The 57,671-nt window shown below is 34.2% G+C and carries 53 protein-coding genes, 1 pseudogene and 1 riboswitch (1 of these 55 running past the window's edge); of the genes and pseudogenes, 8 read left to right on the top strand and 46 right to left on the bottom strand.

Annotated features, from left to right (window positions below; genetic code table 11):
- From ON07_RS00255 to ON07_RS00185, 15 genes are all read right to left on the bottom strand, one after another.
- A protein-coding gene (locus ON07_RS00255; RefSeq protein ID WP_010227242.1) for an EamA family transporter crosses the window boundary here: on the bottom strand, window positions 1-116 show its beginning. The gene continues 832 nt to the left of window position 1, outside the view; only the first 116 of its 948 coding nucleotides appear in the window; the start codon lies at window positions 114-116; the stop codon falls past the left edge of the window.
- A 127-nt stretch (window positions 117-243) separates the two neighbouring features.
- The gene (locus ON07_RS00250; RefSeq protein ID WP_010227240.1) at window positions 244-861 is read right to left on the bottom strand and encodes an arsenate-mycothiol transferase ArsC; all 618 of its coding nucleotides are present in this window, start codon (window positions 859-861) and stop codon (window positions 244-246) included.
- A 109-nt stretch (window positions 862-970) separates the two neighbouring features.
- A complete protein-coding gene (locus ON07_RS00245; RefSeq protein ID WP_010227238.1) occupies window positions 971-1,444 on the bottom strand; it encodes a DUF6428 family protein in 474 nt (157 codons plus the stop codon).
- Window positions 1,445-1,465: 21 nt separating this feature from the next.
- Window positions 1,466-1,798 (bottom strand): ArsR/SmtB family transcription factor, encoded by a 333-nt coding sequence (locus ON07_RS00240; RefSeq protein WP_010227237.1) that lies wholly within the window; start codon window positions 1,796-1,798, stop codon window positions 1,466-1,468.
- A gap of 537 nt (window positions 1,799-2,335) precedes the next feature.
- Window positions 2,336-2,935, bottom strand: a complete 600-nt coding sequence (locus ON07_RS00235; RefSeq protein ID WP_010227235.1) for a fasciclin domain-containing protein — start codon at window positions 2,933-2,935, stop codon at window positions 2,336-2,338.
- Window positions 2,936-3,165: 230 nt separating this feature from the next.
- Window positions 3,166-3,621 (bottom strand): J domain-containing protein, encoded by a 456-nt coding sequence (locus tag ON07_RS00230; protein WP_010227234.1) that lies wholly within the window; start codon window positions 3,619-3,621, stop codon window positions 3,166-3,168.
- A gap of 121 nt (window positions 3,622-3,742) precedes the next feature.
- Window positions 3,743-5,083 (bottom strand): DEAD/DEAH box helicase, encoded by a 1,341-nt coding sequence (locus tag ON07_RS00225; RefSeq protein WP_010227232.1) that lies wholly within the window; start codon window positions 5,081-5,083, stop codon window positions 3,743-3,745.
- Window positions 5,084-5,201: 118 nt separating this feature from the next.
- Entirely contained in the window at window positions 5,202-6,194 is a 993-nt protein-coding gene (gene lpxD, locus ON07_RS00220) for a UDP-3-O-(3-hydroxymyristoyl)glucosamine N-acyltransferase (RefSeq protein WP_010227230.1), read from the bottom strand.
- 125 nt (window positions 6,195-6,319) lie between these two features.
- Window positions 6,320-8,170, bottom strand: a complete 1,851-nt coding sequence (locus ON07_RS00215; RefSeq protein ID WP_010227229.1) for an alkaline phosphatase D family protein — start codon at window positions 8,168-8,170, stop codon at window positions 6,320-6,322.
- A 143-nt stretch (window positions 8,171-8,313) separates the two neighbouring features.
- On the bottom strand, window positions 8,314-8,841 hold the full coding sequence (locus ON07_RS00210) for a hypothetical protein (protein ID WP_010227228.1): 528 nt from the start codon (window positions 8,839-8,841) through the stop codon (window positions 8,314-8,316).
- Window positions 8,842-8,941: 100 nt separating this feature from the next.
- Entirely contained in the window at window positions 8,942-9,889 is a 948-nt protein-coding gene (locus ON07_RS00205; protein ID WP_010227227.1) for a bifunctional helix-turn-helix transcriptional regulator/GNAT family N-acetyltransferase, read from the bottom strand.
- A gap of 96 nt (window positions 9,890-9,985) precedes the next feature.
- Window positions 9,986-11,392, bottom strand: a complete 1,407-nt coding sequence (locus ON07_RS00200) for a pyridoxal phosphate-dependent decarboxylase family protein (RefSeq protein WP_010227226.1) — start codon at window positions 11,390-11,392, stop codon at window positions 9,986-9,988.
- 97 nt (window positions 11,393-11,489) lie between these two features.
- On the bottom strand, window positions 11,490-12,440 hold the full coding sequence (locus tag ON07_RS00195; RefSeq protein ID WP_010227223.1) for a bifunctional helix-turn-helix transcriptional regulator/GNAT family N-acetyltransferase: 951 nt from the start codon (window positions 12,438-12,440) through the stop codon (window positions 11,490-11,492).
- A 111-nt stretch (window positions 12,441-12,551) separates the two neighbouring features.
- Complete coding sequence (locus ON07_RS00190) at window positions 12,552-15,368, bottom strand: M16 family metallopeptidase (protein WP_010227222.1); 2,817 nt, start codon at window positions 15,366-15,368, stop codon at window positions 12,552-12,554.
- Window positions 15,369-15,451: 83 nt separating this feature from the next.
- A complete protein-coding gene (locus ON07_RS00185) occupies window positions 15,452-16,339 on the bottom strand; it encodes an alpha/beta fold hydrolase (protein WP_010227221.1) in 888 nt (295 codons plus the stop codon).
- Between the two features lie 145 nt (window positions 16,340-16,484).
- Between ON07_RS00185 and ON07_RS13945 the strand changes: the two genes are divergently transcribed.
- Window positions 16,485-17,501 (top strand): DUF3095 family protein, encoded by a 1,017-nt coding sequence (locus tag ON07_RS13945; protein ID WP_237708805.1) that lies wholly within the window; start codon window positions 16,485-16,487, stop codon window positions 17,499-17,501.
- On the top strand, window positions 17,473-17,649 hold the full coding sequence (locus ON07_RS16775; RefSeq protein ID WP_237708804.1) for a DUF3095 family protein: 177 nt from the start codon (window positions 17,473-17,475) through the stop codon (window positions 17,647-17,649). The genes ON07_RS13945 and ON07_RS16775 overlap by 29 nt, the downstream gene beginning before the upstream one ends.
- A gap of 82 nt (window positions 17,650-17,731) precedes the next feature.
- Here ON07_RS16775 and ON07_RS00175 read toward each other — a convergent pair whose 3' ends face one another.
- The 10 genes from ON07_RS00175 to ON07_RS00130 all read right to left on the bottom strand — a co-directional run bounded on the left by ON07_RS00175 (window position 17,732) and on the right by ON07_RS00130 (window position 26,645).
- Complete coding sequence (locus tag ON07_RS00175) at window positions 17,732-19,162, bottom strand: spondin domain-containing protein (RefSeq protein WP_010227220.1); 1,431 nt, start codon at window positions 19,160-19,162, stop codon at window positions 17,732-17,734.
- Between the two features lie 163 nt (window positions 19,163-19,325).
- Window positions 19,326-20,159 carry a sterol desaturase family protein gene (locus tag ON07_RS00170; RefSeq protein ID WP_010227219.1) on the bottom strand — a complete coding sequence of 278 codons (834 nt, stop codon included), beginning with the start codon at window positions 20,157-20,159 and terminating at the stop codon, window positions 19,326-19,328.
- Window positions 20,160-20,288: 129 nt separating this feature from the next.
- Window positions 20,289-20,852 carry an OsmC family protein gene (locus tag ON07_RS00165; RefSeq protein ID WP_010227218.1) on the bottom strand — a complete coding sequence of 188 codons (564 nt, stop codon included), beginning with the start codon at window positions 20,850-20,852 and terminating at the stop codon, window positions 20,289-20,291.
- 188 nt (window positions 20,853-21,040) lie between these two features.
- A complete protein-coding gene (locus ON07_RS00160; RefSeq protein ID WP_010227217.1) occupies window positions 21,041-21,445 on the bottom strand; it encodes a VOC family protein in 405 nt (134 codons plus the stop codon).
- A gap of 75 nt (window positions 21,446-21,520) precedes the next feature.
- The gene (locus ON07_RS00155; RefSeq protein ID WP_010227213.1) at window positions 21,521-21,997 is read right to left on the bottom strand and encodes an SRPBCC family protein; all 477 of its coding nucleotides are present in this window, start codon (window positions 21,995-21,997) and stop codon (window positions 21,521-21,523) included.
- A gap of 126 nt (window positions 21,998-22,123) precedes the next feature.
- Window positions 22,124-22,555: a VOC family protein gene (locus tag ON07_RS00150; protein WP_010227199.1), complete on the bottom strand. Its 432-nt coding sequence runs from the start codon at window positions 22,553-22,555 to the stop codon at window positions 22,124-22,126.
- Between the two features lie 27 nt (window positions 22,556-22,582).
- Window positions 22,583-22,996 carry a VOC family protein gene (locus tag ON07_RS00145; protein WP_010227198.1) on the bottom strand — a complete coding sequence of 138 codons (414 nt, stop codon included), beginning with the start codon at window positions 22,994-22,996 and terminating at the stop codon, window positions 22,583-22,585.
- A 253-nt stretch (window positions 22,997-23,249) separates the two neighbouring features.
- Window positions 23,250-24,131 (bottom strand): pirin family protein, encoded by an 882-nt coding sequence (locus tag ON07_RS00140; protein WP_010227197.1) that lies wholly within the window; start codon window positions 24,129-24,131, stop codon window positions 23,250-23,252.
- 21 nt (window positions 24,132-24,152) lie between these two features.
- Window positions 24,153-25,169: a pirin family protein gene (locus ON07_RS00135; RefSeq protein ID WP_010227196.1), complete on the bottom strand. Its 1,017-nt coding sequence runs from the start codon at window positions 25,167-25,169 to the stop codon at window positions 24,153-24,155.
- Window positions 25,170-25,280: 111 nt separating this feature from the next.
- Window positions 25,281-26,645 carry a Na+/H+ antiporter NhaC family protein gene (locus tag ON07_RS00130; protein WP_010227195.1) on the bottom strand — a complete coding sequence of 455 codons (1,365 nt, stop codon included), beginning with the start codon at window positions 26,643-26,645 and terminating at the stop codon, window positions 25,281-25,283.
- Between the two features lie 57 nt (window positions 26,646-26,702).
- Window positions 26,703-26,800: riboswitch (SAM-I-IV-variant riboswitch) on the bottom strand.
- A 206-nt stretch (window positions 26,801-27,006) separates the two neighbouring features.
- On the opposite strand from ON07_RS00130, the gene ON07_RS00125 reads away from it, so the two are divergent.
- Entirely contained in the window at window positions 27,007-28,797 is a 1,791-nt protein-coding gene (locus ON07_RS00125; RefSeq protein ID WP_010227194.1) for a DUF885 domain-containing protein, read from the top strand.
- Window positions 28,798-28,907: 110 nt separating this feature from the next.
- On the opposite strand, the gene ON07_RS00120 is transcribed toward ON07_RS00125, so the two are convergent.
- Together ON07_RS00120 and ON07_RS00115 are read right to left on the bottom strand one after the other, a co-directional pair.
- Window positions 28,908-29,141 carry a VF530 family protein gene (locus ON07_RS00120; RefSeq protein ID WP_010227193.1) on the bottom strand — a complete coding sequence of 78 codons (234 nt, stop codon included), beginning with the start codon at window positions 29,139-29,141 and terminating at the stop codon, window positions 28,908-28,910.
- A 188-nt stretch (window positions 29,142-29,329) separates the two neighbouring features.
- Window positions 29,330-30,877: an SDR family NAD(P)-dependent oxidoreductase gene (locus ON07_RS00115; RefSeq protein WP_010227191.1), complete on the bottom strand. Its 1,548-nt coding sequence runs from the start codon at window positions 30,875-30,877 to the stop codon at window positions 29,330-29,332.
- Between the two features lie 262 nt (window positions 30,878-31,139).
- Between ON07_RS00115 and ON07_RS00110 the strand changes: the two genes are divergently transcribed.
- On the top strand, window positions 31,140-31,931 hold the full coding sequence (locus tag ON07_RS00110; RefSeq protein ID WP_010227189.1) for an SDR family NAD(P)-dependent oxidoreductase: 792 nt from the start codon (window positions 31,140-31,142) through the stop codon (window positions 31,929-31,931).
- Between the two features lie 219 nt (window positions 31,932-32,150).
- On the opposite strand, the gene ON07_RS00105 is transcribed toward ON07_RS00110, so the two are convergent.
- Window positions 32,151-33,464, bottom strand: coding sequence for a DEAD/DEAH box helicase (locus tag ON07_RS00105; protein WP_010227187.1), 1,314 nt, complete (start codon window positions 33,462-33,464; stop codon window positions 32,151-32,153).
- A gap of 113 nt (window positions 33,465-33,577) precedes the next feature.
- Here ON07_RS00105 and rlmF point away from each other — a divergent pair, with 113 nt between their 5' ends.
- Window positions 33,578-34,432: a 23S rRNA (adenine(1618)-N(6))-methyltransferase RlmF gene (gene rlmF, locus ON07_RS00100; RefSeq protein ID WP_010227185.1), complete on the top strand. Its 855-nt coding sequence runs from the start codon at window positions 33,578-33,580 to the stop codon at window positions 34,430-34,432.
- A gap of 100 nt (window positions 34,433-34,532) precedes the next feature.
- Here the strand turns inward: rlmF and ON07_RS00095 are convergent, their stop codons facing one another.
- The 13 genes and pseudogenes from ON07_RS00095 to ON07_RS00040 form a co-directional block, all read right to left on the bottom strand.
- Window positions 34,533-35,651: an alkene reductase gene (locus tag ON07_RS00095; protein ID WP_010227183.1), complete on the bottom strand. Its 1,119-nt coding sequence runs from the start codon at window positions 35,649-35,651 to the stop codon at window positions 34,533-34,535.
- Window positions 35,652-35,654: 3 nt separating this feature from the next.
- Window positions 35,655-36,336, bottom strand: a pseudogene (locus ON07_RS13940) (type 1 glutamine amidotransferase domain-containing protein).
- A gap of 410 nt (window positions 36,337-36,746) precedes the next feature.
- Window positions 36,747-37,022, bottom strand: coding sequence for a Crp/Fnr family transcriptional regulator (locus ON07_RS17510; protein ID WP_316928044.1), 276 nt, complete (start codon window positions 37,020-37,022; stop codon window positions 36,747-36,749).
- A 15-nt stretch (window positions 37,023-37,037) separates the two neighbouring features.
- Window positions 37,038-37,739 carry a hypothetical protein gene (locus ON07_RS00080; protein WP_010227181.1) on the bottom strand — a complete coding sequence of 234 codons (702 nt, stop codon included), beginning with the start codon at window positions 37,737-37,739 and terminating at the stop codon, window positions 37,038-37,040.
- 96 nt (window positions 37,740-37,835) lie between these two features.
- Entirely contained in the window at window positions 37,836-39,104 is a 1,269-nt protein-coding gene (locus tag ON07_RS00075) for a cation:proton antiporter domain-containing protein (RefSeq protein ID WP_010227179.1), read from the bottom strand.
- Between the two features lie 3 nt (window positions 39,105-39,107).
- Entirely contained in the window at window positions 39,108-39,821 is a 714-nt protein-coding gene (locus ON07_RS00070; protein ID WP_010227177.1) for a hypothetical protein, read from the bottom strand.
- Window positions 39,822-42,206 carry a P-loop NTPase family protein gene (locus ON07_RS00065; RefSeq protein ID WP_010227174.1) on the bottom strand — a complete coding sequence of 795 codons (2,385 nt, stop codon included), beginning with the start codon at window positions 42,204-42,206 and terminating at the stop codon, window positions 39,822-39,824. It lies immediately after the preceding gene.
- Between the two features lie 187 nt (window positions 42,207-42,393).
- Window positions 42,394-42,843, bottom strand: coding sequence for a cold-shock protein (locus tag ON07_RS00060; protein ID WP_010227172.1), 450 nt, complete (start codon window positions 42,841-42,843; stop codon window positions 42,394-42,396).
- Window positions 42,844-43,120: 277 nt separating this feature from the next.
- Complete coding sequence (locus ON07_RS00055) at window positions 43,121-43,597, bottom strand: cupin domain-containing protein (protein WP_029331246.1); 477 nt, start codon at window positions 43,595-43,597, stop codon at window positions 43,121-43,123.
- An 11-nt stretch (window positions 43,598-43,608) separates the two neighbouring features.
- The gene (locus tag ON07_RS00050; protein ID WP_010227170.1) at window positions 43,609-44,991 is read right to left on the bottom strand and encodes an FAD-binding oxidoreductase; all 1,383 of its coding nucleotides are present in this window, start codon (window positions 44,989-44,991) and stop codon (window positions 43,609-43,611) included.
- Between the two features lie 220 nt (window positions 44,992-45,211).
- A complete protein-coding gene (locus ON07_RS17340; RefSeq protein WP_262486206.1) occupies window positions 45,212-45,322 on the bottom strand; it encodes a DUF1622 domain-containing protein in 111 nt (36 codons plus the stop codon).
- A gap of 19 nt (window positions 45,323-45,341) precedes the next feature.
- Entirely contained in the window at window positions 45,342-45,581 is a 240-nt protein-coding gene (locus ON07_RS17335) for a DUF1622 domain-containing protein (RefSeq protein ID WP_010227169.1), read from the bottom strand.
- 40 nt (window positions 45,582-45,621) lie between these two features.
- Complete coding sequence (locus tag ON07_RS00040; protein ID WP_010227167.1) at window positions 45,622-46,077, bottom strand: universal stress protein; 456 nt, start codon at window positions 46,075-46,077, stop codon at window positions 45,622-45,624.
- Between the two features lie 323 nt (window positions 46,078-46,400).
- On the opposite strand from ON07_RS00040, the gene ON07_RS00035 reads away from it, so the two are divergent.
- Entirely contained in the window at window positions 46,401-46,883 is a 483-nt protein-coding gene (locus tag ON07_RS00035) for a ferritin-like domain-containing protein (RefSeq protein ID WP_010227166.1), read from the top strand.
- Between the two features lie 83 nt (window positions 46,884-46,966).
- On the opposite strand, the gene ON07_RS00030 is transcribed toward ON07_RS00035, so the two are convergent.
- Window positions 46,967-47,605: a hypothetical protein gene (locus tag ON07_RS00030; protein WP_029331244.1), complete on the bottom strand. Its 639-nt coding sequence runs from the start codon at window positions 47,603-47,605 to the stop codon at window positions 46,967-46,969.
- A gap of 134 nt (window positions 47,606-47,739) precedes the next feature.
- Between ON07_RS00030 and upp the strand changes: the two genes are divergently transcribed.
- Entirely contained in the window at window positions 47,740-48,396 is a 657-nt protein-coding gene (gene upp / locus ON07_RS00025; RefSeq protein WP_010227164.1) for a uracil phosphoribosyltransferase, read from the top strand.
- Here upp and ON07_RS17505 read toward each other — a convergent pair.
- From ON07_RS17505 to ON07_RS00015, 3 genes are read right to left on the bottom strand one after another with little or no spacing between them, the layout of a single operon-like run.
- Window positions 48,393-49,157, bottom strand: coding sequence for a BamA/TamA family outer membrane protein (locus ON07_RS17505; protein ID WP_316928042.1), 765 nt, complete (start codon window positions 49,155-49,157; stop codon window positions 48,393-48,395). The genes upp and ON07_RS17505 overlap by 4 nt on opposite strands.
- 29 nt (window positions 49,158-49,186) lie before the next feature.
- Window positions 49,187-50,674: a translocation and assembly module lipoprotein TamL gene (gene tamL, locus ON07_RS13925; protein WP_316928041.1), complete on the bottom strand. Its 1,488-nt coding sequence runs from the start codon at window positions 50,672-50,674 to the stop codon at window positions 49,187-49,189.
- Window positions 50,675-50,681: 7 nt separating this feature from the next.
- Window positions 50,682-55,535 carry a translocation/assembly module TamB gene (locus ON07_RS00015; RefSeq protein ID WP_010227163.1) on the bottom strand — a complete coding sequence of 1,618 codons (4,854 nt, stop codon included), beginning with the start codon at window positions 55,533-55,535 and terminating at the stop codon, window positions 50,682-50,684.
- Window positions 55,536-56,218: 683 nt separating this feature from the next.
- Here ON07_RS00015 and ON07_RS00010 point away from each other — a divergent pair.
- Complete coding sequence (locus tag ON07_RS00010; protein WP_010227162.1) at window positions 56,219-57,046, top strand: OmpA family protein; 828 nt, start codon at window positions 56,219-56,221, stop codon at window positions 57,044-57,046.
- A 182-nt stretch (window positions 57,047-57,228) separates the two neighbouring features.
- Here ON07_RS00010 and ON07_RS13920 read toward each other — a convergent pair whose 3' ends face one another.
- Window positions 57,229-57,549, bottom strand: a complete 321-nt coding sequence (locus ON07_RS13920) for a DoxX family protein (protein ID WP_010227161.1) — start codon at window positions 57,547-57,549, stop codon at window positions 57,229-57,231.
- Window positions 57,550-57,671 lie beyond the last annotated feature (122 nt).

Here is a 57,671-nt window from a genome sequence, read left to right as displayed (position 1 = left end):
ATAAATGGTGCTAACTCGGATACCGCAATTTTATTTAAAAGATACGTAGATCCCCAAATTACATAAATGGAAAAAAAGCAGAGTATTATTAGTACGGTATTGGGTGTCTTTCCCATTTCTTTTCTGATATAAATAATGAGCAAAAGTAAGATAAACTAACATTAAAACTGCCTTCGAAAATTGGAGAATAATCAAAATTAATAATAATGGAATGTTTAGATTAAAACCTATAATTTCTCTTATCTAATTATTTTTGATTTCTGAAAAAACATATTTCAATTCTGTTGCTATTTGTAAACTTCTTTCCTCATACACTTCTTTTTGCCGATTAGTTCCATCTGAAACTTTCGGGTCTTCAAAAGTAATTGGGATACGTTTCTCTGCTCCGGTGATCATCGGACAGTTACCATCGGCATGAGAACACGTCATAATTGCTGCAAACTCTGACAAGGGATTAAAGTTCGAATCATAGGTTTTTGAAAAACCGATAATTGGATGTTGATTATCGGCGTATTTAATATTGTAAATAGGATTAGCTCCTTCAGCAATAACGTCTATATTAAAACCTGAATTTTTTAAAATTTCAGCAACCATAGGATAGAGTGCGGTTGCCTCTGTCCCTCCGGAATAGCAAACTACTTTACGGAGATTATAATATTCAGCGATTGCCTGTGCCCAAACTTGCGAAAAATGACTTCTTCTGGAATTATGAGTACAAATAAAATTTAATCGTATTTCACTTTTAGTATCAATTTTAGCTTGTATATAGACTATTAATGGGGCTAATACTTGTTTACGATCTTGGGAGATAGAAGTAAGATCTAAGGACTTTATTACCGCTGCTATTTTTGAAAATGTCATTTTGTAATTTATAACTTTGAGGATTTATAATTGGATCTCTCCCTTCTTACCACTATTATTAATGTCACGACTACGCTCAATATGGGCTAATAAAGTCGATATATTTTAACTAGCAACAACCAGATCCTGGAGCACAAGAATTAACTTCTTCCTTCTGGAGTTGGGATAGATTTCTCTTAACCTTTTCTTGAGGGACTCCGCAATTCTCCTTAGCAAGACAATCCGTAAGTTTAGTAGTCAAAAGGAAATTATCCCCATTAAAATCCAAGCCGTATTTTCCAATTGTTGATCCTTGGTATTCTACTTCGATCTCCAGATCTTCCATTCCCAATACTTTTTCTGAAAGCTCAATGATACTCACTAATTTTTCAGGATGTAATCTATGGTCGTAATCATTCGCTTCCCAAAGCTGAAAATTAGCTACCTCTTCCCTTCTAACCGTTCCGCCACAATCTATAAAGTGCTTGGATACTTTTCCTACTTCGGTAACGTGAAAATGCCGTGGCACTAAACTGCCATCAGGCAATTCAAATGCGATTTTCTCTAATTGACTTAGTTTCTCTTTTATTTGTGATAGTTTCATAAAAGTCTATTTTAAATTAATCTATTTACATTTTGTGTTTTTATCAGAATCTTGTTCTAAGAATTGTTTAAATAATCCGAGCGCTTCATCCCATTTTTCCTTATTGATGCAGTAACACACACTGGTGCCCTCTACATTCCCTTTTATTAAACCTAAATTTTTAAGCTCTTTTAAATGTTGGGAAATAGTAGGTTGGGCTAAACCTATTTCTTGAACAAGGTCTCCACAAATACACGTTTGCTTTTTAAAGATATGCTGAAGAATCGCAACCCTGGCAGGATGCCCAAATGCTTTGGCAATTAATGCGATCTCATTTTGCTGATCGGTAAATATTTCAGATTTAGTAATTCCCATAACACTTAATTATTACATAGCAATATTACGATTAATATGTTTAAATGAAAAATGTTTTTAATAGAAATTTATATTAGCTGTCTGTACTAGAGCTCAGTTGGCTATCATTCTGAAGGTAGCGTTTCGAACTGAAGAATCTTCAACCAAAGAGAATCATCTCATTTAAATCAGATCCCTCTTCCGTCGGGATGACAATGGGTAGTGTTGCTTGTCATTCTGAAGGCAGCATAGCGGATTGAAGAATCTTCAATCAACCAGATTCATCTCATTTAAACAGATCCCTCCTCCGTCGGGATGACAATGGGTAATATTCCTTATCATTCTGAAGGTAGTGTTACGAACTGAAGAATTTCTTTAAAAATGAGATTCCTCGACTTTCACGATAGCTATAGAGACAAAATGACGATAGAGTTAAAAATTATTAATAGTCTTAATAAAATCAACTCTCATGTTTTTGTCATCTTGAGCTTTTCAAAAAAACTTATGCATAAAAAAAAGCGACCCGTAAAGAGTCGCTTTTTTTTTCTAAAGGTTGAATTATGCTTTAGGTAGCATCACCGTATTTACAACATGGATCACACCGTTAGATTGATTTACATCTGCTATAGTTACCATAGAAGTCCCTCCATTAGCATCGGTAATTACTACATTACTTCCTTTCATCATTGCCGTTAGCATTCCACCATTAACAGTAGTAAACATTGCTTTTCCATTTCCTTTTTTAATTGCATTTACAATATCCATAGAAGAAAAATTTCCTGCTACTACATGATACGTAAGTACATTTTGTAGTTGCATTTTGTTTTCCGGCTCTAAAAGAGTTGCTACAGTACCTGCAGGTAATTTATCGAAGGCAGCATTTGTTGGAGCAAAAACAGTAAATGGACCATCACCTTGCAAAGTGGTTACAAGATCTGCAGCTTTTACCGCGGCTACCAAAGTTGTATGATCTTTAGAATTCACAGCATTTTCAACGATATTCTTTGTTGGATACATTGCTGCTCCACCTACCATCACGGTCATGTCTTTAGACATATTCATATCATCCTTCATGGCTTTGTCCTTAGAAGAAGAACATGCTCCCAATGAAAGAATTGAAACGAATAAAAATGCTTTAAAAATGTTTTTAGTTTTCATAATTGTTGATTTGTTATTGTTATATGTGTCTAGATAAACGCATATTAAACACGGGCGGTTTTAAATTGAGGCTTATTTGGCCTTTCTTTAACTTTTGATTAATGAAGAATCATAAGAAGTATCAACTTTTGTAAAGCATCAAGTCTTTTGAATTAGATAGAAAAGATTAGAATCAAAAAACCCAAAGATTTGCGGTCTTTGGGCTCTAATAAATTATGTGTTTTATAGTTCTAAGCTGGTTGAAGCTCTTGATCTTTCTTAGACTTTCTATAAAGAAAAGAAGTAAAAATGTTTCTTTTTGCAAATCTAAATTGCCTGTCAGAATTTATAAGCTTCACAAATAAAGCTTTATTTACTCCAAAGTATTCGTAAGTAGTACCATCTGTAAAAGATACTTCTAAAACATTTCCTTTATGTTGGAAATCTGCGATTCCAGCTTCAGAAGTCGTTTTGTTATATTCCTCAAGATTAGCAGCTTTAGTTTCTGGAGCGATACTCACTAAAAAGTGATACCCATCGATTATCTGCTTGCTTTTAATTTCAGCTTCGGCGTGTTTTTCATCACTTTCCTGAAATTTATCCGGATGCCATTCTTTTACCAGATTTCTATAAGAAGTCTTAAGTTGTTTAAGATCGTAGCCCTTTTCAACATTAAATAATTTCTTGTATTCGTTAACACGCTTCATAAATGCCTCATTTTAAATAAGGCGCGAAATTACTCTTTTTATTTCAATTATAGGAATCTAAATTTGAATGAAACTAAAACTATATTTCATTGTGAAAAATACTCACCCGTTAAATTCAAAATTAGCGTTTCTTTTTCTTAGGTACATCAGCTTCTAAAACCGGAGAAATTTTGTGTTGTAGCACATAAGAAGCAAGCATTTTTTCTATTAATTCTTCTTTGGTTAAATGATGAAAAATAGTCTTTACACCCTCTTTTAATGTTGAAGAGATATTATGATTCGGCTTCGTTTTAAAGATCTGTTTTGCCCACAATAAAGTGTTATTATCTTCTACACTCTGAGCATTCGGTTTGGAATATTCTTTAAAGACGATCCCTAATTCATCTTGAAATTCAGCTATATCCGGAATTTCCTCATTTTGAATCACGGTTAAAGCATAGCCCTTTGCTCCTGCCCTAGCCGTTCTACCGCTTCTATGCACATACACTTCATATACATCCGGCAAATGATAATTTACCACATAGGAGATCTCTTTAACATCGATTCCACGAGCAGCAAGATCTGTAGCAACAAGAATATTTATATGCCCTTCCCTAAATTGCTTCATGATGCGGTCCCGAATTGGTTGTGACAAACTCCCGTGTAATGCACCCGAAGAAAATTTATTGATCGCTAAATTCTTGGCTAATTTATTAACGGCAGCTTTGGTTTTACAAAATATAATTCCGCGTTCTCCATCTTTAGAAGATAAGAAATGCATTAAGACCTCCAATTTCTCGATAGGCTCCACTACCACAAATTCATGATTTATTTCTTGATTCCCCACAGTCTCCATGTTGGCACTTATCTGGATTACATGTTTGGACATATAATTCTGAATAAGCTGTTTTATAGTTCCCGGTAATGCTGCAGAGAACAATAAGGTTCTTCTTTTCTTGGGAAGTTCTGCTACGATCTCATCTAAACCATCTTTTAAAGAAGTCACCATTTCATCGGCTTCGTCTAGGACCAAATAATTAACCTTGGAAAGGTCTATAGCTTTGCGTTTTATAAGATCTATAAGTCTTCCCGGAGTTGCAATTACAATATGTGTAGGTTTTGTTAAGCTTTCAATTTGTGGCTTGATTGGAATTCCTCCACAAGTTGCAGTAATTTTTATGTCTGGTGAATTAGTCGCAAAACTCTCCATATTACTAAGGATCTGATGTCCTAATTCCCGAGTTGGAACTAAAATTACCGCCTGAATATGGGTTTCTTCAGTATTTATTAGTTGAAGCAATGGCAGTCCAAATGCTGCAGTTTTTCCGGTTCCGGTTTTAGCTAAACCTACAAAATCATCAGATTTAGAAAGAAGGATAGGAATGGTTTTTTCTTGTATCTCTGTTGGAACAGCGATATTTAATTCCTCTAAACTCTTAATAATTTCTGCTGATAAACCTAAACTTGAAAACTGATTTGACATATAATAATTTTTGGCAAAGGTAAGTACTCTTTTCGCTTCTAAGCATTGAAAAATCAGCCATTATTTTCTTTGGAAATTTGGCTGCAGAATAATCCTTTAAATTGGAGTTTTAAATTCCTTAGTTTTTAACAAGGTTTCTTAGTGCAATCCATTGCTTAAGCATATCCTTGGAATCGCAAGCCGGATAGCCCAAAACAGTTTTCCCGGCAGCAACATCGCTCATAACTCCGGAACCTCCACCTACCACAGCACCGGAATGCACCGTAGTATGATCTTTTATAGAGGCACTCCCACCTATAATTACTCCATCTCCCAGGGTTACAGAACCTGCAAGACCACTTCCTCCGGCCATGATGCAAGAACGCCCCATTACCGAGTTATGTCCTATCTGCACCAGATTATCGATCTTACAGCCATCTCCAATAACAGTAGAACTAAATTTTCCACGATCCACACAAGAATTTGCTCCAATTTCTACTTGATGGCCAATAACTACATTTCCAATTTGTGGGATTTTAACAAGTCCGCGACCATCGTCACTTGGTCTATATCCAAATCCATCAGATCCTATACTCACATTGCTATGGAAAATACAATGGCTACCTATTTCTGTTCTTTCTCTGATAACGGTTCCAGACCATATGGTAGTGTTATTTCCGATGCTTGTATCATCTAGAATGGTCACATTAGGATATAGGAAAACGTTATCTCCTACAATTACATTTTTCCCCACATAACACCCTGCTCCAATAACAGAGTTGGCTCCTATTTTTGCCGTTTCATGAATACTTGCAGTGGCATGGACGCCAGGTTCCAATTTTGGCTGGCCCGGATTGAAAGCTTCCAATATTTTAACCATTGCCAAATCTGCATTTTTAACTCGTATTAAAGCTTGTCCTTCCTCTGGTTCAAGCGCTATATTGTCGTTAATTATAGCGGCCATTGCGTTAGAAGTATTCCAGATCTTAATATATTTTCTATTTCCTATAAAAGAAATATGGTCATTTTTAGCACGTTCCAATTGCTCCGGTCCAGAGATAAGTAAACTCGTATCGCCAACCAGTTCTCCATTGACTAGTTCGCTTAATTCAGTAATTTTGAGGGTTTTCATTATATAGGGTATTTGTAATTGTTAGGGTTAATTTGAAATAAAAAAAGGGATTATTTCCAGATTGCAAAGGTACTTCTAAAAAACTATAAATTATTGGTTATCAATTAAATAGTTATTTGATCAAATTAGTTGCTTTTTAAAACTCTCATTCCATGTGGAATTGGAGGTACAAAGGTTTTCTTCTCCTTTTTTGCCGTTTTTACTATTCTATAATAATCGTTATCTGGTAATTTCTTGTCGAAATCTAATTCTAAGTAGTGTTGTTCCAATTGATCATTCGACTGATTGTAAATAAAGGTATGGATCTTTGTTATTTTGTCTTTCTCAAATTCGATCGCCCCAAAATTTTGAGCTACTATAGATTTTCTAACCATCGGGTATAAACTGGCTCTTTTCCCTTCATAATTAAAGTCAATAAAACCATCCCCAATATTTTGGCTTTCAAGCAGTCTAAATATAGATTTTGAAATTCCTGTTTTAATAAACTCATGAGAAATTCCGCTAGCCACCACTTCGTATCCCAAAATCATTGTTTCGGCAATATCGTGTTTACTATTTCGCTTAACATTGGTATCTACCCAAATTTCAATTAATGCAGATTTGTGCACATCTCCACTTACAAAAATGGGCTTGATGTCTCTTTCTATTCTATGCTTTACCAATAAAGCTATTAGTCGATCTCTTTCAGCAATATTATTTTTGGAAGACCAGCCATCTCTAACATCATCCCGTAATTCAGGCTTAAATAATTTGGCGACATCTTCAATAAATTTTAATGGTCTTAAAGTAAGAGGAATGGAAGTGATTAATATTATTTCCTGATCTCGTTCTAATTTATCGAGCCAGCCCTCAAAATCTTTCCATTGCTTCTCTCCCAACACTTGATTAGAATTTATATCTCTCGAGCTTCGAAGATCAAACACATAGCCTTTTTTGCCATTTACTTCGAAAGCATATTCCATGGACTTGTTTTCTTCTAACAAGTCTCTAATTTCTTCAGAAGATTTATTGGAAAGCAATAACTGATGCTCTAAAAAAGCCTGTTTCCCTAAATTATAGTGGGTTTTTAAAAATGGATTCATGATTCCATTTTCATATTCATCTTTCTGCGATCCCCAACCATCTCTTAACTCATGATCGTCTATAGTGCTTAACGTGGGTAATTTGCTATGAGCCGCTTCAATTTCATTAAAGGAATAAGAGGCATTATAAAGCTTGTTTAAATATTGAATATAATGCGATTCAGAGTTATTGAAAGGCAATGGGCGTCTCTTTGTTTCCCATGCCGATAAGGGATGAACAACGTCATTTTTCATCTTCTCACCATACCCGGCATCTACATACACCTGATCTCCGGTAGTGATTATTAAGTTTGGCGCTCCTTTTAAAAGGGTGGAATCTTTAATTCCGTTGAATTGATATTCCTGTTTCACCTTTATTGAATCTTCAAATTGAACAGCTTGTTGCATTGCAACATTTTTGAAAAGAGAACGTAATTGAAAACTGGAGTTTTTCTCACCCTCAAAAATTTCGGTTACTGGAGTTCCATCGTCTTTATATGCAATATGAAAAGGCTCCATACAGCCATACAACAATATGGAAAAGTTATCCTTGGAAACCGCATTATAAGTTCCGGGATGGAGTTTTCCGTAGTTTATACATTCTTCGCTAACTCCACAAAATTCTACTGTAACCACATCAGATTGAATAACTATCACTGAAGTATAAAATGGAGGATCCAAACTAAACTCTTTAATAATAACATTCGAGGTATCGCGGATGTTCCCCTTAGGATATTCTGCGGATCCTTTTACCCAAATTCTATTATTTCCTTCGGCAGGGAATGCAACACGAGCATGAACCTCTTTGTATTCGTAACCTTTTGAAGGCTCACTATCGGGAAATTTGATCTGTGCAAAACCTATTTCAGAAAAAAAGAGTGTAATACATGAAAAAAGAAATAGGGTGTTTCTCATAACAGGGAATTAATATATAATTGGGCTATATGTTTTTATTGGGACACAAGATAGTCCTAATTAATAAAGTATGGAAGAAAGCCTATCTCCGGAATAAATGATCATTTCGTATTGCTGCGAGTATAAGATTGAAATAGAAACTTCTAATCCAATCCCTGCAAAATAAAATTAGAACTATGAGCTTTTAATAGTTCCTCGTAATAAAGTTTAATAGCAACTTTGGAAATGGCTCCAAGAATCATGATACCAAGAAATAATAGACTAATAGCCAAACAAATTCCGGAAACAAATGGAATTTTAAATGAAATAATTACTCCAATGGCTAAAATAATTATGATTGTGAATACCGTTTGAAATGATGAAAAGTTTTCAAGCACTTTGGCCATTCTCTCTGTTTCCTTCTTTAAAAAAATAGCCTTATCCTTATTGTAAATGCCTTCGGCTGAAATAAAAAGTTTAGTATTAAAATTCCGATAAAGGAATCCTCCAAAAATTATTAGAGAGCCAGTAATCATACATCCAAGCAAGAGACCGTTGAAAAATAAGTTTTCAGAATTAAAACTGTAAGAAACGGCGGCTACACTCAGTAGAAACACACCTAATACTATAAAATAGAGACCAATCTTTTTCTGGGTAGCAATATAATTTTGAAGCGATATAAAAGGATCCATCGAAATTTATTAAATATGATTGAAGCGAAAAATTAAATATATTCTTGAAATATAAACAGTTTTCTAAACATAGTCATTAATCAGCAGTTTTATAAGCAACTTAGAATTTTAATTCCATCTGAATATTACAGCGCTCATAAGGCGTTGGTGGCCCAGCAACTTTTTTAAAACCTAACTTGTGATAAAGACTGATTGCCGGGGTTAATTTGGTATTGCTTTCCAGATAAACATTTCTAGCATTTAAAGATTTTGCTTTCTTTACAACCGCTTCTCCTAGCAACCAGCCAATCCCCTTTCCTTTAGCTTCGTCTGAAACCGCCATTTTAGCTAATTCATAATCATAATCCGGGTGATCCATCTTTAATAAGGCACAAACTCCAACCAAATTTCCGTTATATAATGCAATAAATATATCCCCCCCTTTATCTAAAATATATTCTTTTGGATGATCCAAAGCCTTACTGTCCGCCTCTTCTATTTTGAAGTATTTTTTAATCCAATCTTCATTGAGTTTTTTAAAACCCGATCTGTATTTACTTTCATAAGGAACTACGGAGACATTTTTCATCTCTCTTATCTTTTTCTGATCCTGTACGCGTTTTAGCAAAGATTTACGATCTAATAAAAATTCAAACTCATCCATAGCCTTCCAAAGATTGTTTTTTGTTTGAGCAAGTGCCTCTTCAACAGCAAAGTTTACATCTAGATATTGATCTTCAATTTTAACTGCTATCCTCTGTCCTTTTGCCGTGAGCTGAACAATATTTTTTCTACCATCTTCTTTGTCGCTAGTCTCCATAACGATCCCCTCTTTAGCCATCTCTCGTACTATTTTACTTACTGAAGGATGGGAATGACCAATTATTTTGGCAATTACAGTAATAGATTTTCCTTCGCTTTGTGAAAGCACATAGAACACCGGAAACCATTTAGGTTTCAAATTTACTCCGTACAACGAATAGATCTGTTTAGCATCTTCCGTTATTTTCTCGCTTAGCATTCTAAGCCTACTGCCTAATGCTACATTTCCAACTTGATTATAAAACATATAATATTAATTACGTAACTGGTTACACAAATATAATAAATCTCTTTAAATTTTTATAAACACCCTCTAAGAAAAAAACATTGAAATTAAGAATCCCTAACTAACATTTTCACGAACCTCGCTCAAAGCTTTCTGAAAAGAATTTACAGCAATTCGAATATCTTCCTCTGTAGTAGCCCAAGAACAGATACTTACTCGGATTATTTTTTTTTCATTCCACATAGATCCACCAACCCAGCAATCATTGAGTTTTTGGATTCTGGTTATAGTTTTATTTGTAAGCTCATCTGTTTCACATTGAACTATCACTTGATTGAAAACAACTTCATTTAGCACTTTAAACCCGGGGACAGACCCAATCTTTTTGCTAAAATTTACAGCATGTTTATGAAGTCCCCAGATCATTTCATCGATTCCCTTTTTACCCAAATATTTTAGTGTTGCCCATAACTCGATAACTCTTGCTCTTTTGGACATTTCTGGTGTAAAATACATTCCATCCCTTTCGTCCCCTTGAATAATATATTCTCCTGTCATGTGCAAGGCTGCGATTAGAGCTTCCCTATCTTCACACATTATGATCCCCGAATCGTAAGGAGTATTTAAGGTTTTATGACCATCTACGGCCCAAGAGTTTGCATGTTGCATATCCAGTGTAAGGTATTTAAGATCCTTTACAGCTTCTGCCCATAATCCAAAAGCACCATCTATATGAACCCAAGCTCCTACTTCCTTAGCCATTGCACAAATAGTTTTAAAATCCTCAAAAGCACCACTATTTACATTGCCCGCTTGTAATAGTAGTATAGAGCTACTGTCCAGCTTCGGAATTTCATCTGGAATTATCCTACCTTGGGAATCTACAGGAACCCACTCAATATTCTCTTTTCCAAATCCTAGAAGTCCAACTGCCTTGACAACTGTTGAATGCGCCTGTTTGCTAGTTATAATCCTAAGTTTTGGTGCTTCAAAAAGTCCTTTTTCATTAATGTCCCAATCCAAATTTTTTAATAACCTATATCTGGCGGCTGCAAGCCCACAAAAAGTAGCCATAGAAGTACCACTAACAAATCCAACAGCCGATCTTTCTGGCAATTTAAATAGATCTATTAGCCATTTTTCTACAATAACTTCAATTTTAGACGCAATAGGAGAAAGCACTTGCAATGCAGTATTCTGATCCCAAAACATGGAAAGGTTTTTTGCGGCTAAACCTGCTGGTACTGCACCTCCATTAACAAATCCAAAATATCTCCCACCCAATTGTGCAATGGTTGCAGGAGAACCATATGCATGAAGCATCTCTATTATTTTAGATCCATCAGTTGAATTTTCGGAAAGCGACTCTTCAAAATGCATTAGGTTTTCAAGTGCTTCTTCAGATGGAAATACGTTTCTATCCATCACTTTATCCATATAATCGAATGCATATTTTTGTGATTTTTTAAATAAATCCTTATCCTTCATTTCGCTAAACATAGCTTTCTGAATAGTATTTTCCATAGTAATATTCTTATTTTATAAGCTGTTATTTAAATATGAATTTTCATATTGAAGCAGCATATATTCATCCTAATTTTCTCCAATTATTGCTATAGCTCTAAAGCTCTATGCACATAATTTTTTCTGTTCTCGCTAAAACCTTCATTTCGTTTGGAGGGACACTATCTTTAAACCCGAGTTTATAATACAAATTATGGGCTTGAGGTAAACTTAAGGTCGTTTGTAACCAAAGTTGAGATGCTCTGTTCTCTTTACAACGAGATAGACAACGTTCAATAAGTTTGGTAGCAATTCCAAGGTTTCGATAATTTGGATGAATAAAAAGCTTGGCAAACTCAAAATTGTTTTGATCTAATCGTTTTAGAGCAACACACCCAACAACTTTATCTTTATAAATCGCGAAAAATACAAATCCACCTTTTAACAAATAAGCAAGATCGGGATTGTGTAAGGTAAATTCATCTTCCGCTTCTAATTTCCCGTCTAGTATTCCAATTAACCAATGCCCTGCTAATTGAAAGAAGTAAGCCTTTAATTCCGGCTTATAATCTACCACAGATACTTTATCAAAATCTTGTTTTTTTACCCTTTCATTAATTGGGTTAAAATTGATCTCATCATCTATTCTATTAAGAATATTAATAATATCAGGATGCCCTGCTTCAAAAATATTTTTTAAAGATTTTGAGAATTTTACCCAAAGAGGTTCTAATTTTTTTTGCAATTCCTTACCTAAATGAGAAAGAGAAATTAGTTTAGAGCGTTTATCATTTGGATTCTTTTCTATTAAAATGAGTTTTTCTTTATCTAATTCCCTTAGAACATTTTTAACAGTGATATGCGAGAATGCCATTTCGCTCGCAATTGCAGTCACAGTTAACGGCTCATCTGTCTTGGATAAAATATAATAAACAGGAAACCAACTAGCTTTAAAACTAAGACCAGCTTCCTTGTAGATCTTATCACCATCTATATATAGCTTTTCACTTATTCTTCTAAATCTAGAAGCTCCCGCTAGATGGCCTACTCTATTAATAGTCTTTCCCATAATATTTATAAAAGTCCTTTTGCAAATATATGAAAGTACTTTTATATATTTATTGAATTAAAAAAAAATGCAGCCTATTGTGACTGCATTTAATTATAAAAAGGAAATTATTTATAATTGATTTCCATAGATATCCAATTCAATTACCTCTTTGCCAAGCTTTTTAACTTCTGCTAATTGAGTTGCTTTATCTCCAACAACTACATAGATCATATCTTCTTCTTCCAGATAATCTTCGATTACATCTTTAAAATCTTCTAAAGACATCGCCAACAATTCTTCTTGCTTATCCTTAATAAAACTCGAAGGTTTGTTGTATTTGCTTATATCTCTAAGAATTCCAAGTTTCGCACCTAAACTTTCGAAAGCCCTTGTGTTCTCTTTTAATAATTTGTTTTTTGTAAGCTCCATTTCTTCTTTACCGAATTCGTCAGAATAATTTTCCACCATCTCTTCAATAATTTTTAGGGATGCTAAAGTTGCATTGGCTCTTACACTAGAGGTAATATAAAAAGGCGACACTTCAAGATTCTCTGAGATTCCTGAATACGCTCCATAGGTATATCCTTTTCCTATTCTTAGTGTTTGAAATAAACGTCCACTGGAACCTCCACCTAAAATCTCATTTGCGAAGGCTAGTTTATTTGCATTCTTATCTGTTGCAGCTAATGCTAATTTTCCAATCAAGATTACCGATTGTTTAGCTTCGTGAAAATTTATAAAATATAATGTTCCAGCTTCTCCTTCTGAAGTAATTTTAGCTTCAGGCAAATTAACTGCTTTCGTTGTCCAGGATTGCGCTAAGCTATTTAATGCTGAATGAACCTGCGCTTCTGAGATTGCACCTGCAATATGAAAAGATGCATTTTCCGGAGACAATTTTTTATAGTATTCTTTTAGATCTTCTAAACTAATGTTAGCTATTGTTTCCAAGGTTCCAGAACCGGGAATCCCAAAATAATGTTCAGGTCCATATAATAACTTATAAAAAGCCAGGGATGCAATTGATGAAGGATCTGCCTCCCTACCTTTTAAATTCGTTTCCAAAGCCGATTTCAATCTGATATACTCCGCTACATCCCAACGTGGTTGTAATAAAATTTCTTCCACCAATTTTATAGTGCCCTCAAAATTCTTCGTCAAACTGGTACCCGAAATATGAAAATCTTCATTGCTACTAGAAATACGGATGTTCGCTCCAAGTAAGCCAATAGCTTCTTCTAATTCGGCAGGAGTTTTCGTAGCCGTTCCTTCCATCATTAAATCACTCAACAGATTAGCAACTCCAGCCTTGCCTTTAGGATCAAGTTTTTGTCCTCCGGGAATAGTGATATCAAATTGAACTAGCGGAACCTCTTGATTTTCTATTCCATAAATTTCCATTCCATTAGCTAATGAAGTTGTCCAAACTTCTGGAGTTTCAAATAAAGGTAAATCGCCAAACTCAGGTTCACTACGATCGTATTTACTTAGAGTTTTCTCGTAAACAGCTTCTTTTCCTTGTTCTACTTCTTCGCTTGCAACATCCTGCTTTACCTCTTCTATCCAAACTTCTGCTTTCGTAGTTCCTTCTAATGCCAATTCTAGTTGACCCTTAGGAACTACACTTGTGCTTAAATAATTCTTGTCCTTAATATATTTATTATAAACCCTCATAACGTCTTCTCGGGTTACAGCGTTCGTAAGTTTTGCAGTTTGAGTGATATAGCCGGGATCCCCATTAAACTCATTATCCTGCACTAATTGAAAAGCCTTATTTAAAACAGTGCTCACTCCCTGATACAAGCCGGTTTCTAATTCAGCTTTAATGCGTTTTAACTCATTATCACCAAATCCTTCTTTTTCAAATTTTTCGAAGCCTTTATCGATAGCCAACTTTACTGAATCTAGATCGGTATTAGCATTTGCTCTTACCCTAATTATAAATTCTCCTGCCAATTCACTACTACTTTGATACGTTCCTACATTAGGCGCAAGTTTCGCTTCTTCCACAACGGTTTTGTATAATGGAGATTTTTTACTTCCGCTTAATAACTGACCTAAAATCTGCAAGGCATACCTATCTTTATTATAATCTTCCACCGTTGGAAACACCATCCTTAGTTCCGGCAGTTTCGCAAAGCTATCTTCAAAATAAAATAGTTTAGATTTAGATAAACTTACCGGCATAGGTTCTAATTTTCCCACTTCTGGCCCAGACGGAATTTCACCAAACCATTTTTCTATTAATTTTTTAGTTTCCTCTATATCAATATCTCCTGCAATTACCAAGGAAGCATTAGATGCTCCATAATATTTATTGTAAAACTCTTTTACATCGTCTATAGTTGCTGCTTGAAGATCTGGCAATTGCCCGATAACGGTCCAATTATATGGATGCTCTTCAGGATATAAATTCTTGCGTATAATTTCATCGGTATAGCCATACGGTGCATTATCTACACGCTGTCTTTTCTCGTTTTTCACTACTTGCTTTTCGCGTTCCAAGGCAGACTCTGTAACGGTATTTATCATATACCCAAACCTATCGGAATCTATCCAAAGGATTTTTTCGAAAGCATCTTTGGGAACAACTTCGTAATAAACAGTTCCATCGCTCCAAGTTCCTCCGTTTCTACTTCCACCCCATTCCGGGATCATTTTCCTGTTTGCGCCTACAGGTACATTTTCAGAATCATTAAAACTCATATGTTCAAAGAAATGAGCAAATCCGGTCTTTCCTGGCTTTTCTCTATTTGAGCCTACATGCATCATAGTCGCTACAGCAACTATAGGATCGCTATGATCTTCATGCAAAATCACCTCCAAGCCATTGGATAATGTGAATTTCTCGTATTCAACTTTAAAATCTGTTGCTGAATTTTCTTGGGAAAAGGAATATGAGCTTATTAGAAATACTGAAATCAGTAGATAATTAAATAATCGCATTTAGCTATTTTTTATGATTAAAGCTTAAAAATAGTGATTATTTAAGAATTGAATTCCTGAATATTAGAGAGAAAAATAAAAACTCAGGGGTTTTTAAATTTAACTAGATCGATCATTTCTAAAATCAAAGGTTTTACCAAATCGGATCGTCTATAGGAAATTTCATGACCTACATTTGGTACCCTTATAATTTTAATGTTTTTGAAATGTTTTTTGGTGTAATTGACATTGCCATAGGGAACTATATCGTCTTTATCTCCATGAATATGTATTACAGGAACCCTAACCTTACTCCAATCTTCTTCCAATTGCTTTAATTCTTCGGCATGAATCGTTTTTTCATCTCCCGCAACTCTATATCCTCTTGGTACTAACCATCTGGTTGCCCACCACTGTGTAAGTCGGGAGCCCCAAAATTGTCTTTCCTGTTCAGAATCCATAGCGCTACTAATTAAAATTACCCCTTTTACGTTCTTATTAAGTACTGCTAATCTAGCCGCAATTGGGCCACCATACGAAGTGCCCACAGTAATGACATTTTTTAGATTATATGCATTAATTATTGAATTTATCACTTCGGCCTGAAGTTTTATAGACGGCATCGATTTTCCAAAATTAGAATAGCCTAAGCCGGGTCTATCCATTGCCCATAAATTGGCATTTTCAAGCAATAGAGAATCATTTAAATAACTACTCCAAGAGGATAATGAACTGGGAGAGCCATGAAAAAATATGACATTAATATCTTTTTCATTTTTTGCTATCTTAAGAATCCGGATTTTTGCCTTTAAACTATCTACTTCAAAATAACTGATTTGCGGTTCTAATTGGGATGCTTCAAATTTTTCCTGAAGTTCTTCATCAGATTCTCTGTATTGTAATCTCGTACATGAGGTATTTATTGCAAGAATTGCTAATAAAAAGCAAATAATTAGGTTGAATTTCAAAATTTCACAGCTATAACTCCTCATATAGCTAAATTTAGCTATAATTTATAGATCTCTGAGTACCAACTTGTCATGTTTGCTTCATCTAATTGATTAAAGTTTTCACAAACAGAATTTTCTAAAAGGACATTTCAGATATATTTGTAATTAGGCAGTACCCCAAAAGAAAATGAGCGAGAATAAATTCTTTTTTAAAAAATTAATACCACACAAAATTCCTCTTAGAAAACTATTGAGAGATGGTCGTTTATTTGAAAAAGTCCCTGCAGACTGGCACATTATTGTTGCAGATATCGAGGAATCAACTGAGGCTATTGCAAACGGATTACATAATGAAGTTAATCTTGCTGCCACAGGGAGTATTGTTTCGGTTTTAAATCAGCTTAAAAAATATAAAAGTAAAATTAAGGTGCCTTACTTTTTTGGTGGAGATGGTGCTACATTTATTGTTCCCCCTTCAACGCAAAAAGATTTAATGAATGTATTGAACAAACAAAGACTTCATGTAAAGAAAAATTTAAAATTAGATCTAAGAGTTGGTTCTATTCCTGTAAAAGATGTGTATAGAAAAGGTCACAGACTGCGCATAGCAAAAATTAGATTGAATGATTATTTAATTACTCCTGTTGTCCTTGGAACTGCACTAAAATATGCCGAAAAGGTAATTAAAAATACTTATGAGGAAGATCCTAAAGAACTAATTACCAGAAAAAAACTGGATCTTACCGGGATGGAATGCAGATGGGACGAGATTGAGCCTCCAAAAACCAAACAAAAAGTTGTTTGCTTATTAATTAATTGTGATGATGATAAATTACAACGAAAAATTTATGAAGAAGTAATCACTAAGTTAGATCGCATTTTTGGAGATCTTCATGAAAGGCAGCCTATAAGTACCATCAAATTACAATTAGATACAACTATAGCGAAAATTAGAAAGGAAATGTATGCGCGTATCGGGAAATACAATGTGATCTATTTATTTAAGAATTGGCTGGTAACGGGATTTGGAAAGTATTATTTTAAATATTTTGAAGAAGGAAAAAGTTATCTTTTTAAGGTTAGTCAGTTGTCTGATACTCTTATGATCGATGGCTCCATAAATACAGTGATCTCCGGAGATCAGAATCAAATAGACAGGCTTATTGCTTATTTAGATGAAATGGAAGCGAATAAAAAAAATTAATTATGGGATTCATGTAACGCACGCCTCTGTAATGTCATGTTATGTTGAAGATAGAAAAGATAATCATATCCATTTTGTAGATGGAACAGATGGTGGTTATACCGCCGCGGCAAAGATCTTTAAGACCAAATTGAAACTGGCGTATTAAAAAACAAATGACTTTTAGTTAATAAAAAAGGACTAACCATAAATTGGCTAGTCCTTTTTTATTATTTGTATGCTATAAAACCTTAATTAGAAGTTGAGCTTATAGTAACTTTAATTACTGAAGCAGTTGCCGGAACATTGTCAAAATTTGCCGGATCAATCAATCTAACATTGGTATTAGTATCTACATCCCCTGTATTTAAAGCCGTTTGTCTAATTACCTGAAATAAACCAGCCCCTGGATATTCATCAGCTTCGGTACCGGCATCGTAAAGGAAAACCTGCGATGTAAAATCTCCATTTATAGCCACTCCATTTTGAAACAACGGAATTCCATTTGGACTAAAGGCATAAAACCAGTCGTTACTTTGTACAAACATGGTTGCAAAAGATAGATTCTCCCCTTCTGATGCTGTAAAGCTAAACTCATATTTCTCTCCAGGACCTATTGGGCCGGGAGTTGTAGATCCATCTGGAGTATTAAAAGCAGCCACTTCATTAACTCCCGACTTAGAATTTAATGCGCTTACCAAAGTTGTAGGTACACCATCTTCAGCAATTTCTTCTAAACCTTCATCTAGATCTTGAGCATTGCTTTGATAAATTGGTTGTGTTCCATTATCATGAACAACATAAATTCCGGGAGAGAGCGGTATTGTTAAACCGGTTACACCGTCCGTATCTGTGGTTAGGTCAGCCGCTACTCCATCTTCGGCAATATTCTCCACTCCTTCTACACTTGCCACTAATCCTGCAGCAGAGGCTGCTTCTCCTTCAACAAAAAACGGAGACGAAGCTGTGTGAACAGCATAAACTCCCGGAGAGATTGGTACTGCTGCCGTGGTACCGGCACCCAAAGCTGGCGTTGCTATGGTAGTAGAAGTAGAAACATTTTCAATTCTTACCTTAAAGCGAGCAGCTCCAATATTTTCAATGGTAACCATAATCACTTCATCTACATCTGGAATTTGATTTCCAAATGCATCTGTATTATTCGTAATTTGAGTAACCACTCCATTTTCATCTTCCCCTTCATCCTCAGCATCCGTATCCTGTTGCGGTTTCTGATTTGGTCCTCCGGTTTCTTCATTAACTTCGGTTCCTGCATCCCATAAGAGAACTTGATCTGTTACATCTAGCGGTGCATTCGCTCCTATTGGATCTCCATTGGAATCGTATAATGCAATCCCTTCTTCTGCAGGGGCAAAAAAGAGGTCATTTGATTGTACGAACATGGTAACAAATGAAAGTTTTGTACCCCCATCGATAGGAAGAACAACCGGACCTGCATTTATTTCAAATTCATACGCATCTCCGGGAGATAAAGCTGCGGGTTCTGTAGCATCTACAGGAGTATTAAATACTCCCGACTCAAAAATTGGCTGGGCCATACTAACATTCTCAATGGTAACCGTAAAATCTGCAGTCCCATCTCCACCCGGAGGCTGGTTTCCATTGTCGTCATCATCATTATTACATGCACCAAAGGCAATAATCACACCTAGTAAAAGCAATTTTAATTTTTTTCATAACGTGTTGATTTATATTAGTTTACGATTTAGTTATACTAATTATAACAGCACATTAATCAGATTATTATTTTAAAAATCAGGAATTGGATAAAAGAATATTTTATTCGATGAAGCTATTTTTAGATTGTAGGAATTGTAATCAATATTATTTGAATTTAGCATCAGATGTTGCTCTGTATTTTTCAAATGGCAGCTTCAATAATCTTCCAATTTTAGAATTGGAATCTACATCCGGGTAGGTATCTATCCCATACGTAATTTCTTCATTTTTCAGCTTAGAAAAAGTACCGAGTATCCTATCCCAAATTGAAAAAATATTTCCATAGTTAGTATCTGTATATGGAAGTTTAAGGTGATGATGCACTTTATGCATATCTGGAGAAACAATTATAAAACTTAATACAGTATCCAGTTTTTTCGGTAATCTAATATTAGCATGATTAAATTGTGAGAATACTACGGAGAGCGATTGATATAATAATACAATGCCGATAGGAGCTCCTAGAATAACTACACCTAGGGTGGTAAACACAAATCTTATTAAACTTTCTCCCGGATGGTGCCTGTTAGCAGTAGTGGTGTCTACATGATTATCTGTATGATGGATAAGATGCAACATCCATAAAGGTTTTATTTTATGCTGAACATAATGAGCAAGCCAAGCTCCAAAAAAATCTAAGATAAGAAGGCTTAATAACACCGAAGCCCAAAGAGATAAGTCTAACCAATGAAGTATACCAAATGAATTATTCACTGTCCAGTCACTTGCCATTAAAAGAATAAACGCTAGTGCGAAGTTTATAACAACAGTTGTCCCCGTGAAGAATAAATTTGGCCAAGCATGCTGCAATTTCTTATAATTAAACTGAAATAAAGGAGCGGCATATTCCAAGAGCCAAAAAAATGTAATTCCGCCAACCAATATTATACTTCGGTGTGCCGAGGGAATGGTTTCAAAATAATTTATTAGATCATACATATACTATAAATATACTAATAAGTGATTTACATGAACGAGCGGATTAAATGTTTTGAGTTTATATTCTTATAAGAAGGAAAGAAAAGGATGGATTATGAAATCCATCCTTAATAATCCACTTTAGGTCAATTAAGCAATTTGCATTTTCACAGGAACAGAATTTGTAAGCATATCCAAAACTGGGGAAGTTTTTTTAACATGTTCCATCAATTCTTGAATTTGCTCTTTACTTCCATCGCTATCTATATTAATTTTAGCATTTATCATCCTATAGCCCGGTCTTATTTCATCTGTAAGGCCTAAGAAACTATGAAGATCCATTTCACCTTCCAGATCGAAGGTTAAAGAATTAATATTAATTCCTATAACCGATGCATTATATACAAATCCTACCGTTAAGCAAGATCCCAAAGCATGTAATATCATTTCCACAGCATTTGGTGCAATATTGTTTCCTAACAATACTTCCGGCTCATCTCCTTCAATGATAAATGGTTTTGTACGAGATTTATTTTCTTCTTTTACGCCATAGAAATCTTTTATTTCAGTTTTACTGCGTCCCGCTTCTACCCATTTTGTTTTTGCTCTAAACTTAAATAAGGCCTTCTCTGGATCCTTTTTTACAACATCAATTGTTTCTCTGAGCAAATCTACGTTTACACCGTTCTTGGTGTTGTGCACTACATTTCTCATCTCATTTCAATTTAAAATTACTTTTAAGTTAATTCGAGTGAATCAAATTCTGAGTTTACTAGAATTGTATTCACTTTTGGTAATTTCTGAAATTATATGGGGTAGTATTGGTGAGATATTATAAGATAACTCATCCTTTTTTTGAATGTCTTACTTCTGAAGATTTAATGAATTATTCTGCAACCCTATTATTGTCCATTTTTTGAAGGTTTCATCCAAAATATCTCCCAAATATGACCATCCAGATCATGAAAACTTCTTCCAAACATAAAATTATTAATCTGCGGCTCCCGAGCTTCCCGAGCTCCTAATTCTAATGCATATTCTAACAATGTGTTTACATGTTCTTTTGAATCTACAGAAATTGCCAAAAGAACTTCTGTAAATTGCGAAGTATCTGCTATTGCATTCTTGGTAAAGTCCTGAAAAAATATTTCCTGAAGCAACATGACATAACTCTCATTATTCAATTTCATACAAGCTGCTTGCTCGTTGCTATATTTAGGATTAAATTCAAAACCCAACTGTTTAAAAAAGTCAACAGACTTTTTTAGATCGTTTACAGGGAGATTTATGTAAACATCCGTTTTCACATTGTTATTTTAATCCCTCATTGAGAGTTTAATTCCCCAGAGGCGTGCCTCTAATTTTTAAAAGTATTTTCCATTTCATACCTCGTGGGCTTGCCCCGAGGTTCTTGATTTTTCTTCAGCTAGATTTTTAATTGTATTCAAAGCCTCAGGGAAAGCTTCATTGAAAAAATCTTCATGTTCTTTAACGGTATCCATCTTAACTAATAAAGAGGTGGAACCATTTTTTTCTGTAAGTTGGTAACTCTCCAAGGCACCTTCCCATTTCTTGCTTTCTGGAGTGGGAGATTGTACCTCTCTGTTTTTTATTTCTCTTAAATGCTGAAAAACCATCATTTCCGGAGGTGCCATTTTATTTATTCTGCTTTGCATTCCATTCCCTTTGGAATCCATAAATGTAATTGGCTCTCCTTCTTTCCATTCAGATATAGTTTCTAAATCCTCACCCTTAGAAAATGCTTTAATCCATTTTTTATAGGTTTCTTCTGTCCAAAGTACATCCCAAACTTTTTCGCGAGGTGCATTAATGTCTGTAGAAAATTTTAAAACTTTCATATGTGTTAGTTTTAGTCCCTCCATGAGGGGTTAGTAATCTTTCCCAATTGTAATCGGGATATCTCAAATTTTTAATAGAACTTTCTCTTCATAATTTATAAACTATACTTTATGGCACCTATTCCATTAATGCTCTATAGTATCATATCCAACCATCCAAATAAAGCCATACTTATCTTCCAACATTCCAAAATAAGAACCCCAAAAAGTGTCTTGCATTGGCATTGTTACCTTTCCATCTTTAGATAGGGAATTAAAAATAGTATCTGCTTCTTCCTTGCTCTCTGTGCTAAGAGAAAGAGAAACATTGTTTCCTGTGCTTACAGCTCCCATATTAGGATTTGCATCGCTTCCCATTAAAATAGTTTCTTTGCTTATAGGAAGAGAGACGTGCATAATTTTGTTCATGGACTCCTCAGGCATGTCTTTACAATCTGCTTCTGGCATATCACTAAATCTTCCCAAGAATTGGAAATCTCCGCCAAACACATTTTTATAAAAGTTAAATGCTTCCTCGCAATTTCCATCAAAGACTAAATAAGGGTTTACTGTTTTCATATTAAGCAAGTTTAGATTAGTCTATTTTTAACTATTAGTAGAAATTTTATCTCTATCCATATATAATAAATTCCATCTATGCCCATCCAAATCTAGAAAACCTGCACCATATAACCAGCCGTCTTTCTCTTTAGGTTGGGCAAATTCAGTTCCGCCTGCATTAGTCACATTTTCAAAGATCTTATCTACTCCTTCCCTACTATCCAGTTCTACAGATAATAACATCTCTGATCCTCTTTTGGGGTTTGAAAGTTCATAATGAATAAACTCCCTGAATTTAGATTCAGTAAATAACATGACAACTACTTTCCCGATTTCTAGCCTAAAAGATTCCTTATTATCTAATTCTACTGAATTATTAATGAAACCTATCTCCTTGAAAAATCGCACAGAATTTTCAAGATTTTTAACAGGTAAATTAATCCAGAGATTAGAAATCATCCTATTGCTATTTTAATTAAAGAAAAATTATGGGTTAACATTTTGTAGAGTACTTAAAATTAAGAATAATTTAGATTTTATGCTATTTCCAAGCACACCAATTTATCTCTACATTCAGAAGAATTAATTGCCGCCTACCGATAATTCAGGATACTTTGAATTTAAAAAATATTATTCTTATACTGCTTCAAGAAACCAACCGCGAACACTGCCAAGGCTTATTAAATTGTAAAATAATAAATATGAAATAAATTTAATCTTCAATGAGAATTCCCATTTTCCCCATTTGGTAGTCCCTCATAGCCTCTAAAACCTCAGTCTGGGTATTCATCACATATGGTCCATGTTGAGTAACTTTTTCATTTAATGGTTTACCACATAGCAATAGAAACTGAGAGTCTTCAGCAAAACTTATATCAATTTTATTGCCCTCCTCACTCAAAACCGCAAGATGTTCTGCTTCAATAATACCAAAACCTTTCACGTTCATAGTGCCTTTAATCAAATAGAGCATCGAACTAAATCCTATTGGAATTTCCAATTGCTGTGTTGCACCAATTTCTGCCGTACCCCATAGCACCAATAATTCGCTTTTAGCTTTCAGCTTAGATGTTAACTCTCCATATTGCCCAGCGACCAATTTATTGATGATTTTTTTGTCTTCTGAAGTAAAAACCGGCATGGCATCTTTAGAAAGATAGGTGTATTCCGGAGGTTGCATTTTAGCAGTACTCGGACTATTGATCCATAATTGAACGATCTCCTGCTTTCCTGAGGAAGCAACTAGATCTTCTGAAGGTCTTTCACTATGCACTATTCCAGCGCCGGCATGCATCCATTGTACTTCCCCGGCTTTAGCTATTTGATCGTTTCCCCAGCTATCCCGATGCCGGACTTCACCTTGAATAATAAACGTAACTGGAGAAAAACCTCTATGTGGATGTGGACCCACACCTTGATGTTTAGCCGGCCTGTTCTTATTGTATTTAGCAGTGGCATGGTGTAACAGCAAAAATGGATCTACCTGTTGCACTTTTTGTGTAGGTAAGGCTTGTTTTACTGGAAACCCACCCATATCTATTTTTACTGAAGGAAGTAAAAACTTTACTTCTTTCACGTTTTCTTTGTCACTCATAAATCTGAGATATTAAAATAATTATTTTATCTCCTCAGAGCCATCGGCATGCAAAGCAAACCTGCCTTTGTCTCTTGCATGTGCTTGTTCCCTCTCAGGCCATGGCCAACCTCCAAATTGAGTTCTTTGGAAATCCTGCATAGCTTGCTGAATCTCTTGTTGAGTATTCATCACAAATGGTCCATATTGCGCTACAGGTTCATTGATAGGTCTCCCTTGAAGCATCAGAAGATAGCCTTCTTCAGATCCATTTTTAAGAAAAATATCCTCTGTAGAAACCACATCTATTAAATGATATTCTTCAATGGTTTTATCTTCCACCACAAGTTTTTCTCCTTTATAAAAATATAAGGTTCTATTTACATCCAAGTTACTCGCGGGAATTCTCAATTCTGCATGTGCATCCATTTTTATTGTAAGAACGCTTACTGCATTTGCTGGATCTGCAGCCCAGGAATCTGGAGTTGGTGCTAATGCTTTAGTATCATTAAAACTTCCTGCAATTACGTCTATTGTTGAAGTACCACCATTTGCATCAGTAATTGTTACTACCGGAATATCTTCTGCCCACAACATCTTAAAGTGTGGTTCCACCATTTTATTTGCTTTTGGTAAGTTTAGCCACACCTGAAATATTTCTAGTGGATTCCCTTCCCCTTCTTTGAGCAAAGGGAACATTTCTGAATGTTGCACTCCTTTTCCGGCAGTCATCCATTGCACATCTCCTGCCCCAAACCTTCCGGCTGCTCCCAGCGAATCGGTATGATCTACAAAACCTTCTTTATTAATGGTGATTGTTTCAAATCCGCGATGTGGATGATATGGAAATCCAGGCATGGTACTTCCATGATACATACGCCAGCCGTCTTTTATAGTGAAATCCTGACCAATATTACGTCCGGCTAAAGAAGTTGCCGGACCTAATTTTTCGTTTCCTTTTGGATATTCATCTCTATGATGCGCACAAAATAAAAATGGATCTCTGGTTTCCCAAGGAAATCCCATTGGCTTTATGCTTTTGATTTTATTATTTTCCATAAATAGTTTTCTTGAATTCTTAAAATAAGAAAGATTTAAAGTTACATATTTTAGCGCTTTTTGGTCGTTAATAAATCTATAACTCTACACCAATACATCTCATATTGCTAATTAATCGGCTACTGTTTCACTCAAGATATATTCTTCCTTTGGTTCTTCTTCCTTTGGTTCTTCTTCGATTGGGTCTCTTCTAGAAGTAAATTGAATATAGCTAATTGTACCAATTAACAATAACCATAAATACCAAGTATTACTCACCAAATCTAAGTAGTTGATCTTCCCTTCAGCTAAACTCAAAATAATAAGAACTTGAGCTCCATAGGGCAATAAACCTTGCACGATACATGCAAAAATATCTAAGACAGAGGCTACCTTTTTTCTATTCAACACAAATTGATCACTTAGCTTTTTTGCTATAGATCCTGTAATTATTATTGAAACTGTATTATTAGCAATTGCCATATTCGTAAAACTCACCAAGCCTGCAATTCCGAAGTAGGCGGTTTTAGGATTCACTTTAGAATTAATAAAATTAATTAGAAATCGTATTCCACCCGCCTTTGTCACCAAGGCAGCCAATCCACCGGTTAATAACGAAAGCAGGAAGATTTCGGTCATGCTTGTAAAGCCTTCATACGACAGTTTTGCAAATTGAAGCACCCCAAAATCACCATATAAAACCCCTATTTTACCTGCAGTAATAATTCCTATGAATAATACAACAAAGACATTTACTCCAATAATGGCTAGCACCAATACCAAAATGTAAGGCAGTATTTTTATAATGTTTATAGAATTAGTGCCACCTAATGCTAAAGTATCGTCTAATGCAAATCCTTGATAAAGTAAAATACCAATGGTTATTACTGCTACGGGAAGTGCAATGAACACGTTTTGTTTAAATTTATCTTTCATACTCACCTCTAAAGACTGAGTAGCGGCAATGGTGGTGTCTGAAATAATAGATAGATTATCTCCAAACATAGCACCTCCTAAAAGGGATGCGCTTAAAATAGCTAAAGAAGCTTCGGTAGTATCGGCAAAACCTATTACAACAGCTCCAAGAGCTACAATGGCACCCACAGAAGTACCCGTAGATATAGATAAGAAGGCGGTAATTATAAAAACGCCTGCGTATAACCATTGAATAGAAATGTATTCTAAACCAAGATTAACAATAGCATCTACACTTCCGGTAGCCTTACAAACTACTGTAAATGCTCCAGCCAATAAATAGATAAGACACATAGTTAGAATCTTATCGTCTCCACAACCTTCGAGCAATGTGGAAATTTTGCTATTCATAGAATCCTTGAATAGTATCATGGCCAGAACAATCCCCAGTATTACGGCAATTGGAGAAGGTAGCGCATAGAAATCATTTAAATAGATTCCGGCACCTAAAAAGGTAAAAACAAATAAAAATAAAGGAAGCAATGCATAAAAATTCCCTTTGGAAGTAACTGAAGTATTCATAAAATAGTTTGTTTTATGAATCTCTTTAAAAGTAAGCTAAGCAATAAAAGGAAAGTGTCGATTAACATTTTTTCCAAAGAATTGGCTTATCATTTTTAGCACCTTGCTTGTTATTGCAGGTTGCTATCTCTTTTCTGAGATTCTTGATAATAGGCGGCAAATATATAATTTATAACTGCTCTTAAAAGAGAAATTATGATTTAATTAAGCGGCATTATTTTCAACTTTTCTAATACTCCATAAATCAAAGTTTTATGAGATCTAAACGAGCAGATTTTTGAATTCAATAAAAAAATTTGGTCTGCTTACATATCAATTAGATTTCTCCTACTTTTATATTTCTAATTTTAAATGTATTTCAATGTTCAAAAAAATAGTAACTATCGTCCTATTTTGTCTTTTAATAATTGGCTGTAAAGACGAAGCTAAACAAGAAAATTCTTCAGATAATTCTGTCGGAGCTGAATTTAATGAGCTTTTAGAAAATTATTATGAGGAAGGTCTTAAACTTAATCCACTTACAGCGACTGCCACAGGGGATAACCGTTATAACGATCTTTTTCCTAACACCCTCTCTGAAGCTTATAGAGATTCTCTAAAAAATTATTACAGCTCTTATAAAGCTGAAGTAGAAAAGTTCAAAGATTCTGAGCTTTCTGAAACAGAACAAATGAGTAAAGCCATCATTATATGGGAAGCCGATACTAATTTAAAAACCTTAAAGTTTAGAAATTCTGAATTCTTTCCAATAGATCAAATGTGGTCTGTAAATCTTAATATGGGGCAACTGGCTAGTGGAATGAGTTCTCAACCTTTCAAAACCGTTGCGGATTATGAAAATTGGGGAAAACGTGTTGAAGGGTATTTAGAATGGATGTCTTCTGTTGAAGAAAAGATGAGAGAAGGAATGAAAGAGGGTTATGTCCTTCCAAAATCTTTAATCGTTAAAATAATTCCGCAATTAGCTGCGATGACAGAAAAGGATCTTGATAAACACCTTTTTTATACACCTGTCAAAAATTTTCCTGAAGATTTTAGTGCGGAAGATAAAACCCGATTAAAGGAAGAATATTCCAAAATGATTCAAGAAAAGGTGATTCCTGCGTATCAAAAATTACATGATTTTGTAAAGAATGAATACTTACCAAAAGGAAGAACTTCCAGCGGAATTGCAGATATCCCAAATGGAGAGGAATTTTATAAGCATCAAATAAAATTGTACACTACTACAGATATGACTGCTGAGGAAATCCATCAATTAGGATTGGATGAAGTGGCACGAATTTCTTCAGAAATGGAAAAAGTAAAGGAGCAAATAGGTTTTAAAGGAGATCTAAAATCATTTTTTAATGATGTTAGAAATAATAATAAATTAATGCCTTACAAAACTCCAGAAGAAATCATTGCAAACTTTAATGCCATTCATGAGAAGATGAAACCTCAGTTGAAAAAGTTATTCGATCTTACTCCAAAAACACCATTTGAGGTGCGTAGAACCGAAGCTTTTAGAGAGAATTCTGCCAGTGCAGAATATAACCCTGGCTCCTTAGATGGAACTCGTCCAGGGATATTTTATGTACCAATTCCAGATGCAGCTACCTATAATGTATATTCAGATGAATCTTTATTCTTGCATGAAGCAATACCTGGGCATCATTACCAAATCTCCTTAACTCAGGAGAGTGAAGTATTGCCAAAATTCAGAAAAACTTTATGGTATAGCGGTTACGGAGAAGGTTGGGCTTTATATTCAGAATCTCTTGGGAAGGAATTAGGCCTTTATACAGATCCCTATCAGTACTTCGGGACATTGGGAGCCGAAATGCATAGAGCCGTGAGATTGGTAGTAGATACAGGCTTACATTCTAAAGGATGGACTAGAGAACAAGCGATTCAGTATTCCTTGGATAATGAAGCAGAATCTGAAGCGGGAATAACTTCAGAAATTGAACGATATATGGCGAATCCCGGACAGGCATTGTCATACAAGATCGGACAATTAAAGATTATGGAATTACGTGAAAAAGCTAAAAAGGAGTTGGGCGATAAATTTGATATCAGACAATATCACAACCAGGTGTTAGAAACCGGATGTGTGCCTTTGGCCTTATTAGAAAACAAAATCAATAATTGGATCGAGGGAAGTAAGTAAAATACTATTGATTAAAAGCCACAAATGCACGAATATCTTATATGATATTCGTGCATTTGTGGCTTTATTATTAATTATCTATTAAGATAATTTGTGTGTTCGGGAGAAAATTATTTAACAGAATCCATATAAATTCTCTCTACTTTATCTCTTGCCCAAGGTGTTTTTCTTAGAAACTTTAAACTAGATTTTACAGAGGGATCGTGGGTAAAACATCTAATTGGAAGCATTTCCCCCATCTTCTCCCATCCATGCTTTTCAAGCAAATGCTCGATAATATCAACCAATTTCACGCCGTGTAATTGGTTATTATGTTGTTTTTGGGGTATTTTGTTGTTATTCATTTCTTATATATTTTATTTTTATTATCCGTTTATTGTCCTAATAGTACTTTCGTCACCCTGAATTTATTTCAGGGTCTCAATACTCTATTGATAATCATTGTAATGAGATTCTGAAACTCCCGAAGCGTCGGGACAGAATGACGTCCTTTTTCAGTTTAGGAAACTTTACGAAAAAACAACATTTATTTCTACCAATCAATTGGTCTGTAATCCTTAAGGAATTTACCGCACCAATGTTTTCCAGTATTAATCCCATCAAACAAAGGATCCATTACCCTTGCTGCACCATCTACAATATCCAAAGGTGGCTGAAAATCATGGATTTCTACCTTTTTCTTTGATAATTCTGCAGGATCTTCATCGGTCACCCAACCGGTATCTACGGCATTCATAAAAATTCCATCTTTCGCAAATGTTGCTGCAGAAGTATGCGTCATCATATTTAATGCAGCTTTTGCCATATTGGTATGCGGGTGTCTATCTTCTTTTTTAAATCTATGGAATTTTCCTTCCATAGCCGAAACATTTATAATATGCTTTTTACCGGTATTCTCCTTTTTCATAAGATCTGAAAGACGGTTGCATAATACAAATGGCGCAACGGAGTTCACCAACTGTACTTCGATCATTTCGGTAGTTTCAATCTCTCCTAATCTTAATCTCCAACTATTTGTTTTCCGAAGATCCACTTGTTGTAGATCGGCATCCAATTCTCCTTCCGGAAATACTTCTTTAGTGGCAAGAGAATTATCGAAACTATAAGGGATCTGTGATAATTTAGCTGAAGCCCTTAAGCCAATTCCAGGTTCTGGCCCGTGCCAGGTAACAGGTAATACGTTATTTTGGTTGTTAGAAGCTCCTTCTGTCAATGTTTTTAGCTCTTGTAAGGAATTATGATGATCTTTTAAAAGATCCTTAGCAAATTCAGGCAAAGAATCATAAGGCAACTCTTCCTTTTCCATTAAATGCGCGAAGAAACCGGAAGGTCTTCGCACCGTTTGAGCGGCATTATTTATAAGAATATCCAATCGCTCGTAACGTTGCTCAATGAAATTACAGAAAATCTCTACACTAGGAATATGCCTAAGGTCTAATCCGTGGATCTTTAAACGATCTCCCCATTCTTGAAAATCGTGTTCCTTAGAAAATCGTAAGGCCGAATCTACCGGGAATCTTGTAGTTGCAATAACGGTGGCTCCTGCCTTTAACAACATAAGTGTTATGTGATACCCAATTTTTAGTCTCGATCCCGTAACTACAGCAACTTGGCCGGTAAGATCGGCGGTTTGATACCGTTTCGCATAGTTAAAATCGCCACATTCTGTGCACATGGTATCATAAAAGTGATGCAATTTTGTGAACATCGTTTTACATACATAACAGTTACGCGGAGATTCCAATTCCGGACGTTCATCCTTTGGAGTTTCAACAAGACTTGGAGCAATAAAAATAGTGGCTTCTCTGGCGCTTCGAATTCCGGTCTCTTTTCGAGCGTGTTTATCCCGCTCGATCATTTTCCTTTTCGCCGCTTTTTTAGAATCTTTCTTCCTTTTTAAAAATTCATCACGCTGAGGGCGAGTAAGAGCACCAGCTGCTTTCATTAATGCGATACGTTTCGCTTCAGAAAGGTCGAATACCTGATTGGTATCTTCAACTAAAGCTTCCAATATCGCAATACAAGTATCTATTTGTTCTTCTGTGAGAATATCGTTTTTTTCGGCTTTATCAGGTTTCATGCTTCAAAATTTTCAGTTTGCAAATATAATTTTATTATCTCCTATTAGATGTAGGATATATTGAAAATATGGATTTAGATATTACAAAACCATTCTCCTAGCCATCCGTCAATTTCATTTAATATAAGCTTTACAATATCCAGCCGTTTCCGAAGATTTTTTAAGTCGACTTTAATAAAAATAAAATATCTAAAGCATATATTTATTAAGACTTGAAAAGCCGATTTGGAATATAATTTATAAAAATTTAAAACATACTATTATGAAGACATTCAATGATAAAAACATATTAATTACCGGCGGATCTAGCGGAATTGGAAAAGCATTAATCACTGAATTTTACAAAGAAGGAGCAAGAAATATCGCTGTTGTTGGGAGAGATGAAGGTAAAATGAAGGATTTAAAATCTGAATTTCCTGAAGCAAAATTCACTTTTATACAAGCTGATGTATCTAAGCCTAAAGACATCACCAAGATTGCATCTAAAATCAAAAATGAATGGGATCATTTAGATATCCTTATAAATAATGCCGGAGTTGTTAGTGCAGGTGCTTTAGATGATATTTCTGATGAGGATATTATCGCGCAGCAAAACATAAATACTACAGGACTTATTTTACTTACTAAACATAGCTTACCCATGCTGAAAAAAAGTAAAGATGCGGCTATTATAAATGTATCTTCCGGTTTAGGCTTAATAGGAATGCCATTTTATGCAACTTATGCAGCTACAAAAGCTGCGGTAAAACAATTTTCTGAAGCTATGAGACGAGAGCTTAAGGATTTTCCGATACATGTTATGACGGTTTATCCAACTGCTACAGATACTCCAATGATGAAAACAGCTTCATCTAAAGATATGGACACCCCAGAATTAGTTGCTGAAAAAACTATGAAAGGTTTAAAAAATGAAGAAATTGATGTGATTTTGGGTGGAGAGGAACGCATAGAAAACAATAAAGAGAATTTTAAGAATCCGTTGGCATTTGATAAAAAAGTAAATTCTATGTACGATTCCATGAAAGAAAGAGCTTCCAAGCATCGCTCTATGTAAATTTTTTTTTTAATCCTTGTTGAAAATGTAACGTCACCCTGTTCCGATAGATATCGGAATTGTTTCAGGGTCTCTTTAAAATGAAAGTCAATTAATTATTGAGACCCTGAAATAAATTCAGGGTGACAAAAGTACTATTAAGACAACAATCAGATATTCATAAGAATGTTTTATTAAATCTCAAAAAAGGCCTTTAAATTTATTCTAAAGACCTTTTTTTTATACGAGTTTTATTCTTACTTTTTTCTTTTTGAGTTTAGTATTATTAAGCAGCGTTATAAGTGCATTTGCCTTGGCTGCCGGCACCGAAACAAAACAACAATCCTGTTTTAATTCTATAGCTCCCAATTCATCTTTTTCAAGCTTCCCTTGTTTAAAAAATAATCCTGCGATATCTCCTTTTGAGATCTTATCTTTTCTTCCTCCAGATACAAATAAGGTTTCCCACAGTGTATCCTGAGAAGCATTATTACTCTTAAGATTCTTCAACTCATCCAATTCTATAAAATCAGGTAGATCTTCTTTTGTCCATTTTATAACATAGGCATTCCCGGCAGCATTCATACGTGCAGTTCGGCCATTTCTATGAGTAAATTCTTCTTCCTTAAGTGGAAGTTGATAATGGATAATAAAGTTCAATTCCGGAATATCCAAGCCTCTAGCAGCAAGATCTGTCGCTACAATGATATTATGAGTTCCATTTCTGAATTTAATCAAAGAACGTTCTCTGTCCTGCTGTTCCATGCCTCCATGAAAACAACCATGACCTATATGATTCTGATTTAAATAATCGCTTACGCGTTGAATGCTATCTCGAAAATTACAAAACACGATTCCCGGCTTATTTCCAATATGGTCTAAAACTTCTTTTAAAGATTCTAATTTATCTTTTGAAGCAGAATTTATGGTTTTAATTTGTAGCTGAGATCTCTTTTTACCATCCAGATAGTTGATATGCTTAGGAGCTGTTAGTCCAACAAAACTTGGAATTTCAATTTGCTGTGTTGCAGAAGTTAGAATTCGTTTTTCAATATTTGGTAAAGCATCAATGATCTCTGTCATTTGTTCTTCAAATCCAACTTCTAAAGATTTGTCGAATTCATCTAATACCAGCGTTTTAATAGCATTCACTGAAAAAGTTTCTCTCCTTAAATGATCTGAAACTCTTCCCGGAGTTCCAATTAAAATAGCTGGTTCATGTTTCAACTCAATTTTGTCTTTAGAAAAAGGTCTTCCTCCATAGACAGCATTCGTTTTATAACCAGCGCCCATCTCTCTTACAACTTGTTCTATTTGAATAGCTAGTTCTCTGGAAGGCACCAAAATTAACGCTTGCACTTCATTAGAATTTAGATCCAACCTATCTATTATTGGTAATAAGAATGCTAAAGTCTTTCCTGTTCCTGTGGGAGATAAGAGAACAACGTTGGAATTTGCACTTATAACTTGAGAAGCTTCTTCTTGCATCGGATTAAGTTTTTCTATCCCCATCTTTTCCAAGATTTCCGACTGATCTTTAATTGTATTTGCCATTTTGCAAAAGTACAGTTATTTAATATACAGTAGAGGTTTCTGAAGTAGTGTACATTAAGTTATTTCTACGGAAATAAACACTGTATCTTTGCCTCACATTAAAACTTTTTATTTTGCATCCAAACAACATTCATAACGAAGCTTACAATTTTGAAGAGCTGGTAAAAGTTCATCCAGAATTAGGTGATCATATTATCGACAATGTAAATTCTGAAGAAACTATCGATTTTGGTAATAATCAGTCGGTTTTACATCTTAATAAAGCACTTTTAAAACGTCATTATAAAGTAACCGATTGGAATATTCCTCCGCAATATCTTATTCCACCTATTCCCGGAAGAGCAGATTATATCCATCATTTAGCAGATCTTTTGGCTGAAGAAAAATTAACTCCGGAAGTAAAAGGTTTAGATATTGGAGTTGGTGCCAATTGCATCTACCCTATTCTTGGACATAGTATTTATCATTGGAAAATGGTGGGTGCAGATATCGATGAGAATGCTGTGGTAGCTGCTCAAAATAATATTAATACTACCAAAAAACTGAGTCAGAATATTGAAATCAGATATCAGGATGATCATTCCAACATGTTTAAGGGAATCATCAAGGAAGGAGAATATTTCAATTTTAGTATGTGTAATCCTCCATTTCATTCTTCTAAAGAAGAAGCAGCTAAAACAAGTAGAAGAAAAACAAAGAATTTAGGAAGAGAAATTGGTAGTCCGCTCAACTTTGGTGGGGAATCTAACGAGCTTTGGTGTAATGGCGGAGAAGCTCTATTTCTTAAGCGAATGATCAAGGAAAGTGTGAATTTTAAATCTCAGGTTGGTTGGTTCACTTCGCTGATCTCTAAAAATGAAAGTCTTTCAAAAATATATAAGCAATTAGATAAGTTAAAAGCAACCTACAAAGTGATTCCTATGAGTCAGGGTAACAAAAAAAGCCGATTTATAGCTTGGAAATTTTAATGTCTCAGTGAGATTTTAAATTTTATTACTGAAGTATTATTCATAAAAAAAAAGCTCTTCAATTAATTTTGAAGAGCTTTTTTAATTTTGAAAAGAACTGTTATTGTAAAACAGCTTCTCTTTCAGTCTTTACTTCATAATCTATATATCCTTCTTTTCCTTCTGAATAAAAGGTGCTTTCATCCCAAGGGGAAACTTCTACATCTTGCTCAAATCTTTCAACAAGATCTGGGTTAGATATAAATAACTTTCCATAAGCTACCAAATCGGCATTTCCATCAGCGATCACTTTATTTCCTTTTTCCTGATCGAAGCCGCCATTTATTATGATAGTCCCTTTATATATAGGTCTATAACGTTTAGCAATTTCAGTCTCTGCATAAGGAACTTCAGAAACATCTGTAAAAGGCTCCGATAAATGTAAATATGCTAGATCGTACTCATTTAATTTTTCGATAATATAATCGAAGGTAGGAATGGTTTCTTTATCCAACGTAACTCCAAACAAATTATGCATAGAAGGGTTTAATCTAACCCCGATTTTATCTGCAGGAATTACTTGCTTTACAACATCTAAGACTTCAAAGAATAGTTTTGCTCTATTTTCTTTAGAACCGCCGTACTCATCTGTTCTCTTATTTGAGGTTGCATTAAAAAACTGATGAAATAAATATCCATTAGAAGAATGAATTTCTACTCCATCGAAACCTGCTTCCACAGCATTCTTAGCAGCATTTTTAAAATCGGATATTGTAGTATTAATATCTTCAATAGTCATCTCCCTTGGAGTAACCGTATCTTTAAAACCTTGCGGTGTAAATGACTGGGCATTTGGGTTTATAGCAGAAGCAGATACTGGTAATTCACCGTTATGGAAATCCGGGTGCGACATTCTACCAACATGCCATAGCTGAATAAAGATTCTACCATTTGCATCGTGCACTGCTTTAGTTACTTTCTTCCATCCTTCAACTTGCTCTTTCGAGTGAATTCCAGCTGTATTGATATATCCTACTGCCTGCTTAGAAACCTGTGAGCCTTCAGTAATTATAAGTCCGGCGCTGGCTCGTTCTTTATAATATTGAAGATGTAAGTCTTCTGTTGGTTTATTTTCGGCATTACTAGCTCTACTTCTCGTTAATGGTGCCATCACTACCCTATTTGGCAGTTGAAGGCTTCCCATTTTATATGATTGTAATAATTCTTGTTTAGTACTCATATTTTACTTTAATTTTTTCATTAAAAGATCTGCTACCTTAGATGAAGATGCAGGGTTTTGCCCTGTTATTAAAAGTCCATCTTCTAAAGCATAAGGTTGCCAATTTCCAATTTTACTGTAATTAGCTCCTTTTTCTTTCATCATATCTTCAATTAAAAAAGGAACAACTTTCGTTAATTCTACTGCTGCTTCCTCGCCGTTTGTAAAACCAGTTACATTTTTACCTTTAACTAAAGCATCACCTTTATTATCCTGAATATTCTTTAAGATTGCAGGCGCATGGCATACAAAAGAAATAGGTTTTTTTATTTGCGTAGAATGACTCTATAAGATTTTGAGATGTTTTATTTTCTACAAGATCCCATAAAAGACCATGACCACCAGGATAAAATACAGCATCAAAATCTTCTTGATCTACATCTTCCAGTTTCTTGGTATTGGCTAAAACTTTTTGAGTTTCCTTATCATTATCAAATCGCTTTGTATCTTCCGTAGCAGCATCTTCTGTATCACTATTTGGATCTATTGGTGGCTGACCACCCTTTGGAGAAGCTAATGTCACATTATAACCCGCATCGGTTAATTTGTAATAAGGTGCAGCGAACTCTTCAACCCAAAATCCGGTTTTCTTACCGGTATCACCCATCTCATCGTTACTAGTAAGTACAAAAAGTATATTTTTCATAATAGTATATTTTAGTTGATTAATAATTACAAAAGTATACCAATGTCTGCTGAAACTGCTTGATGTAAGTTAGGTGGAAGTGTTAAAAAAAGTTAAGCTAGAGAACTTCTTTTCTTATTCTGCTAAGGCTCTCAGGTTTTAACCCAAGATAATTTGCGATGAGATAATTGGGAACACGTTGTTCTATTTTTGGATATGTCTCGCAGAACTCTAAGTAGCGTTCTTTACCGCTTTTTTGCAGCGTAGAGAGTATTCTTGCGCGCAAGGAAACAAAAGCACTAGTGGTTTTAATTCTAAAGAACCTTTCGAATTGAGGAATGCGGGTGTACAGAATCTCTAAAGCCTCACGGTTAATAGCCAACAATACAGAATCTTCAATTGTTTCTACATATAACTTAGCGGGAACATTATTAAAAAAAAGCTTCAAAATCTGAAATCCACCAATCTTCTAAGGCAAACTGAATAATATGTTTATCTCCGGATTCATCAAGATAATACGCCTCTAAACAACCAGAAACCACATAGTATTCTGAATTAACCAAATCTCCGGGTTGAATTAGAAAATTCTTTTTAGAGATCTTGATCTCTTCCAAAATACTGGTAAATTCCTGTTGCTCACTCTCCGAAAGTGAAATTATCTTCTCAAGATGATCTAGAATATTCCTATGTATGCTTTCCCCTTTCATTTAAGATATTACTCCTTAATCTTCCTCTTCAACTTCCTCATCATTATGAGTTTCAGCTTCAAAGCCTTCAACGTATTTTAAATTCTGAAAGAAATATTTTGAAGAAATCACCGTAACCAAAGCTGAATTATCAGATTGTATTTCGGTATTCATTTGCCAAATAATATTCTCGGCTTCAGCAAAAGATTGAGAGCTTAATTGTTCTGTAAACAATCTATTAATCAACGTGTGTTCAGGCATTCCATGCGCCAACAACCTTATTAAGGCAGCTTCAGTGATTTTATCATCAATAAGAAGATCCTTCAATTTATCTGATGTGATCTTTACTTCAAATTCAACTGCTTCAGGATGAGGAAATTTACCATTAAATGCATCATATAAAATCTGTCCTGTGTTGAAGAAATCTTCATGATACCCAATTTCAGCATATTCCTCCCACATTTTCTCTTCCCGCATTTCATTGGAAAGATTATCTATTTGCCCGGAATTTAATCTATCGCTAAACACATAACCAAGAATAAGTCTGGCCGATTCCTCGGGCTCGTTATCTGCAATGGCCATGTAGCACATGTCTTTTAGTTCAGCTTCAGGAATTTCAGAGATGTCACCATATTCCATTACTCCCAGCAAATCCTTGTATTTTTGATTAGTCCAGTAATTGGGAAGGACTAGGATTGTTTGAAAATTTAATATCTCTACTTTATATAGTGTATTCATTGCTCAATCGAATTTTATAATTGTAATTATCTAATTTTTTTAGATTTGCCAAAATTGACTAATTACAAAGGATTTCTATCCCAATGCAAGGTTAATTTACCTGGTTGTTTCTTCCAAAACAGGAGCTTTCCACTTAGTAGTTCCAACTTTAATACTGTTTGCTGCTTTAATCGCCTTCGAAGATCTACGCTTATCATAAATCATGGCAAAAGTCATGATAAGACTCGTTCCTATAATTACAAATAGCAAGATTCCAGGTTCAAATGTAGCTATTTCGGCTTCTACAGGAATTGCATAAAATAAGAGCACGGTAATTAATCCGCGTGGTGCAATAAATAACTGCGGAATTATATCGGCTCCTATAAAGATTCTTAGCAGTACAAATCTTATTCCGTAGATAGAACCAATAATCATTAAACTGATAAGGGCTACATCTAAATTCCAAAGTGATGCAATTGCGATGGTTAAACCGAAGATTACAAAAAAGAACGTTCGTACTACAAAAGCGGTTTCGGCAGTAATTGTATGAAGCTCATGATAAATATGATGCGCTTTTTCGAAATGAAGAAATTTAGAGAGTTTTCCTTTAAAAAACAATTTCATATTTGCGATTACCAATCCGAAGATCAAGATGATAATAAGCGACGATAAATGCATCTTTTTACCCAAGGCATACAACAGCAATAACACACCAATTAAAAGGAACAATTTTACCTGACTTTTAATGCGCTGGAATATTAAAATAATACCATAACTAGCTACAAGAGAAATTACAATTGTTAAGATTAGATTTCCACTAAATCCTGCTATCCCTCCATCTTCTGCCGGATTTAATTTTCCGGTAAGAAAATAGAACATCATAATTCCCAAAATGTCTGAAAAAGTACTTTCATAGATATGAAATTCTCTTTTAGTACCAGATAAACCTAATACACTAGGTATTATAATCGCACTAGATAATATGGATAATGGTGTAGCATATAACCAGGCAGATTGCATGGTCATTTCCGGTATGAAATTATATAGAATAAGCGCAGCAACCCATGCCGAAGCTAACAGGCCAATAAGCGCTATCCCCATTGCTTTTAAAATAGGGACGAGTTTTTCTCGCTTTAGTTCCAGTTCTAATGCGGCTTCTAAAACAATCATAATTAATCCAACGATTCCCAAAACTTCTAAAACAGGGAAAAAATCTACATTTCCTGCATCTAAATATTCCAATAAATATTGAAGACCAACCCCCAGCATTATTAGCATAAGAACTGCAGGAATATTTGTTTTCTTGGATACCCCGTTAAAAAGGAAGGACAGTATTATAATTACCGACACACCAATTATTAAATTATAAGAGGTTAAAATTTCCATATGTTAAATCGCTTTACGGGTTAAACTTGTTGCTATTTCTTTTGAATTTAAAAAAGAAATAAGATCTTGGGTAGTTGCCCCAGATTCTAACGTATATTTTAAAATAAGATGCTCCGATTCTGAACTCTTTTTGAGGCTTGGCTTTTCTTCAAAATTAAGAATAGGATTATCAAACAATAAGTCCAAAATAGCATCCTGAGTAAGCTCTGTACTAAGGTATAGTGTTTGTCTTAAAGCACTGCTTTTGTTGGAATTGATGGTAAAGCCATATTCCTCAACATTTCTATAATGCACGTATTGCTCACCAAATTCTGTATTTACAATCATTCCTAAAACCATTAGGCGCTTTATCTCTCCGTCTAAATTTTCAGATTTAATAAGAGCTCCTTCATTTACAATGGGATTGGACTTAAAGATTATACCGCTTAGATAATTGCGGATATATGGGAAACCGAAAATTCCAATAATGAGTATTAGAATGCTGTGTGTGATGTAATTGATAGAGATAAATCCAAGAATAAAAACGATAACAGCAGCCGGAGTATAAAAGAACAAACTGTTTCGAAGCCAGAAAATAAACTGCTTTTTGGCTAGATTTTTCTTGGCTGAGTTTTCAATAATTTGAATTACAATTTTGATAATTCCATAAAGCGCCAAAAGTCCTATAAAAAGGTAAAGTAGTCCCTTCCAGGAATAAAATGTTGTGATAGTTTCCATTTATTTTATAGTTCCTCTATATCTAAGAATTTCAAAGATATCTGAAGTTATTACCCGATTCAAAATGAGATTTCCATTAGAGTTTCTCCATAAAACCTTCGTATTTACAAGTCTTTTAATCCCAGAGTCGAAATTGATGTTATAACTTTTACCCAAGAAATTTTTCAGTAATACTTCATTTACATATTTGTAGAGATACACATATTTTAAAATTATGAGCTCTTCTGAACTAAAAAAATCTTCAAAGTTACATTCAGCTTCCTCAAAAATAACCAGATTATTCTCGGTCATTTTTGTGCTATATGCCCAAGCCTGTAAAACTTCACCAATATTATTTTTAAACTGACTGCATAATTCCTGAACATTATTTTCTATTTGCTTTGGCGACATTACATGCATGTCTTTATTCACCAATTTTTTATGAGAAGCTCCATGCCGAATTAAAACCGCTTTAAATATTTCTTCTGTTCTGGTTTTATTAAGATTCAATCTGGTTGTAAAAGCGTTAGAAAATGGCAATCTCTGGTCTAAGTGTCTTTGCATCGCCTTAGACATAGATACCATCACGAAAGTTCTATCAGATTCTGAAAGTACAAAGTTTACAAGTGCCCTTACATTATCTAAAAAACTAATTTCTTCAGATCTCCAATATTCCAAATCGTCTATTAACAAGACCGGTTTGGTATTATAAATATTCTTATTTACCTCTTGTAAAGCTTCTTTTAAGTTCTTTGTAGTCTTGAACTTTCTACCCTCGATAGTAATAGTGCTATCGGTTTCTAAAAGAATAATATCCTTGCCAAAATGCTTTTTCGCGAAATCTTCCATAAGGGTAGATTTTCCGCTCAAATTATTTCCTGTAATTAATGCAGACTTATTAAAGCCTTTTTGCCAATCATTAAAACAATTATACAGTTTGGTTTCTTCTTCCACCCGGGGCACAAGAAATAAATCACCTATAAAATTTTTATTTAAAAACAAGGTATCATAATGTGCATTTTCTTCCTTAACCATTCTAAACTTAATGCAATTAATCGCTTTCTCGATAGAATTATCTTGTTGAGAGGAGATCGTTTTTTCGTAAGATGAGTTTAGAGATTTAAGTGCAATCTTAGCTTTATGAAACCAATCTATTAACAAGCCACTGCTTTCTGTGGTATATTGATTTATTGAAGATTGAAATGATACTTCAAGAAATTCTTCTGGCTTATAAACATTAGTAGCTAACAGCTCATTAGCTAATTTGTATTCAATTTGACTAATAATTTGTTGCTGCTTTGTAATATTTAACCCAATTGTTTTTTGGATCTCTTTTAAAGTTACTATTTGAGCATTAAGTGGTGTTAAGGACTTATTCTTTGTAATTAGCTTAAGACTGCTTTTTAAATTTAGAAGGCTATGTTTGTAATAGGAGGCTAAATTATTCTGCTTTTCCCACAAGTCTATCAAATAAGGCAATAACTCATAATCGAGCCATTTCTTTACAGATTTATTAAAATCTATTTTTTTAATAAGCAGAAGACCTGCATTGATATCGGTTGGAAAGTTTAATGTCGATAAGGATTTTGTCCTATCTTCTACAAGATCTGTAAAACCTTCCAGTTTTCTACCCGAAGAAGTTTCTATTTTTTTTACGGCAAGATCAATATCAGCAACAACAAGTGGAATTGCTTCATTATCGTTCATAACTTCTAACGAAGCTGAAAGTTGTTCTATGGTATCTTCAGAATTTTTAGCTTCTGCTAAACTATTTTCGTAAGAACCAACAGTATAATTTTTAATCGAGTTAAAGATCTCGATTATCTTTTTAAAGGTTTTATCGGCAGCATCTATAAGCTGAATTTGCTCTAGAATATTTTCAAATTGATCTTTATAAACCGGCCAAGGGTTTTGATGATGTTTTATTTTTCTGGAAATATCTTTTCCGCTTTTTTCGAACCTAATAATAGTTCTATGTTCTTGCTCAATATTTTTTTGAAAAGCATTTAAAGCTTGAAGAAGAATAGATTTTGACTCTATAAGATGTGCTTCCAGGGATCGTTTATCTACAACATTTTCTTGAAATTTATGTGAGACGATGTGGAGTTGAAGAAAAACATCTCGATGCAAAAGCATTAGATCCTTAAAAGATTTTGCTAATGCGTAATTTAATAAGTAGCATTCTTGAGAGTTTCCTTTTCCAGAAGAAATTTTTTGAAATTCTTTATCTGAAGCAGAAGTATAAAAGTTAGCTAATTCTGAAAAGTTGAAAATAATTGTTCTTTTTAACTTTTCAGAATCAGTAATAGTATCTACTACATTTATATATCCATCAAGTTCTAACTGGAACTTTTTTGAAGAGTAATCAGATGTAACCTCAGATGGTTCCAAAACTTTTATTTCCATTTAAAAATCAAACGACTTAGATGAGATTAATAATATTGTAATATCATCTAAAGTTACATACATTTTATCTTAAATGACAAATTTAGCTCGATTCCATCTAAAAAATTCAAACTAAAATTTACTTTCAGCAAGAGCCAATTTCAAATTTAGCTTGTAACCTATTTAAAGTAAAGGTTTAAGAAAAAAACTATCCTTTCTTAACTCGAACAGCATTCATACCTTTCATTCCTCGTTCGATTTCGAAAACTACATTATCTCCTTCTTTAACTTCATCGATCAGTTCGCTAATGTGAACGAAATATTTTTCTTGAGAATCTAGGTCATTAATAAATCCAAAACCTTTAGAATCGTTAAAGAATTCAACTTTTCCTTTATGGAAAGGATCTTCTTCTACATATTCTTTTTTAGGAACACCAATTACAATGCTTTCTGCATCTACTTTTTCCTTCTTTTTATTAGGATCTGGTGGTGTATCTGTTAATTGCCCATTCTCATCTACATAAACCAACATATCTTCCAAATCGCCACTCTTTGCATTAGATTTACGCTCTTCTTTCTTACGTTGCTTTTCTTCACGTTTCTTTAAACGCTTCTTTTCTTTTTCTTTTTTACCAAAACTTTCTTGTGGTCTCGCCATTCTTATTTAAAATATTAATTATTATACAATTGTTCTCCGTGAACAAAATCTGGCAACTCGTAAAAACACTCGAATAGAAAGCAAAAAGATCTCAAAAATGGATAAATCCTATCGTTATTGAGGGTAATGAGATTACTTGAAGGGCATTTATACGTTTACCGTTGCGTAAAAGTACAATAATAATCGTATAAATCCTTACTCCTTTAACATCTGCTGCCTTAAAAAACAAAATATTAAATCAGTTCTTTTGTTTAATTACCAGAATATATTCAATCCATTATTTATTTATAGGAATTGCATCTAATGGATCTTCAAATGCTATAAATAATACACATGGGCCTGCGTTTCCACACTTCCCTGAATGTGGCTTTTTGGCCGGACCATAAGCATAATTTCCTTTTTTTAATGTTTGAGTTTGTTCTCCTTGATACGTAACATCTAATTCTCCGGACAACAAAATCATTCTCTCTGCAGAGTTATGTATATGATTCGGAATATTGGTATTCGCCGGTAATTTAAAGAGAATATCAACATTCGGCTTTGCCGGATCTCCATGTAGGACTGCAATTTCACAGCCATCGGGCATAAATTCCGGACAAGGTCCCCAAACAATACTGGAACTATTCGCATCTTTTACTAAAGATTTTTCTAATGAACTATTATTACTTTCTTGACCAAAAGAAAGGAACGGGAAAATAGCAGCTATTAACAAGCAAAGCCAGATGTTTCGGAATGGTATTATTTTATTTTTCATACTATTATTTATTAAGGTTTAATATTCTGATTCACTCTGAATAAATTTTCAGGATCGTATTTCCTTTTAACTTCCACTAATCTATCATAGTTTCCTTTGTAGCTTGCCTTAATACGTTCCTCTCCTTCATTCATTAAGAAATTTGAATACGCTCCACCAGCTGAATACGGATGTAAGGCTTCCCAATAATCTTTACACCATTTTGTTATTTTAACAGCATTCCCCGGATCTGGGTCTACTCCTACTATAACTCCGGCATATTTTGCATCACGATATGCCCAAGCGGTTTCAGAATTCTTTTTCCTACTTGCTGCACCATTTATTGGGTACAAATGCATTTGTGATAAAGGAGTTGGAATTTGAGATCCAAATTTCTTATGTGCTTTCCTTAATTCCGGACCTAATTCATTAAAAAAATCTGCCCGCCAATACCATTGTAATCCCGGTGGCATTAATCCATCAAAAAGCGTTTGCAGTGCAGGATACGGCATCTCTCCCAAATGTTCGAAAATGGGTTTCAAATCTCGCATTGGTTTAAATACTTTTTCAGCGTTTTTTGAATCGCCTAGGTAGCACCAAACAATTCCACAGAATTGTTTATTATGAAGAAAATCTGGAAATGGTGGTCCGGGAATTATCATCGTTGCTATAAATCCATTGAGATCTTCTTCAGCATCTTCAATAAATTTATCGTACCATTCCATTATTTCTTCCGTTTGCTCGATTGGCCATAGCATAGGTCCTCCATAAACCGTTTTTACAGGGTGACCCTGAAATTTAAAGGAAGTAACAATTCCAAAATTTCCACCACCTCCACGCACAGCCCAGAAAAGATCCGGGTACTGATGATTATTTACTGTAAGATACGTGCCATCTGCCATAACCATATCTACCTCCATTAAACTATCTATAGTCAATCCATATTTTCTGGCCAAATAGCCAACTCCACCGCCTAGGGTAAGACCTGCAACGCCGGTAGTAGAAATCATTCCGGAAGGAACCGCAAGGCCAAATGGGTGCGTAGCATGATCCACCTCTCCCCATAAATTACCGGCTCCAACCCTTACCGTTTTATCTTCAGCATTAACACGTACGAATTTAATTTCAGAAAGATCTATTACCATTCCACCGTCACATAAACCGAGTCCGCCACCATTATGGCCTCCACCCCTAATGGCGATTAATAATTTATTTTCTCTTGCAAAATTTACTGCTGAAATTACATCGGCAGTATCAATACATTGTACGATCATTCCCGGATGCTTATTGATCATCGCATTGTAGACTTTTCTTGTCTCTTCATAAATTTTGTCCTCGGGAAAAATCACTTGTCCTTTAATCTCCTTTGATAGCACCTCTTTCATGGTGGTATCCACTGTACCCGTTAATTCCATAACTAAATTATTTATTAATGAATATTTAAATCACAAACTAGTAGGATGAGAGTTACTCACTTATGAGAGTTTCTTAATTCTAGGGATAAATTTTAATGGGATATACGGAGGGAAAAATCTGATAATTAAGGACTTAAAGATAATAAATAAAATTAATCCAAAGCAGGGTTTGAATTAATTGTAGCTAAAAAAATTAAATTTTAATAGTTGGGTTTGATTGTTATGAATCAGTAGAAGAGGTTGCTTCAATCTTTTTAGATTGCCAAGGAAATTTACCTTCAATTTCAACTTGCAGGGACATGCTTAAAAATGTTCTTATTAAAACAATCACTCCAAGAGTAAAGACTTTTTTAAGCGTTGGTTCTGGTTACAACAGTTGCAATAATATCTGCTGCCACCAATACTTCTAGACCTAATAGAATTGCTTTACCAAGCTCTCTCCTTAAACGAGTGTAGAGATGATTTTTAAACTTTAATTGAGAAATAAGAAATCGAATTATTGCTATTAGCGCGCCTAAGGCAATTATAATTACTCCTATAGCTTCCATTCCTTTTGCAACATATTCTATATAAAGTTTTATTTCATCCATACTTAATAAAATTGAGATAGTTAGATTTTGAAAAGAAAGACTACTTTTTAGTAGGTACCATATAAACAGGTATTTTAGTATTCTTTAATACTTTTGAAGCTACATCGCCTATGAAAATTTTCTCTAAAATACTATGGCTATGAGTTCCTAACACGATGGTATCGGCATTCCAGAGAGATGCGTATTCCAGTATTACATCGGCAGTATTTCCTTCAATTATTTTGATAACCACACTTGGATCATTTAAATGTGTTTTAACGGTCTCCAAAAAGTTCTCTGCCACCCGATGCATTTCCTTATTTATATTAATATCTATTTCAGCATCAAAACCATCATAGCCCATAAAAGTTGGATATTGAACACCATAATATTGAACATCTGCAATAACATGGAGTAAACATACTTCAGCATTTAGAGCTTTAGAAAGTTGGTACCCGGCATCAGCAACCATCTCTGAAGTTGGATTATAATCTATACAAATAAGAACTTTTTTCATAACTCAAAGAATTAATAATAATAGTATTAGAATTAAATTTCAATTAAGAAAGCGTTACTAATTTCGTAATAAATTGAACAATCACGGAAAAATTATATAACTTATTTTCAATAATTCAAAAATAAATATAGAATTTACCTGTTATAGTTATCACATTGTTCTCTAAATACTTAAGGATTAATGGGAATACTAAAAGTTATTTTTTAAGTTCTTAACATATACTGTTAAACCATTGCAAAATATGATTTCGATTATCTTTTTTTGAGTAATTATCACAGTATATTTATAGGACATTACCTAATTATAATTTAAATAAAAATAATATGAAAACCACTAGAGAAGAAGCAAAAGAAGAGCTACATGATGAAGTTGTAAATAATCTTAATGAACTATTAGAGAAAAATTATGATGCTGAAAAAGGTTTTAAAAAAGCATTGGAAGATGCGGAAAACCCGAGGCTAAAAAACTTCTTTAAGCAGCAAGCTGTTATCCGAAATAGATTTAAAACGGAAATTGAAAAAGAATTACACGACCTAAACGCTCACCCTAAGTTGAAGGAAGGTAGTACTACTGGAACTTTACACCGAGTATGGATAGATCTTAAAACTGCTTTAAGTGGTAATGACGACGAAGCTGTACTTGAAGAATGCATTAGAGGTGAGAAAGCAAGTGTTAAGGAATATGAAGAGAAGTTGAAAAAAGGACATTTTGCTCCAAGAACAAAAGCAATGCTCACCAACCAATTGAATGAAATAAAAAACACCGTTTCCACGGTTAAAAGATTGGAAGATATCGCAGATGATTAATCTGTTTAGTATAAAATAAAAAAGTCCCGAAATAGTATTTCGGGACTTTTTTAATACTCTTAATTTTTGCTGCTACTTTGAAATTACTGTTTCACAAAGATCACACTGGCTTTCGCCCCGGTGAGCAAATTCCATTCATTAGAAGTAATTAATTCTCCCTGATCTCCATAAATCTTAAAAGCTGCAGTATTAGGCCCGGAACTCCCTTGATTGAGTGCTTCAATTTCTATGGTATTAAAACCGCTTTCCAATTTTACTAGGATAGGTGTATAATTAGCTTGCAATTCTATAACAGATTCAATCATTTTTCCATTTACGTACACCCGAACTTTATCGCCATCTACATATTGATAATCTCTGCATAAAACTTCTACATAACTTCCTTTAGTTTTAAAATCTCCCAAATATTGATCTTTTCTAAATTCTTCGCTGATTCTTTTATCTTCTGTCCATTTTTTTTCAATAAAATCTCCGGCAGTTAAAAGATCATTATCAGTTCTCATACTAAAAGTCTCTTTTTTCTCTGAGGGTAAATTTGAAGTTCTCTCCTTTGCCTTAAAAAATGGATTAGTAGATTTTCTTGCCGGGATTGCAGATCCTTCACTAGGTGGCGGAAAAGAAGTTCCTGCCCTTTCAATAGGTGTGGACTTTACGGGAGTTTCTTGCGAAAATACAAGAGTAGATCCAAGCATGAATATGAAAAGAATAACAGGTAATTTCATTTAATAAAATTAAATAACAATTAAAAAATCTATAATATCAAAAATAACACCATGAATTATAAAAAAGCAGATTTTATTGAACTGAATGAATAGCTTACTAAATATTCTACTTAAATTTATCCAAAATCCTTTTAATGCAAGTTATCAATCTAGGTGAAAACCAATCTATTTTAAATAAATTTATTTCTGAACTACGTGATGTCTCTGCGCAAGCAGACAGAATGCGTTTCCGAAGAAATATTGAACGAGTTGGAGAAGTATTGGGATATGAGCTAAGCAAAGCTCTTTCTTACGATTCTGTAGCTATTAAAACTCCTTTAGGAAATGCAACTTGTAATTTACCCAAGGAAGATATAGTAATATGTTCCATTTTAAGGGCTGGCCTACCATTGCATCAAGGCTTGCTTAATTATTTTGATACTGCAGAAAACACATTTATATCGGCATACAGGCATCACACTTCTGAAAATGAGTTTGAAATAAAAGTAGAGTATTTAGCTTCCCCTTCCTTGGAAAACAAAACGCTCATCCTTGCCGATCCTATGCTTGCTACAGGAAGATCTTTTGTTAATGTTTATAACGCACTGAAGGAAATGGGAACTCCTAAGGAGATTCACTTAGCTTCTGTAATTGGTTCCCAACAAGGGATAGATTATATAAGTAAGCATTTTCCTGAAAAAACAAAACTCTGGATCGCTACGGTAGATAAAGAGTTGAATGATAAAGGCTATATAGTTCCCGGGCTAGGCGATGCTGGAGATCTGGCTTTTGGAGTTAAGCTTCAGCATTAAAAAGGATAGCCAATCGCAAAATTCAAAACAGGATTTGCATAATCGAAATTAAACTTTTTTCCATCTGTTGGTCGCTTTAGTGCTGCAGCAAGATCGAATCTTATCACAAAACTTTGAATATCCACTCGAAGGCCGGCTCCTGCACCAATACCTAACTGATTGATAAAATCTCCGGTAAATTCTCCTCCCGGCAAAGCTTCATTCTCTTTTGTGTTCCAAACATTTCCGGCATCTGCAAATAAAGCACCCTTAAAGAAGGAGTAAATTGGAAATCGATATTCTACATTCGCTTCTAAACGGATATTTCCAGTTTGATCGAAATAAGAATTGAATTCATCTACCTCGGGCACATAAGTTCCCGGTCCTAAAGAGCGAGTTTTAAATGCCCTTACACTATAAGGTCCACCAGAAAAGTATTGTTTGGTATATGGCATAACATCAGAATTTCCATAAGGCAATCCAAGACCTGCGAAAAAACGAGTTGCAATCTTTTGTTCTTTCCCAAAATTAAAATGATACCTAAGATCTACATCTGCTTTAGCATATTGAGCAAATTCGGAACCTAAAAAAGTACTAGGTTCATCTTCGTTTTTACTTCCACTTAAAAGACTAAGGGTGTTCCCAGCGACATCTAAATTAAAATTAGTGTAAAACTGATGCTTCTTAAAAACATCTACCATCCCATTATAGGTAAAAGAATAGGTAAGTCCAGCTATGAATTGTTGATCAAAACTAGTCCTTAAAAAAGGATTATCATCCAAGATAGCTTCAAACTCCGGAGTGGTATTGGTTAGTCTAACAAATTTACAGAGATAGGATTGAACTCATGGGTAACGTATTTATTTGCAGTCCAGAAATACCCGAAGCTTGAATAAAAAGAAGTAAGGCTAAAAAGATTGGTTCTATTCAAAAAATCGGCTCCTAAGCTTATTCTGGTTTTAGGAATAGCATATTGAAAGAAATCTTTACTAATAGAAATCGGGAATAATAATCTCGGAAAAATTAGATCCGATTTTAATCCAAATTCGATGCTATTAAATCCGGATTGATTTCCTTTTGCTATCTGAAATTCGTAACCAAATTTTCCTGTAATATTTAAAATTTCTCCTCCTTTAAACAAATTTCTATTTACATAAGTAAGCTCTAGATTAGGTCCTGCAAAATTATTAGATTTTGTTACGGCCTGTAATTCTGCTCTAATAGCCCTTTTGTTTAAAGGAGATAAAAAAATATTTGCTTCTAAGATCCCTAGGCTATCTGTAGACAGAGAATCTATTTCGTCATATCTAATATTTATAAACTTATACGCCCCTATAGTCGCTAGTCTTCTACTTGTTCTTCTGGATATCGTGGGATTAAAATATTGATCTTTTTCAATTAAAATAAAAGGATCTAATCGTTTTGGTTTAAAATATTCGGTTTCCTGTATAAAGTTCTTATCGGCATAAATGATAGTGTCTTTCCTAATAGAATCTGTATCAACTACATAATTTGGAAATATATTTACTTTCGCGATCTTATAAGGAACTATGGTTTTTTGAGGCACATCTTTTTTCAATCTTAAAAATAGATCGAACCTATTATTAGAATATTGATTGGTATCTGCTTCAAAAATCAACAAGCCTGGACTAAAATTATAATAGCCCTTCTGTTTTAAATCTCCTTCAATTCGTTCCCTTTCTAGTTTAAGCTTGGAAAGATCATATCGCATTCCCGGCTTTATAGGAGTTTTATCCAAACTTCTACTTATGTCTTTATAAACCAACAAACTATCGCTATCCAACTTATAATTCTTCAGTAAATAGGGATCAGAAAGTCTTACATTATACGTGGCGGAAGCTTCTTTTACCTTTTCATTCTCTTCTATGTTGGAAGTAACTTCACTAAAGAAAAATCCACGATTCTCAAGGCGGTTATAGATTAAACTTTCAGTTTGCGATAAATCTACTCTGGAAGAGTAAACCGGCTCTTCCCCAATTTTCTTATTTAAAAATTTTACTATAAACCCTGGTTTCTCCCTTTGAGCCTTATAATGATAATAAAGACCTGGTCTCAAGCCTAATGCCTTTGTGTTCGGCGAAGGTCGCAATACAGCTTCAAGTTCTCCTTGCAACTCATCTATGCCTTGAATAGTGTCTTCTGAATTTATAACTACTTCTGCACCGGTATATAAAAGTTTATCTTCAGGAACATATTTTTTAGCACTACAAGCGCAAATTAAACCGAAGCCTAGAACTATAAGTGAACGTTTTAATAAAAATGAATTTTCAAATTTCATAAAGGATTTATTTTTTATCTTCATTTTTATCAACCTGTTCTTTTACCGCTTTTTCGAATAACTCTTCAAATTTATTGAATTCTTGAGTGAAGATTAATGCAATACCACTAACAATTAGTTGACCGTCTATAACATTGTCGAATGTATTATTTCTGAAACCTTTAAGTCTAAACTTACCATCTTCGGTTAATAGGTATTCTAAGCTCACATTTCCTATAATGGCATTGCTTTCTCCCGGAGACTGATCGCTTCCCTGAATATCTAAATTACTCCCAACTCTTACTATAAGCCGGTCATCCAATAGTTTCTTTTGAGCCGCTACATTTAATTGTGTTCGATCTTGAGGATTTTCACCTTGGTAGTCTGTAAAGCTATTCAAGCCGAAATCTAATTCTAAGCCGGAGTCTCCAAGGATTTTTCCGGATAACATATTTAATTGATCTGAAAGTGCCTGATTCAAGTTATCTCTGGCAATTACTTCTGCTCCACCTCCACTACCATCACTACCAGGGTTTGGAAAAAATTTATTCAATACCAATAATGAGAAAACCTGTTTGTTAAGCTCATCTCCCTGCTGATTCAATTGCTGAACTCTTCCATAAACCTGCCCTCCAATGGCTCCTTGTTCATCTTCCGGCATATCCAGATTAAAGGTTAATACAGGTTGCATTAATTCGCCATCTACATTTAAATAAACTAAGAAATCTAATTCCTGTCTAAATTTACCAGCCACAGATTGGTCTGCACCACCTAATTGTGGAGCCATTAAACCCGAAGCCGAAGTTTCCACCCTATAAATTGCACTCGCATCTAGGTTGGCATCAAAAGGGTCTCCAGACCAAGTGATACTACTTCCATCAACAATTTCGAATCTCCTTTTCACCAAATTATAAAGGCTCATTTCATAATGCCCTTTACTCACTTCTATCCGACCTGATAATGTAGTTCGTCCATTTGGTAAAATGCTGAAGAAAAGATCTCCTTCCCCGGATCCTTGAATATTATCTCCCGTTTCCTGATCTATCACCATATTAAAGACAGAGGCATCATCTATAGAAATAGTAGCATTTACTTCATAACCGGAAATCACCACCGATTCCTCCTTTGTTTTGGTAAGAATATCATCCGGATCTTCTCGATTTACAAAAATCACAATTCCATCTCTTTCAACAATATTTAATTCAGATTCTGGAACGATGTAGGTTACATCGGTATCTGGACCTACCTTAAGATCAAGATCTAGTTTAGGTAATAAAAGATCCCCGGTAAGTGTGGCAGTAGCATCGAAACTAGCAGTTCCGTAAAATAAGTCGTTATCTTCTTTTGTTGAATTTAAAACTGTAAAATTAGTAGCTTCAAAACTTAGATCGAATCTCGGATTCAGATAGGTTTCAGTAAAAATAGTTCCATCCATTACAAAGGAATTATTGTTTTCATCCTGAATTTCAAAATTATCGAAATACAAACCTTTATTATCTACTACCAAAGTTTCATTCGGAAAATTAAATCCGGCATTTAGCATGGCTACTTTGAAGCCTGCGTTATTAAATTTAAAGGTTCCATTATATATAGGCTCTAAAGTGGTACCACTTAGCTTCATATTACCCGACAAAACACCTTCCCCATCTGTGATTTCTCCACCTGAAAATCCTTCCAGAGCTATTAATTCGAATTTATTTAAATCCAGATCTAGGTTTAATTTTGCGGCAACTTCATCGGCTATATAATCTCCGGTTAAATCTAAATCTACATTTCCATCTTTTACAGCTAAATTAAAATCGTAGCTTTTATTTCCTTTAGATTTTGCATTTAAAACAAGCCTACCTAAAGGTGCATCCAGCACTTCCAAGTTTAAAATTTCTAAATTAGCCAAGATTCCTGTTTCAGAAAATGGATCTTCAACTACCAACTCTCCATTTAAAATTCCTTTTGCGAGATACTCTTCAGGATCCAAATAGCTTAAAACTGTTTGAAGGGTGAAATTCGTAAAATCGACTCCTACATGTTCCTTAGTTACTCCGGGCTTATCAGAATAAAAACTCATCACCTGATTCTCATGCGTGAATTTAAAATCTTTAAAATCTATTCTAGTATCCAGTAGCGAAATTTCATTAGACACAGGAACATTCCAAGGCAAACCATTTAAAATTAAATTCTCGGGATTTATATGCAAATAAAGAATATCATTTGCTTCGGTAATTTCAGTTTTCACATGAACGATTTCTTGTTCATCATAAAAAGAGCTGAAATCCATAAACAACTTCCTATCTGTGATCTTTCCGTCCCACAGTGTCTTTTTAATTGCAAGTGGTCCGGCATTTAAAGAGTTCAAACCAAAATCGAAGTTTAAATGTGTGGCATCAGAATCTATATTAAAAGCCAAACTATCTATTTGCATTCCATAGAAATCCACAAAAGGAACATTTACTGAAGCAGTTAACTTTCTATTCTTCTCGTTAAAATCCATTTTAATGTTGATAGTATCCAACTCTTCTAAATTAGTTACAAAGACGTCACTTAAAATTGGAGTGTCAATAAATTTTCCCCTTAACGTAACGGAGACAGGATTAATAAGAGTATCTCTAATCTTATCTGGGTGCAGATAACTTGTAAAATGATTAGTTAATGCCGTGGAAAGATCTGCAGGATTAGCATTAGATCGTAATGTGAGATCTAACATCTTGTTATTAATATCCAAAGAAGTAGAATCTGGTAGAACATAGGCTGTGATCCCAACATTTCCAAGGAGATAGGAATCATTATCGTAAATAGCCAAGCCGTCTCTCACGTTGGCATTTACTCTATAACTTTCCGAATCACCTTTAAAAGACATATTTAATTTAAGCGCACCTGTTATATTTCTTGAAGTAAAACCAAGTGCATTAAGATCGGCACCTTTAACATCTAGATTCATATCTATTTGAGAGGCAATGGTATCTAAATTTACATAACCATCTAGAGCGATATCTAAATTTTCATCTTTATAGTTAGCAGTAATTGGCCCTTCTCCATCTAAAAACTCACCATTAAGTTTAAGATCTTTTATGCTATAATTATTAAGTGATAGGCTTGTAATTGTAGCCTCTAGATTTGCATTTAAATTATTTAAGTCCTTTCCATTACCACTTGCATTGACTTTTAAATTAAGAGTTCCAACATTATCCATCTTTAGAAACTTACCTAACTGAAGCTCCATAGTCTCAAATTGTGCATCGAAAGCTATTTCATCATCGAAATTAAAATCCCCTACCATCTTCATATTACCGTTAGATGTCGTTAAATAGGAATTCGTCTTCAATGAAGTTAAATCGCCTGTAAAACTACCTTTTAAAGAAACTGCTGTAGGAAACTCCACTCTTAAATCTTCTTCACTAACAAATCTTTTAAGATCTGCCCGGCTAGATTTAAAGTTTACATTTCGAAAATTGTAACTCAGATTATCTACATCCATTGGGTTATTAATACTACCATTTGCATTTAAGGAAGTAGTATTTCCCCATTTTATAGCTGCGTTGGAAACGGTTAAAGAACTGCCGGACCCTTCTAATTTTAGATTCCCAGATAAATTTTTGGCAGCTAATGCTCTTATATATTCATTCTCTTTTAACTCGGGCATATAGACGAATAGATCATTTATGTCTGCGTTAAAATTTGAAATATCTGCAGCGATATCTATCTTTTCAGGATTATTTATAAGCTGCGTGATGCTACTATACTTTATCTCAGCATTCGCATTTAACCGGTTATCATTCAGTTTTAGTTGAAGTCCATCAACATTTAAATTAGTATCAGAAACCTTTAAATCTCCAGTTAGCTCTTTAAGATTTAATCCCGAACTCTCTTTGAAAGTCAAGGTTTTAATATTGGCTCCGGCTGTTTCATTTTTTAAATAGATGTTTGAGGCTTCAAAATTAAAATCCTCAATAGCAAGCGCATTAGGATTATAAACATCAGATTTAATGATTGCTCCATCCACCAAATAAGTGAATTGATCTTCTATAAAAGAGACCTTATTTACTTGAACAGTCCAGTTAGGCCAAACAAAATCTTCTATAAATTGCTCTGTATTCTTAGGCTTTTCAGCCACTTTTGGATCTGTAAGTGTTGTAGGCTCTAAAACAATATCAGATTCCTTCAGGAAAAGCTCATCTATAAATACATCATTATTAACAAGGTCCATTTTTGGAATAGAAGTTTTTAATGTGCCAATATCCAACTTAGTAGCTAAGCCATCTGGAGTTGCATTGTAATAAGCGCTAACACTTTCAATTTCTAAATTCTCCAAACTTATAAATGGTAAAGGAGAAGATGTGTTCTCCTCTGACTCCGGAAATGGTTTGGTTTGAAGATAAACTATGGAAGAATTTGATAAGCGGGCGTTGGAAATTTGAAATTTCATATTCTCCAAATCGGTTTCTTTCATTTCTAACTGAAAGTTTCCTAATTGCACATCAGCTTCAATTCCACCGACTTTATCGATAAATGAAATTTTAAAATCATTAAAATTGAAATCTCCCAACTTTAAATTCAATGGAGCCGAAGCAGTTGAAGTATCTACTACGGTGCTATCTGTAGAAGCAAACGCATCTACCAAAAATTCATAATTAAAACCTTCCAGAGAATCTTTTCTATAAATATTTGCGTTTAATCCTTCCCAATCTAGGGAATTAACAACAATCCCGCTTCCTTTAATTAAGGGCATGAGCGGAATATCTGCATCCAGTGATTTGGAATAGATTAAAGTATCTCCCTTCTTATCTTCAAAATAAAGCCCTTCTATTTGTATATCCCCAGAAAAAGTGATGAACACTTGGTCTAAGCTAACCAGGGTATTGGTTTTTTCTGAAATATAAGATATCACCTTATTTACTATAATTCCTTGCCCCCAGGGACTTCGAATAAATAATAGAAGTAGCAGTATAAATAGTAAGAGACCAAGAGCTATTTTTCCTAGTATCTTGAAGAATCGTTTTGTCTTGGTTGTTTCTGTTTTCAAATTGTCGTGGGAACTAGATTACAAATTTATTGTAAAGTATTCTTATAAAGAAGCTTAAGCTAGGGTAATTAATTAAGGTATTTAATAAAGTTCTGTTAAAGAAAACTTTGGTATTCGATTAGGAAAGAAGCGTAAATATCAATATTAAAATACTGAACTGAATAAGGTTTAAATTGAGTTACCAACTTATTGAGTTGTTAATTTCAGTAGATCAATCTAACTCGCTCTAAGTATTATAAGAACCAAAACTGTGGCAAATATTCCCACTTTCTATAAGAATTCCACACGTATAACGACTTTGAGTTTTCATAAAAAACTGAAAAATCTCCACTCTAAAACATAGAGAATTTACAAGAACACCCACTAAACAATTGATTTTGAACAATTAAATTATTAAAATCTTGACTTTAATAATGATTTTACCCTAAATGTAATATCAGGCCATATTCATTGGCATTGTTATCGCTTAAAGAGGCAATAGGGTCTGAATGAAAATTATAACATCAAATTATTAAAATATATAATGACCTTTTAATTAAATCTATAATATGAAAAAAATCCTATTAGTTACAGTATTATCTGCAGCCACATTAACTTCTTGCGTTTCTAAGAAAAAGTATGTTGCATTAGAAAGTGAATTATCTAATACACAAAGTAATTTGCAGCGTACTACGATGGAAAAAGAAGAAGCTCAAGCAAAATTAGATGCTATTGAAGCTCGTGTTGCAGATTACAATGCAAAAATCAACTCTTTAAAAGAGTCTAATGATGAAAAAATGGAGATGAACGATCTTACCGTTATGTCCAATAAAACGAAAAAGCAAATGAGAGCTACTTTAGCTAAAGTAGATCAAAATGAATTAAGCAAGGCTACTACACTAGAAGATTCCATCAATCTTGCTGTTTCTTATAATTTGAAGCAATCTATTACTGAAGATTCAGAAAGTGATGATGTACAAATTACGGTAGATAAAACGGTAGTAATGATTAATGTTTCAGATAAATTGCTTTTTAGAAGCGGTAGCTATAGATTAAATAACAAAGCTGATGGTTTGATGAAAAAATTAGCAGAAGTTATAAATTCTGAACCAAGCATGGAAGTTATGGTAGAAGGACATACAGATTCTCAAACTATGGTTCCCGGATCTCATATTCAAGACAACTGGGATTTAAGTGTTAGAAGGTCTACTTCTATTGTAAGAGCATTACAGGACAAGTATAATGTAGATCCTGCCAAATTAATTGCAGCGGGAAGAAGTAGTTATGCTCCTTTAGTAGAAAATACTAATAAAGATAACATGGCAAAAAATAGAAGAACTAGAATAGTTATTATTCCAAATCTTGATAAATTCTTCGCAATGATGGATTCTGAATAAATCCGAATCTATTAATCGTATCAATGGGGTAAAGCTAAATTAGCTTTACCCCATTTTTTTTGAAATCAATTTAAATTTTAGAGAATTTTTATTTTTTAAGAAAGTAATGATCTAAAGCATATTTACCACTACCTACAATACCTATAAATATATACAATACTAAATAGATTAGAGCTAATTCTTTATTTTGAAAAGGATCTGCTGCATGTACTACAAAAAAATGCTATTGCCATTGTGAATGCTAATACAAAAGCTGCTAATCTTGTAGCCAGCCCAACTGCTATTAAAATAGAACAGATTACTTCAGCAAATACAGTTAAGGTAAGTGTAGCAGTTTGTCCTATCCCAATTGGATCTCCAAAGGAAATTTCTTGCGATCCGAAAAGCATTGTCAGTTTCGGGATTCCATGACCAAGCATTAATGCAGCTATAGCAATTCTTAAAAATAGAAGTCCGTAATCTGTTATCGGAAGATTTAAGCTTGTAGTGTACGTATTTTTCATAGTTATATAATTTAAAGGAAAGTTACAAAATATAAGGTGCCTTTAATATAATAAGGAATTAACTCATTTAGATAGTATTCATTTTATTAGATAACCTGAAAATTTACCATTCGTCGATGTAG

The sequence above is a fragment of the Gillisia marina genome (assembly GCF_000258765.1).
Lineage (GTDB): Bacteria > Bacteroidota > Bacteroidia > Flavobacteriales > Flavobacteriaceae > Gillisia > Gillisia marina.
Note: the sequence above shows the minus strand (reverse complement) of the source record. Positions and strands in the feature narration are given on the sequence as shown.

Excerpts from the sequence above, each read along its gene's own strand:
- ON07_RS13945 (WP_237708805.1), top strand. The coding sequence starts at position 16,485 with ATGAGCGAGAATAAATTCTTTTTTAAAAAATTAATACCACACAAAATT.
- ON07_RS00055 (WP_029331246.1), bottom strand. The coding sequence starts at position 43,597 with ATGAAAAATAAAATAATACCATTCCGAAACATCTGGCTTTGCTTGTTA.
- ON07_RS00030 (WP_029331244.1), bottom strand. The coding sequence starts at position 47,605 with ATGAAATTACCTGTTATTCTTTTCATATTCATGCTTGGATCTACTCTT.
- ON07_RS00125 (WP_010227194.1), top strand. The coding sequence starts at position 27,007 with ATGTTCAAAAAAATAGTAACTATCGTCCTATTTTGTCTTTTAATAATT.
- ON07_RS00250 (WP_010227240.1), bottom strand. The coding sequence starts at position 861 with ATGACATTTTCAAAAATAGCAGCGGTAATAAAGTCCTTAGATCTTACT.
- ON07_RS00050 (WP_010227170.1), bottom strand. The coding sequence starts at position 44,991 with ATGGAATTAACGGGTACAGTGGATACCACCATGAAAGAGGTGCTATCA.
- ON07_RS00060 (WP_010227172.1), bottom strand. The coding sequence starts at position 42,843 with ATGGCGAGACCACAAGAAAGTTTTGGTAAAAAAGAAAAAGAAAAGAAG.
- ON07_RS00170 (WP_010227219.1), bottom strand. The coding sequence starts at position 20,159 with ATGTATGATCTAATAAATTATTTTGAAACCATTCCCTCGGCACACCGA.
- ON07_RS00095 (WP_010227183.1), bottom strand. The coding sequence starts at position 35,651 with ATGAGTACTAAACAAGAATTATTACAATCATATAAAATGGGAAGCCTT.
- ON07_RS00080 (WP_010227181.1), bottom strand. The coding sequence starts at position 37,739 with ATGAATACACTATATAAAGTAGAGATATTAAATTTTCAAACAATCCTA.
- ON07_RS00040 (WP_010227167.1), bottom strand. The coding sequence starts at position 46,077 with ATGAAAAAAGTTCTTATTTGTATAGATTATAATCCAACTTCAGAGATG.
- ON07_RS00065 (WP_010227174.1), bottom strand. The coding sequence starts at position 42,206 with ATGGAAATAAAAGTTTTGGAACCATCTGAGGTTACATCTGATTACTCT.
- lpxD (WP_010227230.1), bottom strand. The coding sequence starts at position 6,194 with ATGAAAACCCTCAAAATTACTGAATTAAGCGAACTAGTCAATGGAGAA.
- ON07_RS00120 (WP_010227193.1), bottom strand. The coding sequence starts at position 29,141 with ATGAATAACAACAAAATACCCCAAAAACAACATAATAACCAATTACAC.
- ON07_RS00240 (WP_010227237.1), bottom strand. The coding sequence starts at position 1,798 with ATGGGAATTACTAAATCTGAAATATTTACCGATCAGCAAAATGAGATC.
- upp (WP_010227164.1), top strand. The coding sequence starts at position 47,740 with ATGCAAGTTATCAATCTAGGTGAAAACCAATCTATTTTAAATAAATTT.
- ON07_RS00190 (WP_010227222.1), bottom strand. The coding sequence starts at position 15,368 with ATGCGATTATTTAATTATCTACTGATTTCAGTATTTCTAATAAGCTCA.
- ON07_RS00115 (WP_010227191.1), bottom strand. The coding sequence starts at position 30,877 with ATGAAACCTGATAAAGCCGAAAAAAACGATATTCTCACAGAAGAACAA.
- ON07_RS00105 (WP_010227187.1), bottom strand. The coding sequence starts at position 33,464 with ATGGCAAATACAATTAAAGATCAGTCGGAAATCTTGGAAAAGATGGGG.
- ON07_RS00210 (WP_010227228.1), bottom strand. The coding sequence starts at position 8,841 with ATGGATCCTTTTATATCGCTTCAAAATTATATTGCTACCCAGAAAAAG.
- ON07_RS00230 (WP_010227234.1), bottom strand. The coding sequence starts at position 3,621 with ATGAAGCGTGTTAACGAATACAAGAAATTATTTAATGTTGAAAAGGGC.
- ON07_RS13920 (WP_010227161.1), bottom strand. The coding sequence starts at position 57,549 with ATGAAAAATACGTACACTACAAGCTTAAATCTTCCGATAACAGATTAC.
- ON07_RS00225 (WP_010227232.1), bottom strand. The coding sequence starts at position 5,083 with ATGTCAAATCAGTTTTCAAGTTTAGGTTTATCAGCAGAAATTATTAAG.
- ON07_RS00075 (WP_010227179.1), bottom strand. The coding sequence starts at position 39,104 with ATGGAAATTTTAACCTCTTATAATTTAATAATTGGTGTGTCGGTAATT.
- ON07_RS00155 (WP_010227213.1), bottom strand. The coding sequence starts at position 21,997 with ATGAAAGTTTTAAAATTTTCTACAGACATTAATGCACCTCGCGAAAAA.
- ON07_RS00200 (WP_010227226.1), bottom strand. The coding sequence starts at position 11,392 with ATGGAAAATACTATTCAGAAAGCTATGTTTAGCGAAATGAAGGATAAG.
- ON07_RS00135 (WP_010227196.1), bottom strand. The coding sequence starts at position 25,169 with ATGGAAAATAATAAAATCAAAAGCATAAAGCCAATGGGATTTCCTTGG.
- ON07_RS00195 (WP_010227223.1), bottom strand. The coding sequence starts at position 12,440 with ATGGGAAAGACTATTAATAGAGTAGGCCATCTAGCGGGAGCTTCTAGA.
- ON07_RS00010 (WP_010227162.1), top strand. The coding sequence starts at position 56,219 with ATGAAAAAAATCCTATTAGTTACAGTATTATCTGCAGCCACATTAACT.
- ON07_RS00235 (WP_010227235.1), bottom strand. The coding sequence starts at position 2,935 with ATGAAAACTAAAAACATTTTTAAAGCATTTTTATTCGTTTCAATTCTT.
- ON07_RS00110 (WP_010227189.1), top strand. The coding sequence starts at position 31,140 with ATGAAGACATTCAATGATAAAAACATATTAATTACCGGCGGATCTAGC.
- ON07_RS00185 (WP_010227221.1), bottom strand. The coding sequence starts at position 16,339 with ATGAGGAGTTATAGCTGTGAAATTTTGAAATTCAACCTAATTATTTGC.
- ON07_RS00140 (WP_010227197.1), bottom strand. The coding sequence starts at position 24,131 with ATGAGTGACAAAGAAAACGTGAAAGAAGTAAAGTTTTTACTTCCTTCA.
- ON07_RS00165 (WP_010227218.1), bottom strand. The coding sequence starts at position 20,852 with ATGAGAAATGTAGTGCACAACACCAAGAACGGTGTAAACGTAGATTTG.
- tamL (WP_316928041.1), bottom strand. The coding sequence starts at position 50,674 with ATGAAATTTGAAAATTCATTTTTATTAAAACGTTCACTTATAGTTCTA.
- ON07_RS00130 (WP_010227195.1), bottom strand. The coding sequence starts at position 26,645 with ATGAATACTTCAGTTACTTCCAAAGGGAATTTTTATGCATTGCTTCCT.
- ON07_RS00145 (WP_010227198.1), bottom strand. The coding sequence starts at position 22,996 with ATGATTTCTAATCTCTGGATTAATTTACCTGTTAAAAATCTTGAAAAT.
- ON07_RS17510 (WP_316928044.1), bottom strand. The coding sequence starts at position 37,022 with ATGAAAGGGGAAAGCATACATAGGAATATTCTAGATCATCTTGAGAAG.
- ON07_RS17335 (WP_010227169.1), bottom strand. The coding sequence starts at position 45,581 with ATGGATGAAATAAAACTTTATATAGAATATGTTGCAAAAGGAATGGAA.
- ON07_RS00215 (WP_010227229.1), bottom strand. The coding sequence starts at position 8,170 with ATGAGAAACACCCTATTTCTTTTTTCATGTATTACACTCTTTTTTTCT.
- ON07_RS00150 (WP_010227199.1), bottom strand. The coding sequence starts at position 22,555 with ATGAAAACAGTAAACCCTTATTTAGTCTTTGATGGAAATTGCGAGGAA.
- ON07_RS16775 (WP_237708804.1), top strand. The coding sequence starts at position 17,473 with ATGAAATGGAAGCGAATAAAAAAAATTAATTATGGGATTCATGTAACG.
- ON07_RS00205 (WP_010227227.1), bottom strand. The coding sequence starts at position 9,889 with ATGTTTTATAATCAAGTTGGAAATGTAGCATTAGGCAGTAGGCTTAGA.
- ON07_RS00245 (WP_010227238.1), bottom strand. The coding sequence starts at position 1,444 with ATGAAACTATCACAAATAAAAGAGAAACTAAGTCAATTAGAGAAAATC.
- ON07_RS00035 (WP_010227166.1), top strand. The coding sequence starts at position 46,401 with ATGAAAACCACTAGAGAAGAAGCAAAAGAAGAGCTACATGATGAAGTT.
- ON07_RS00070 (WP_010227177.1), bottom strand. The coding sequence starts at position 39,821 with ATGGAAACTATCACAACATTTTATTCCTGGAAGGGACTACTTTACCTT.